At 67.7% G+C, this 56,170-nt stretch carries 56 protein-coding genes and 1 pseudogene (2 of these 57 only partly in view); 11 read left to right on the top strand and 46 right to left on the bottom strand.

Annotated elements, in window-relative coordinates; all coding sequences use genetic code 11:
• The 8 genes from GV161_RS19990 to GV161_RS19955 form a co-directional block, all read right to left on the bottom strand.
• Positions 1–652 carry the 5' portion of a GntR family transcriptional regulator gene (locus tag GV161_RS19990; RefSeq protein WP_152017332.1) on the bottom strand. Its footprint begins 65 nt before the window's first position, so the window shows 652 of its 717 coding nt (coding positions 1–652); its start codon is at positions 650–652; its stop codon lies off the left edge, out of view.
• A gap of 68 nt (positions 653–720) precedes the next feature.
• On the bottom strand, positions 721–1,482 hold the full coding sequence (gene cobF / locus GV161_RS19985) for a precorrin-6A synthase (deacetylating) (RefSeq protein WP_152017331.1): 762 nt from the start codon (positions 1,480–1,482) through the stop codon (positions 721–723).
• A 53-nt stretch (positions 1,483–1,535) separates the two neighbouring features.
• Positions 1,536–2,681 carry an amidohydrolase gene (locus tag GV161_RS19980; protein WP_152017330.1) on the bottom strand — a complete coding sequence of 382 codons (1,146 nt, stop codon included), beginning with the start codon at positions 2,679–2,681 and terminating at the stop codon, positions 1,536–1,538.
• A gap of 101 nt (positions 2,682–2,782) precedes the next feature.
• The gene (locus GV161_RS19975; RefSeq protein WP_152017329.1) at positions 2,783–3,805 is read right to left on the bottom strand and encodes a DNA topoisomerase IB; all 1,023 of its coding nucleotides are present in this window, start codon (positions 3,803–3,805) and stop codon (positions 2,783–2,785) included.
• A gap of 61 nt (positions 3,806–3,866) precedes the next feature.
• Positions 3,867–4,697 (bottom strand): ABC transporter permease subunit, encoded by an 831-nt coding sequence (locus tag GV161_RS19970; RefSeq protein WP_152017328.1) that lies wholly within the window; start codon positions 4,695–4,697, stop codon positions 3,867–3,869.
• Between the two features lie 4 nt (positions 4,698–4,701).
• Positions 4,702–5,601: a sugar ABC transporter permease gene (locus tag GV161_RS19965; protein WP_152017327.1), complete on the bottom strand. Its 900-nt coding sequence runs from the start codon at positions 5,599–5,601 to the stop codon at positions 4,702–4,704.
• Positions 5,598–6,671 (bottom strand): ABC transporter ATP-binding protein, encoded by a 1,074-nt coding sequence (locus GV161_RS19960; protein ID WP_152017326.1) that lies wholly within the window; start codon positions 6,669–6,671, stop codon positions 5,598–5,600. Before GV161_RS19960 ends, GV161_RS19965 begins: the two co-directional genes overlap by 4 nt.
• Positions 6,672–6,776: 105 nt before the next feature.
• Positions 6,777–7,967 carry an extracellular solute-binding protein gene (locus GV161_RS19955; RefSeq protein ID WP_152017325.1) on the bottom strand — a complete coding sequence of 397 codons (1,191 nt, stop codon included), beginning with the start codon at positions 7,965–7,967 and terminating at the stop codon, positions 6,777–6,779.
• 163 nt (positions 7,968–8,130) lie between these two features.
• Here GV161_RS19955 and GV161_RS19950 point away from each other — a divergent pair, with 163 nt between their 5' ends.
• From GV161_RS19950 to GV161_RS19940, 3 genes are all read left to right on the top strand, one after another.
• Entirely contained in the window at positions 8,131–8,826 is a 696-nt protein-coding gene (locus GV161_RS19950; RefSeq protein ID WP_152017324.1) for a GntR family transcriptional regulator, read from the top strand.
• 40 nt (positions 8,827–8,866) lie between these two features.
• Entirely contained in the window at positions 8,867–10,063 is a 1,197-nt protein-coding gene (gene uxuA, locus GV161_RS19945) for a mannonate dehydratase (protein ID WP_152017323.1), read from the top strand.
• Positions 10,064–10,162: 99 nt separating this feature from the next.
• Positions 10,163–10,801 (top strand): LpxA family transferase, encoded by a 639-nt coding sequence (locus tag GV161_RS19940; protein ID WP_152017322.1) that lies wholly within the window; start codon positions 10,163–10,165, stop codon positions 10,799–10,801.
• Here the strand turns inward: GV161_RS19940 and GV161_RS19935 are convergent.
• Positions 10,752–11,999 (bottom strand): MFS transporter, encoded by a 1,248-nt coding sequence (locus GV161_RS19935; RefSeq protein ID WP_152017321.1) that lies wholly within the window; start codon positions 11,997–11,999, stop codon positions 10,752–10,754. The two genes, GV161_RS19940 and GV161_RS19935, sit on opposite strands and share 50 nt — an antisense overlap.
• 97 nt (positions 12,000–12,096) lie before the next feature.
• Here GV161_RS19935 and GV161_RS19930 point away from each other — a divergent pair, with 97 nt between their 5' ends.
• The gene (locus GV161_RS19930) at positions 12,097–12,948 is read left to right on the top strand and encodes a LysR family transcriptional regulator (protein ID WP_152017320.1); all 852 of its coding nucleotides are present in this window, start codon (positions 12,097–12,099) and stop codon (positions 12,946–12,948) included.
• Between the two features lie 9 nt (positions 12,949–12,957).
• Here the strand turns inward: GV161_RS19930 and GV161_RS19925 are convergent, their stop codons facing one another.
• The 6 genes from GV161_RS19925 to GV161_RS19900 form a co-directional block, all read right to left on the bottom strand.
• Positions 12,958–13,347 (bottom strand): hypothetical protein, encoded by a 390-nt coding sequence (locus GV161_RS19925; protein WP_152017319.1) that lies wholly within the window; start codon positions 13,345–13,347, stop codon positions 12,958–12,960.
• 68 nt (positions 13,348–13,415) lie between these two features.
• Complete coding sequence (locus tag GV161_RS19920; protein ID WP_152017318.1) at positions 13,416–14,558, bottom strand: alpha-D-ribose 1-methylphosphonate 5-triphosphate diphosphatase; 1,143 nt, start codon at positions 14,556–14,558, stop codon at positions 13,416–13,418.
• A 69-nt stretch (positions 14,559–14,627) separates the two neighbouring features.
• Positions 14,628–15,176, bottom strand: coding sequence for a HupE/UreJ family protein (locus tag GV161_RS19915; RefSeq protein ID WP_244624281.1), 549 nt, complete (start codon positions 15,174–15,176; stop codon positions 14,628–14,630).
• 290 nt (positions 15,177–15,466) lie between these two features.
• The gene (locus tag GV161_RS19910) at positions 15,467–15,898 is read right to left on the bottom strand and encodes a DUF3995 domain-containing protein (protein ID WP_159650302.1); all 432 of its coding nucleotides are present in this window, start codon (positions 15,896–15,898) and stop codon (positions 15,467–15,469) included.
• A 98-nt stretch (positions 15,899–15,996) separates the two neighbouring features.
• Positions 15,997–16,638 carry an urease accessory protein UreE gene (locus GV161_RS19905; protein WP_152017316.1) on the bottom strand — a complete coding sequence of 214 codons (642 nt, stop codon included), beginning with the start codon at positions 16,636–16,638 and terminating at the stop codon, positions 15,997–15,999.
• Between the two features lie 23 nt (positions 16,639–16,661).
• Positions 16,662–16,970: a putative quinol monooxygenase gene (locus tag GV161_RS19900; protein WP_152017315.1), complete on the bottom strand. Its 309-nt coding sequence runs from the start codon at positions 16,968–16,970 to the stop codon at positions 16,662–16,664.
• Between the two features lie 159 nt (positions 16,971–17,129).
• Here GV161_RS19900 and GV161_RS19895 point away from each other — a divergent pair, with 159 nt between their 5' ends.
• Positions 17,130–18,173, top strand: coding sequence for an amino acid ABC transporter substrate-binding protein (locus tag GV161_RS19895; RefSeq protein WP_152017314.1), 1,044 nt, complete (start codon positions 17,130–17,132; stop codon positions 18,171–18,173).
• A 66-nt stretch (positions 18,174–18,239) separates the two neighbouring features.
• Here GV161_RS19895 and GV161_RS19890 read toward each other — a convergent pair whose 3' ends face one another.
• The 8 genes from GV161_RS19890 to GV161_RS19855 all read right to left on the bottom strand — a co-directional run bounded on the left by GV161_RS19890 (position 18,240) and on the right by GV161_RS19855 (position 24,404).
• Positions 18,240–19,259: an ABC transporter substrate-binding protein gene (locus GV161_RS19890; protein ID WP_152017549.1), complete on the bottom strand. Its 1,020-nt coding sequence runs from the start codon at positions 19,257–19,259 to the stop codon at positions 18,240–18,242.
• Positions 19,260–19,359: 100 nt separating this feature from the next.
• Positions 19,360–19,617 carry a hypothetical protein gene (locus GV161_RS19885; RefSeq protein WP_152017313.1) on the bottom strand — a complete coding sequence of 86 codons (258 nt, stop codon included), beginning with the start codon at positions 19,615–19,617 and terminating at the stop codon, positions 19,360–19,362.
• A 96-nt stretch (positions 19,618–19,713) separates the two neighbouring features.
• Positions 19,714–20,187 carry a VOC family protein gene (locus GV161_RS19880; protein ID WP_152017312.1) on the bottom strand — a complete coding sequence of 158 codons (474 nt, stop codon included), beginning with the start codon at positions 20,185–20,187 and terminating at the stop codon, positions 19,714–19,716.
• Positions 20,188–20,346: 159 nt separating this feature from the next.
• Positions 20,347–21,192, bottom strand: coding sequence for a DUF1003 domain-containing protein (locus tag GV161_RS19875; protein WP_152017311.1), 846 nt, complete (start codon positions 21,190–21,192; stop codon positions 20,347–20,349).
• A gap of 249 nt (positions 21,193–21,441) precedes the next feature.
• Positions 21,442–21,789, bottom strand: coding sequence for a hypothetical protein (locus GV161_RS19870; RefSeq protein WP_159650301.1), 348 nt, complete (start codon positions 21,787–21,789; stop codon positions 21,442–21,444).
• A 124-nt stretch (positions 21,790–21,913) separates the two neighbouring features.
• Entirely contained in the window at positions 21,914–22,807 is an 894-nt protein-coding gene (locus tag GV161_RS19865) for a sugar kinase (protein WP_152017310.1), read from the bottom strand.
• A gap of 5 nt (positions 22,808–22,812) precedes the next feature.
• A complete protein-coding gene (locus tag GV161_RS19860; protein WP_152017309.1) occupies positions 22,813–23,859 on the bottom strand; it encodes an aldose epimerase family protein in 1,047 nt (348 codons plus the stop codon).
• Positions 23,860–23,954: 95 nt separating this feature from the next.
• The gene (locus GV161_RS19855; RefSeq protein WP_152017308.1) at positions 23,955–24,404 is read right to left on the bottom strand and encodes a VOC family protein; all 450 of its coding nucleotides are present in this window, start codon (positions 24,402–24,404) and stop codon (positions 23,955–23,957) included.
• 79 nt (positions 24,405–24,483) lie between these two features.
• On the opposite strand from GV161_RS19855, the gene GV161_RS19850 reads away from it, so the two are divergent.
• The 3 genes from GV161_RS19850 to GV161_RS19840 all read left to right on the top strand — a co-directional run bounded on the left by GV161_RS19850 (position 24,484) and on the right by GV161_RS19840 (position 31,217).
• Positions 24,484–25,941: a cation diffusion facilitator family transporter gene (locus GV161_RS19850; protein WP_152017307.1), complete on the top strand. Its 1,458-nt coding sequence runs from the start codon at positions 24,484–24,486 to the stop codon at positions 25,939–25,941.
• Between the two features lie 60 nt (positions 25,942–26,001).
• Positions 26,002–28,641 carry an aminopeptidase N gene (gene pepN / locus GV161_RS19845; protein WP_152017306.1) on the top strand — a complete coding sequence of 880 codons (2,640 nt, stop codon included), beginning with the start codon at positions 26,002–26,004 and terminating at the stop codon, positions 28,639–28,641.
• 305 nt (positions 28,642–28,946) lie between these two features.
• Positions 28,947–31,217, top strand: a complete 2,271-nt coding sequence (locus GV161_RS19840; protein WP_244624280.1) for a PAS domain-containing sensor histidine kinase — start codon at positions 28,947–28,949, stop codon at positions 31,215–31,217.
• Positions 31,218–31,233: 16 nt separating this feature from the next.
• Here the strand turns inward: GV161_RS19840 and GV161_RS19835 are convergent, their stop codons facing one another.
• From GV161_RS19835 to GV161_RS19820, 4 genes are all read right to left on the bottom strand, one after another.
• Positions 31,234–34,188 (bottom strand): bifunctional [glutamine synthetase] adenylyltransferase/[glutamine synthetase]-adenylyl-L-tyrosine phosphorylase, encoded by a 2,955-nt coding sequence (locus tag GV161_RS19835; protein ID WP_244624279.1) that lies wholly within the window; start codon positions 34,186–34,188, stop codon positions 31,234–31,236.
• 43 nt (positions 34,189–34,231) lie between these two features.
• Positions 34,232–35,722 carry an ATP-binding protein gene (locus GV161_RS19830; protein ID WP_152017548.1) on the bottom strand — a complete coding sequence of 497 codons (1,491 nt, stop codon included), beginning with the start codon at positions 35,720–35,722 and terminating at the stop codon, positions 34,232–34,234.
• A 7-nt stretch (positions 35,723–35,729) separates the two neighbouring features.
• A complete protein-coding gene (locus GV161_RS19825) occupies positions 35,730–36,413 on the bottom strand; it encodes a response regulator transcription factor (RefSeq protein ID WP_152017303.1) in 684 nt (227 codons plus the stop codon).
• Positions 36,414–36,602: 189 nt separating this feature from the next.
• Positions 36,603–37,844, bottom strand: coding sequence for a trypsin-like peptidase domain-containing protein (locus GV161_RS19820; protein ID WP_348521238.1), 1,242 nt, complete (start codon positions 37,842–37,844; stop codon positions 36,603–36,605).
• A gap of 195 nt (positions 37,845–38,039) precedes the next feature.
• Here GV161_RS19820 and GV161_RS19815 point away from each other — a divergent pair, with 195 nt between their 5' ends.
• A complete protein-coding gene (locus tag GV161_RS19815) occupies positions 38,040–38,555 on the top strand; it encodes a hypothetical protein (RefSeq protein WP_152017302.1) in 516 nt (171 codons plus the stop codon).
• A gap of 6 nt (positions 38,556–38,561) precedes the next feature.
• Here the strand turns inward: GV161_RS19815 and GV161_RS19810 are convergent, their stop codons facing one another.
• The 18 genes and pseudogenes from GV161_RS19810 to GV161_RS19725 all read right to left on the bottom strand — a co-directional run bounded on the left by GV161_RS19810 (position 38,562) and on the right by GV161_RS19725 (position 54,086).
• Positions 38,562–39,023: a cytochrome c-type biogenesis protein gene (locus GV161_RS19810; protein ID WP_152017301.1), complete on the bottom strand. Its 462-nt coding sequence runs from the start codon at positions 39,021–39,023 to the stop codon at positions 38,562–38,564.
• A 5-nt stretch (positions 39,024–39,028) separates the two neighbouring features.
• On the bottom strand, positions 39,029–41,011 hold the full coding sequence (locus GV161_RS19805; RefSeq protein ID WP_152017300.1) for a heme lyase CcmF/NrfE family subunit: 1,983 nt from the start codon (positions 41,009–41,011) through the stop codon (positions 39,029–39,031).
• A gap of 10 nt (positions 41,012–41,021) precedes the next feature.
• Positions 41,022–41,495, bottom strand: a complete 474-nt coding sequence (ccmE, locus tag GV161_RS19800) for a cytochrome c maturation protein CcmE (protein WP_152017546.1) — start codon at positions 41,493–41,495, stop codon at positions 41,022–41,024.
• Between the two features lie 41 nt (positions 41,496–41,536).
• The gene (ccmI, locus tag GV161_RS19795) at positions 41,537–42,640 is read right to left on the bottom strand and encodes a c-type cytochrome biogenesis protein CcmI (RefSeq protein ID WP_152017299.1); all 1,104 of its coding nucleotides are present in this window, start codon (positions 42,638–42,640) and stop codon (positions 41,537–41,539) included.
• Positions 42,641–42,716: 76 nt separating this feature from the next.
• The gene (locus GV161_RS19790; protein ID WP_152017298.1) at positions 42,717–44,093 is read right to left on the bottom strand and encodes a sensor histidine kinase; all 1,377 of its coding nucleotides are present in this window, start codon (positions 44,091–44,093) and stop codon (positions 42,717–42,719) included.
• Between the two features lie 7 nt (positions 44,094–44,100).
• Complete coding sequence (locus GV161_RS19785) at positions 44,101–44,763, bottom strand: response regulator transcription factor (RefSeq protein ID WP_091830995.1); 663 nt, start codon at positions 44,761–44,763, stop codon at positions 44,101–44,103.
• Between the two features lie 46 nt (positions 44,764–44,809).
• A complete protein-coding gene (locus GV161_RS19780) occupies positions 44,810–45,136 on the bottom strand; it encodes a hypothetical protein (protein ID WP_152017297.1) in 327 nt (108 codons plus the stop codon).
• A 52-nt stretch (positions 45,137–45,188) separates the two neighbouring features.
• Positions 45,189–49,118 (bottom strand): glycoside hydrolase/phage tail family protein, encoded by a 3,930-nt coding sequence (locus GV161_RS19775; RefSeq protein ID WP_152017296.1) that lies wholly within the window; start codon positions 49,116–49,118, stop codon positions 45,189–45,191.
• Positions 49,118–49,564: an NlpC/P60 family protein gene (locus GV161_RS19770; protein ID WP_152017295.1), complete on the bottom strand. Its 447-nt coding sequence runs from the start codon at positions 49,562–49,564 to the stop codon at positions 49,118–49,120. Before GV161_RS19770 ends, GV161_RS19775 begins: the two co-directional genes overlap by 1 nt.
• Positions 49,561–50,451, bottom strand: coding sequence for a DUF2163 domain-containing protein (locus GV161_RS19765; protein ID WP_152017294.1), 891 nt, complete (start codon positions 50,449–50,451; stop codon positions 49,561–49,563). The genes GV161_RS19770 and GV161_RS19765 overlap by 4 nt, the downstream gene beginning before the upstream one ends.
• Positions 50,452–50,461: 10 nt before the next feature.
• A complete protein-coding gene (locus GV161_RS19760) occupies positions 50,462–51,103 on the bottom strand; it encodes a DUF2460 domain-containing protein (RefSeq protein WP_152017293.1) in 642 nt (213 codons plus the stop codon).
• Between the two features lie 33 nt (positions 51,104–51,136).
• Positions 51,137–51,736 carry a phage tail tape measure protein gene (locus GV161_RS19755; protein ID WP_244624278.1) on the bottom strand — a complete coding sequence of 200 codons (600 nt, stop codon included), beginning with the start codon at positions 51,734–51,736 and terminating at the stop codon, positions 51,137–51,139.
• Positions 51,729–51,938 (bottom strand): annotated as a pseudogene (locus GV161_RS19750) (phage tail assembly chaperone); the annotation flags it as partial. The pseudogene GV161_RS19750 and the gene GV161_RS19755, both read right to left, overlap by 8 nt.
• A 32-nt stretch (positions 51,939–51,970) precedes the next feature.
• On the bottom strand, positions 51,971–52,324 hold the full coding sequence (locus tag GV161_RS19745) for a gene transfer agent family protein (protein WP_152017291.1): 354 nt from the start codon (positions 52,322–52,324) through the stop codon (positions 51,971–51,973).
• A gap of 11 nt (positions 52,325–52,335) precedes the next feature.
• On the bottom strand, positions 52,336–52,746 hold the full coding sequence (locus GV161_RS19740) for a phage major tail protein, TP901-1 family (protein WP_091831012.1): 411 nt from the start codon (positions 52,744–52,746) through the stop codon (positions 52,336–52,338).
• A 19-nt stretch (positions 52,747–52,765) separates the two neighbouring features.
• Positions 52,766–53,176: a DUF3168 domain-containing protein gene (locus tag GV161_RS19735; protein ID WP_152017290.1), complete on the bottom strand. Its 411-nt coding sequence runs from the start codon at positions 53,174–53,176 to the stop codon at positions 52,766–52,768.
• The gene (locus GV161_RS19730) at positions 53,173–53,517 is read right to left on the bottom strand and encodes a phage head closure protein (RefSeq protein ID WP_152017289.1); all 345 of its coding nucleotides are present in this window, start codon (positions 53,515–53,517) and stop codon (positions 53,173–53,175) included. The genes GV161_RS19735 and GV161_RS19730 overlap by 4 nt, the downstream gene beginning before the upstream one ends.
• Positions 53,517–54,086, bottom strand: a complete 570-nt coding sequence (locus tag GV161_RS19725; RefSeq protein ID WP_159650300.1) for a hypothetical protein — start codon at positions 54,084–54,086, stop codon at positions 53,517–53,519. The genes GV161_RS19730 and GV161_RS19725 overlap by 1 nt, the downstream gene beginning before the upstream one ends.
• Before the next feature lie 74 nt (positions 54,087–54,160).
• On the opposite strand from GV161_RS19725, the gene GV161_RS19720 reads away from it, so the two are divergent.
• Entirely contained in the window at positions 54,161–54,934 is a 774-nt protein-coding gene (locus GV161_RS19720) for a trypsin-like serine protease (RefSeq protein WP_152017287.1), read from the top strand.
• Between the two features lie 77 nt (positions 54,935–55,011).
• Positions 55,012–55,866 carry a trypsin-like serine protease gene (locus GV161_RS19715; protein WP_152017286.1) on the top strand — a complete coding sequence of 285 codons (855 nt, stop codon included), beginning with the start codon at positions 55,012–55,014 and terminating at the stop codon, positions 55,864–55,866.
• Between the two features lie 18 nt (positions 55,867–55,884).
• On the opposite strand, the gene GV161_RS19710 is transcribed toward GV161_RS19715, so the two are convergent.
• On the bottom strand, positions 55,885–56,170 hold the end of the coding sequence (locus tag GV161_RS19710; protein ID WP_152017285.1) for a phage major capsid protein. The gene runs 956 nt beyond the window's last position; only the last 286 of its 1,242 coding nucleotides appear in the window; its start codon lies beyond the right edge, outside the window; it ends in the stop codon at positions 55,885–55,887.

The following is a 56,170-nucleotide window of genomic DNA, read 5'->3' as shown; positions in this document are numbered from 1 at the left end:
CGGCGGCGATGCGCGGCAGCGCGTTCAGGATTTCGCGCAGATGGATGCGCATCGCGGTGGCGGCCGTGTCGGCATCGCCTGTCTCGATCGCGTCGACGATGGCATTGTGCTGAGTGATCAGCAGCGGGATCGGCGAGGTGCCGGGCAGCGAGAGATAGCGCACCCGGTCAGTCTGGGCGCGGGCGCTCTCGACCACCTTGCCGGCATAGTCGCAATCGACGATCTCGGCGATCGCCTGGTGGAAGGCCTCGTCCAATACCGTGAAGCCGGAATAATCACTGCGCCCGGCGGCAGCAGCCTGCTCGGCGATGAGGCGGCGCAGGCGAGCGACGCCGTCAGGGTTGATCAGCCGGCTCGCAGCCCGCGCCAGAGAGCACTCCACCGCCTCGCGCACGAAGCGGGCATTGGCGACCTCGCGCATCGAGATCTTCATGACGAAGGTGCCGCGGCTCGGCAGGATCTGCACCAGCCCGGCCTCGGAAAGCTTGATGAAGGCCTCGCGCACAGGCTGGCGGCTAACGCCGAAGCGCCCGGCGATCTCCTTCTCCGACAGCGCCTCGCCGGGCCGAAGCTCGCTGACGATGATCGCCTGGCGCAGGGCTGTGACGAGCTGCGGCGCGATCGGATCGCGAAGCCGGAGCGAGATGTCCATGAGTCAAACTCCTCGGCCAGCCGGTGCAGATTATACCGGTATGGTGGCCTAACGGCAAACGCCGCCGGTCAGCCCTCGTGTCGCCTCAGCAGATAAGTGTCCATGATCCAGCCATTCTCGGCGCGTGCCGCCTTGCGCCTGCGGACGATCTCGTCGGAGATTTCAGCGAGTGGGCCGGAAGCCAGAACCTCCTGCGGCGCGCCGAGATACGCGCCCCACCAGATGTCGAGCCCGACGGGATCGATCTTCGCGAAAGCCTGCTCGCCATCGAGCATGACCACCGTGCTGCCGTCCTCGTCGCGAAAACCGCCTTCGACGAGCTTGCGGCCGGTGGTGATGGTGACGGGCTCGCCGATCCGGTTCAGCACCAGCTTATGCGCTGCCGCCAGTGCCTGGACGGAGGTGATGCCGGGGATGACATCGTAATCGAATTCCAGCCCGCGGGCGCGGACGGCCTCGATGATGCGCAGCGTGCTGTCGTAGAGCGACGGATCACCCCAGACCAGCAGCCCGCCGGCCTGGTCTTCGCCGAGCTCCTCGCGGAACAGGCGCTCATAGCTCTCGGCCAGCGCTGCGTGCCACTCGTCGACACTGCCGCGATAATCGTCGCCCGCGGCGGCCCGCTTCGGCACGGAGAGCGGCACGGTGCGCCATCTGTCATGCTCGATATAACGTCGGCAGATTTCCTCGCGCAGCTCGCGCAGGGCCCCCTTCTCGGCGCCCTTGTCCGGCACAAAGACGACATCGACGCTGTTCAGCGCCCGCACCGCCTGGATCGTGATGTGCTCGGGATTGCCGGCGCCGATGCCGATGATCCTGATCCTGCGCATGGGCACCTCTGTTCCGTTAGAGGCGCCGCATAGCACGCAGCAGTATGCGACCGCTAACCCAGCAGGTTCCTGATCGTGCGCATGAAGACGCGAGCGCCGGGCGCGATCAGGTCATCGGGGAAGTCGTAATCGGGATTATGCAGCGGCGGCGTGTCCTCGCCGGAGCCGAGCAGGAACATCGCCGACTTCGAGGAGCGACCGAACAGGCCGAAATCCTCGGAGCCGCGCTGCGGCGGGGTCTCGCCGCGCGCGATGCCCTCCTCATCGCAGGCCTGGCGCAGATGCGCGACCGCTTCGGGATGGTTTTCGCAGTGATGGAAGACGTCGTGATAGTCCATCGCCACGGAGAGCCCGCCGGCGGACGCCGCCTCGCGCACCAGCGCCTCCGCCTCGGCGCAGAGCGAGCCCATCAGGGAATCGTTCAGCGTCCGCAGGGTCGCCCAGAGTTCGGCGCGGCCGGGGGTGATGCCGAAGGCCGGCTCGCCCATGCTGGCATGGGTGATGGTGACGAGGCGGTAATTGCCCTCGAGCGCGCCGCCCTGGCCGAGCGCGGTCAGCTCCGGCATCAGCCGGGCGAGCGCCTTCATCGGCGAGACCGCATGTTCCGGGGTCGCGGCATGCGAGGTGTGCCCGGTCAGCACGATCTTGAGGCCGCGCGAGGCGCAATTGGCCGGCCCCTCCGAAATCCGGATGGAGCCCAATGGCAGGCCGGGCTTGTTGTGCAGCGAGAAGGAGAAGTCCGGCGCGATCTCCGGGAATTTCGGATCGGCGATCACCGCGGCGGCGCCGGCCCCGGTCTCCTCGGCCGGCTGGAACAGCAGGATGGCGCGGCCGCGCTGCGGCCGCTGTCGGCCGAGCCCGCGCGACAGCGCCGCAACCGTGGTCATATGGCCGTCATGGCCGCAGAGATGGCCCTTGCCAGCCACTTGCGAAGAATGCGGCACACCTGAGAGGTCCTCGATCGGCAGGGCATCGAGCTCGCAGCGGATCAGCACCGTCGGGCCGGGCTCGGCGCCTTCATAGATCGCAGCGACGCCATGGCCGCCGAGCTCGGTGACGACGCGGTCGGGTGCGCTCGGCGTGAGGAAGCCGACGATCGCCTTGGCTGTCTCGCGCTCCTCGCCAGAAATTTCCGGCGCACGATGGAGGGCATGGCGCAGCTCGATCAGCTCGACCATGTCGGAATTGGTGAGAAACATGCCTGGCGCTTCCTCGGATGATTTGCTCCGAGCATCACCAGCGCGCCGGCGGGTTCAACCCCCGGCGACGCCCGGCGCAGGCGGGCGGCCATGCATTCCGCTCACGCCGCCAGCAATCCCAGCGCCCGCTCGATGCGCGAGCAGCCGCCGCGGCCGCGCGCCTTGCGATAAGCAAGGCTGAGGCGGCCACTGGCATAGGCGTCGACGACGATGGCGTGGACATAGCTCTTGCGCACCACGGCCGGCGTATTGACCAGCCGCTCGGCGATGGCGCGCATGATGTCGGCGAGCTGGCGCTTGCGGCCACGCTCGCTGGCGGCGATGTCGGTCGAGAGCAGCAGCTCGGCGGCGGCGGCATTGGCTGCGAGCATGCGCAGGTCCTTGCTCGACACCGGCAGGCCGGACGCCTCCTTCAGATAGGCGTTGATGTCGGCGGCGTTGATCGCGGCGACCGGGCCGTCTTCGGTGCGATATTGGAACAGGCGCTTGCCGGGCAGGATCTTTAAGCGCGCCAAAGCGCGGGCGAGTGGCGCATCATTGCGACCGCAGACGATGTCCTTGCCGCCCTTGCCGCGAAAGGCGAGCCCGACATGCTTGCCGGTAAGGGAGACATGGCGCTTGAGCAATGTCGAGGCGCCATGGCTGCCATTGGTGCGGGCGTAGACCTCGTTGCCGACCCGGATATGGCAGCGGTCGATGATCGCGGCGGCACAGGCGAGCGCTTTCCTGCGCGACAGCGCGCGATCCTTGAGATCGGTGGCGATGCGTTCGCGCAGCTTCGGCAAGGCGTCGATCAGGCGACCGAGGCGCTTGAGCTTTCGGCGCTCGCGTACCTTCTCCCAGTCGGGGTGATAGCGATGCTGGATGCGCCCGGCATCGTCACGGCCGGCGGCCTGGAGATGGGCGCGCGGATCGGCGGCGATCAGTACGTCTTCATAGGCCGGTGGGATCGCCAGCGAGCGGATGCGCGCGAGCGTCTCCTCGTCGGTGATCTTGCTGCCGTCAGGGTCGCGATAGCCGAAATTGCGGCCGACCCTGACGCGTCTGATAGTGAGATCGTCGACGGTCACATGGCGCAGGCGGCCCTGGCTTGCCTTGGCGCCTTCCCTGCCCTTCGTGACCATTCAACGCCTCCGCAGCTCGACCGGCTGCGGAGGAATGCGGGAGGTGGCCAGTTGTTCCAGCCTAGCGCTTCGCCCGCGCGACGATCTGTGTCGGGTTGACGAAGCGCAGCGCGATGATGAGCCAGACCAGCGTCGTCACCATGTAGATCACCGCCATGGCGTCGATCGACTGCACGGCGCGCACGCCGGCGGCGAAGACCGCGTAGTAGAGCGCGACCACCAGCGTCTGGCTGGTCGGGCCAGCCGTGAGGAAGGTCAGCTCGAACATCGCGATCGTGCGGACCAGCACGAGCAGCAGCGCGGCGAGGATGCCAGGCATCAGCAGCGGGAGCAGCACGTAGACGAAGAGCTTGAAGGTGTTGGCGCCGAAGACGCGCGCCGCCGCCTCGATCTTGGTGTCGATCTGCTCGATGAACGGGATCATCACCAGGATGACGAAGGGCACGGTCGGCACGAGGTTGGCGAGCACCACGCCCGACATCGAGCCGGCGAGGCCGGTGCGGTAGAGCACCGTCGCCAGCGGAATGCCGAAGGTGATCGGCGGCACCAGCAGCGGCAGCAGGAAGAGCAGCATCACCAGCTTCTTGCCGGGGAAGTCGCGCCGCGCCAGCGCATAGGCAGCCGGCACGCCGATCAGCCCCGACAGGAAGACGACGAGGAAGACGATCTGGAAGGTGACCGTCAGCACGTCGCCGAGCTGGAATTCGCTCCAGGCGGCGCCATACCAGCGCGTCGTCCAGCCGTCAGGCAGCCAGGAGCGCAGCCAGCGTGTCGAGAACGAACTCGTCACCACCGCAGCAATCATGCCGAACAGGTTGACGATGAAGAAGCCGATCAGCGTCCAGTTGGCCGCGGCCCAGAGCTTGGTCGAGAGGCGGGTGTCCTTGACCATCGGATCAGCCCTTTCCGCCGCCGGCCGGGCCGCGATAGAGCATGCCGCGCAGGCCGAGCACCGCGACGACGATGGCGAGCTGGACCATGCCCATGATCATCGCGACCGCCGAGGCCATCGAGTAGTCGTATTCCTCGAAGGCTGCCTGATAGGCCGCGATCGAGATGACGCGCGTCGGCCCTGCCGGCGCACCGAGCAGCACCGCCGAGGGGAAGACCGAAAAAGCCTGGACGAAGCTGAGGCAGAAGGTGATGGCGAGGCCGGGCAGCAGCAACGGCAGGAGGATGTGCTTGAAGCGCTGCCAGGGCCCGGCACCCAGGGTCGCGCCGGCCTGCTCCAGCGCCGGGTCGACGCCGGTGAGATAGGACAGCGTCAGCAGGAAGGTGAAGGGGAAGCCGGTGATGACCAGCGAGAGCATCACGCCCCAGTAATTATGCAGCAGCTTCACCGGCGAGGAGATGATGCCGAGCGTCATCAGCGTCCGGTTGAACCAGCCTTGCGGGCCGAGATAATTCAGCAGGCCTTCCGCGACGAGCACGGTCCCGAGCGTGATCGGGATCACCAGGATGGTGGTGAGCAGGCGCTGGTTCTTCATCAACCTGACGCGGAAGGCGATCGGGATCGCCAGCAGCAGCGTGACGATCGTCACCGGCATGGCGAGCCAGAGCGTGGTCGCGATCGTGTCGTAGAGGAACGCGTCGGAGAAGAAGCGCTGGTAGTTGGCCAGCGCCCCGCCCGCCTTCGGATTGAAGGACAGGAACAGCCCATAGAAGAACGGGTAGATGAACAGCGCCAGCAGGAAGATCACCGCCGGCAGGACGAGCAGGGTCAGCCCGTCGAGGCCGCGCGCGGCGAGGCGCTGCTTGAGCGGGATTTCGGCGGCGGTTGCGGACAGGGTGCTCATGCGCCCCCTCCGAAGACCAGGACGCGATCCGGAGCGGCGGCGAGGCAAATCTCGGTGCCGGGCGCGATGCGGCTATCGGCGAGGAAGGTCAGCGGCGTGTCGTCCGCCATGCGGGCGAAGCCGACAAACTCGCGGCCGTGGAATTCGGTCGAGATGACCTTGGCCGCGAGCCCCGGCGCGCCATCCGCCACCGGGTGGAGGTCTTCCGGGCGGATCGAGATATGGGCGCCCTGCCCGGCCGCGACCGGCGATCTCACGCGGCCGACGACGCCGACCTCGCCGACCGTGACCGTAGCCAACTCCGCCGCGGCGGAGGCGACGCGGCCGGCGACCTTGTTGCGGAAGCCCATGAACTCGGCGACGTCGAGATGGTCCGGCCGCGAGAACAGGTCCTCCGGCCCGCCGACCTGGCGGATCTCGCCATCGCGCATCACCACGATGCGGTCGGCGAGCGAGAGCGCCTCCTCCTGGTCGTGGGTGACGTAGATGGTGGTGGCGCCGAGCGTGTTGTGGATGCGCCTGATTTCGGCACGCATCTCGAGGCGCAGCTTGGCATCGAGATTGGAGAGCGGCTCGTCCATCAGCACGAGCGGCGGCTGCACCGCGATGGCGCGGGCGATGGCGACGCGCTGCTGCTGACCGCCGGAGAGCTGGCCGGGCAGCTTCTCCTCCTGGCCTTGCAGGCGGACCAGCGCGACGGCGTCGGCGACGCGGCGATCGCTCTCCGCCTTGGCCATGCCGCGCATCTTCAGGCCGAAGCCGATGTTCTTCTTCACGCTCATATGCGGGAAGAGCGCATAGCTCTGGAAGACCATGCCGAAGCCGCGCTCTTCAGGGCGCAGCGGGTCGATGCGCTTCTCGTCGAGCCAGATGCCGCCGCCGGTCGCTGGCAGCAGGCCGGCGATCAGGTTGAGCGTCGTCGACTTGCCGCAGCCGGAAGGGCCGAGCAATGCGATGAACTCGCCCTGCTTGATCGTCAGCGAGACGTCCTTGACGGCGTTGTGCGTGCCGAAATCGCGGCAGAGCCGATCGAGCTTGAGTTCGCGGAAATTCGCGGCATGTATCGACATGAAGGACCATCGGGTTCGAACGGATGGATTAGCCGGCTGCCGACAGGCGGCAGCAAGGGGGCAGGCCGGTCAAGGACCGGCCTGCCGGGAGATCCTGCAGCAGGTTTACTTGCGCTTGGCGCCGCCGACCTGCTCGTCCCAGATGCGGAAGGCGACGACCATCTTCTCGGGATCGAGCGGGGTTTCCATCGGGTTTTCGGCGATCAGCTTGTCGTATTCCGGCCGCCCGAACTCGGCGATGGCCTTCTGGCTGGAGGCCGGCGCCATCGAGAGCGGCACGTCCTTCACCGCCGGGCCCGGATAGAAATAGCCCTCGTCATAGGTGTAGGCCTGCTGCTGCGGCGTCAGCATGTGGCGGATCAGGTCGAGCAGCACGGCGAGCTTCTCGTCCGAGACGCCCTTGGGGATCATCATGTACTGGGCGTCCGTGACCCAGTGGAAGCCCTTCAGCGCCTGGATTTTCGCCTCCTTCGGCACGACGCCGAGAACGCGCGGGTTGATGTCCCAGCCGGTGGTCGAGACGATGATGTCGCGCGAGCCGTCGCCGAGCTCCTTCATCGTCGCGCCGGTGCCGCCGGGATAGTACTCGATGTTCTCGCCCAGGGCCTTCAGATAGGCCCAGGTCTTGTCCCAGCCCTTGGCCGGATCCTTGGGATCGCTGTCGCCGAGGATATAGGGCAAGCCCATGATCCAGGTGCGGCCGGGGCCGGAATTGGCCGGGCGGGCATAGAGGAAGCGGTTCTTGTTCTGCTTGGTCCAGTCGAGCAGCTCCTGCGCCGTGGTCGGCGGAGTCTTGACCTTGTCGGGCATGTATTCGAGCAGCGGCCCGGACGGATAGTAGACCATCGCCATGCCCTGACCGCGCCCGAGATTGTGCATGGCGAGCGCAGGCTTCAGGAAGACATCATCGGGCTTGGGCAACTCGGCCGCAAAGCGCGGCAGCAACTCGACCCAGAGCTTCTGATCGATACCGGCCGAGAGCACGTCCAGGCCGCCGATGACGAAATCGATGTCGAGGCGGCCAGCGTCCTGCTGCGCCTTCAACTTGGCCGGCAGCTCGGGAGCGGGCGCCTTGGTGAAGACCATCCGCGAGACAGCCTTGGGATTTGCCTTGGGATAGTTCTCCAGCGGCGTCTGGACCAGCGCGAGCGCCCCGCCGACGTCGATGACGCTGATCGTGAGCGGGGACGCGGGCAGCTTGAGCGTCTGAGCAAAGGCTCCGGGCGCGGCCGCGATACCGGCCATGCCAGCGACGCCGCCGAGGAATGTACGGCGATGGATCGTATCCTGGACCATGATCTCCCCTCCCGGCGACCTTGCCGCCTGCTGTTTCCCCAGCCCGTGGAAAGCGGGCTCTTGCGGCACTTTTAGCACCGGCTTCTACTGAAATCGCGGCTTTCGGAGTTGACGCCTCCGTTCGAGCCGGTATCCTAGTATACTAGTGAACAAGAGCTTGGCAATGGGCATCGCCGCGGCGAGACAGAGCACCGACCAGATCTACCGGGCGTTGCGCGGCGATGTGCTGAACGCGGTCCTGCGTCCGGGCGAGGCGATCTCGGAAGCGCGCATGGCCCTGCAGTTCGGCGTCAGTCGCACGCCGGTGCGTGAATCGTTCAAGCGGCTGGTCGAGGACGGCTTCCTCGTCGTCGTGCCGCAGGTCGGCACGTTCGTCGCGCCGATCGACCTTGCCGCGGTCTATGACAGCCAGTTCGTGCGCGAGACGCTGGAATGCCGCACGGTCGTGCTGGCAGCAAAGAACATCGACGAGGCCGGGCGGGCCGCCCTCGCCACCCTCATCGCGCAGCAAGAGCAGGCGCTCGCCGATGGCGACCGGGTCGGCTTCTTCCGCGGCGACGAGGAGTTCCATGCCGAGTTGGCGCGGCTCTCCGGCCACCCTTCGGTCTGGGGACTGATCGAGAGCGTCAAGGCCCAGCTCGATCGGGTCCGCTGCCTGTCGCTCGACACCGGCGGCTGGTCGGAGATGATCCTGGGCGAGCACCGCGAGATCGCAGAGGCCGTCAGCGCCGGCGACGAGGCGCGGGCCGAGCGCACCATGCGGGCGCATCTGCGCACCGTCTTCGACGCGATCGAGACGATCGCGCGCGACCATGTCGACGCCTTCGCCGCCAGCGGCGGGCTCAACAAACCCACCTGAAAAAAGCCGCGACAGACGGCGCTCCAAAAGGACAGCAACGATGGAACAGACCTGGCGCTGGTTCGGCCCGGACGATGTGGTGACGCTCGCCCAGGCCCGGCAGGCGGGCGCGCGCGGCATCGTCAACGCGCTCCACCAGATCCCCTATGGCGTGGTCTGGAGCGTCGAGGAGATCGAAAAGCGGAAAGCGATCATCGAGGCAGACAAGAGTCTTGGCCTGCGCTGGTCGGTGGTCGAGAGCCTACCCATCCACGAAGACGTCAAGATCGGCGAAGGCGACCTCGAGACCATCTTCGCCAATTACCGCCAGTCGCTGCGCAACCTCGCCGCCTGCGGCATCGAGGTGGTCTGCTACAACTTCATGCCGGTGCTGGACTGGACCCGCACCGACCTCGCCCAGCCCCTCCCCGGCGGTGGCACGGCGCTGCGCTTCAACCTGCACGAATATGTCGTCGTTGACCATTTCATGCTGCAGCGGCCGGGCGCCGACGAAGGCCATTCCGCCGAAGTGATGGACAGGGCCAAGGCCTGGTTCGAGCGCTCCTCGGAGGCCGACCGGACCAAGCTGATGGCCAACATCATGGCGGGCCTGCCCGGCGCCTATGACCGCTACGACGTGCCCGGGCTGAAGCGCATCCTCGCGCGCTATGCCGATATGAGCCATGAGGGCTTACGCGCCAATCTCAAGCGCTTCCTCGAGGCGGTGATCCCGACCGCCGAAGAGGTCGGCATCCGGATGTGCATCCATCCGGACGATCCGCCGCGGCCGCTCTTCGGCCTGCCACGCATCTGCTCGACCGAGGACGACATCGCCTTCATCCTCGGTGCGGTCGACAGCCCCTCGAATGGGCTCACCCTCTGCTCCGGCTCGCTTGGGGCCAACCCGAAGAACGACGTGCCGGCCATCGCCCGCCGCTTCGCCGACAGGATCTGGTTCGCGCATCTGCGCAACGTCGCCAAGGATCCGGACGGCTCGTTCATGGAGGCCGAGCATCTCGGCGGCGACACCGACATGGTCGCGCTGGTCGATGCGCTGATGGCCGAGCAGACCCGCCGCAAGGCAGCCGGCTGGAAGCACTGGCGCATCCCGATGCGGCCCGATCATGGCCATGAACTGCTCGACGACGCCAAGAAGGGCTCATTCCCCGGCTATCCGGCGGTCGGCCGCCTGCGCGGCCTGGCCGAGCTGCGCGGCGTGATGACGGCGCTGTCGAGCGTGAAGGGGTATGCGAGCTGAGGGGCCTGCGACGCCGACCACGAGATCGGCGTGAAGCATTGCGGGATTGCTCACAGGCCCTGAGCCGGCCACCATGGCCGGCTCCAGACAAGGTCGGTCATGCAGTTCGTCAGCGAACATATCGCCGGGTTCAACGCCTCGGTCCTGGCAAGCCTGGATGTCGAGACGCCCTGGGAACTCACCGAGCGTGCGCAACGCATCGTGGAAGAGCTTCTGACCCGGCTCGACGCGAACTATCGCGTGAGCGACGGCGTCGCCATCCACCATTCTGCCTCAGTCGAGAGTGGCGCCACGATCAAGGGGCCAGCCATCGTTGGCCCGCGCTGCTTCATAGCGGCCCATGCTCTGATCCGCGGCGGCTGTTGGCTGGATGCAGAATGCGCTCTTGGGCCCGGTGTCGAGCTCAAGTCCAGCTTCCTGTTCCGCGGGGCGAAGCTCGCCCATTTCAACTTCGTCGGCGAGAGCATCCTCGGCTCCGACGTCAATCTGGAAGCGGGATCCATCATCGCCAACCACCGCAATGAGCGGCCGAACCAGACGATAGCGTTCTATTACAAGGGCGAACGTGTCGATACGGGCAAGACGAAATTCGGAGCCGTGATCGGAGACGGCACGAGGATCGGCGCCAATGCTGTCATTGCTCCCGGCGCCATTCTAGCCGCAAGCACGGTGGTGGAACGGCTCTCCCTCATCGACCAGGCTCAGGTAATCGTTTCCTCAGCAGCGGCAGGGCCGTGACGACGACCGGGACGATCAGGAGCGCCCAGGCGCAGGCATAGCCGAACCGGTCGGCGACCACCCCGAAGAGCCAGGGCCCGAGCGCCATGACGATCAGGCACAGCGTCGAAGCGAAGCTCACGGTCGAGGCGATCGAACTGCGCGGCGCCATCTCGGCGATGTCGAGAAGGTAGAGCGGGAACCAGCCGATCCCGAAGATGCCGAAGAGCACGAGCACGGCCGCCGCCAGCGGCGCGGGCACGCCGGCCGGCAGCGCGGCGAGCGCCGCGGCGGCAGCGGCCCCGAGCAGCGCGGTCACGGCGAAGGACTTGGAGCGCCGCCCGGGCCTCAGCCTGTCGCTGAGCCAGGGCAGCAGCACGCGGCCGGGAATACCAGCCAATTGCGCCAGCGCGAACAGGCTCGCCGCCCCAAGCATGCCGAGCGCGAGCGCGTCGGCCATGTAGCCGATCGCATGGGCGGTAAAGGTGAACTGGAAGGCCGACATGGCGATGCCGAGGCGCAGCACCGGCCAGAACCGTGGATTTTCGCCGACGGTCCGGATCAGCTCGCGCAAGGCTAGCGGCGCCTCGCGCTTTGCCTGCACCGCCCCACCTTCCTTGTAGAAGAGCAGGAACAGCAGCGCCCCGAGCAGCGACACCGCCGCGCTCGACCAGGCGGCTGCAGCCAGGCCGAAGCGCACGGCGAGCAGCGGCAGCAGCGCAGCGGCTATCATCGTGCCCAAGGGCACCGCCGCCTGCCGGAAGCCGGTCGCGAGGCCGCGATGCTGCGGCGGAAACCAGCGCATGATCGCGCGCGTCCCGCCCGGCTGCACCGCCGCGTAGGTGCCCCCCAAAACGCTCATGCAGATCAAGAGCCCGATCAATTCGCTGGCGAAGGCCGCCGCGACCATCGCGAGCGCCATGCCGACCATCGCGATGCCGACCACGACCCGCTCACCATGGCGATCGATCGCGCGGCCGAGCGAAACCATCGTCAGGATCTGGGTGCCGTTCATGGCGGTGATCGCGAGGGCGGCAGAGGCGAGCGATACACCGAACGCATCCCGCCAGAACGGAACGAGGATGTAGATGCCCTGCGAAACGAACGACCCCGCCGTCTGCGTCGCGACCGCGACGGTCAGCACGGTCCAGATATAGGGATCGGTCCCGGCGCGGCTCGCGGGCACCTCGGGAACGAGGCTCGGGCTGGTCTTCGACATGGGCAGCTGGGCTTTCTCGGGACGCTGCCACCACAGAACACTGTCGGCGAAGCGATCGAAACTGTCGCCATTCGTGTTTCAATGATATCATCCTGTTATGGAAACACGTCCGACGCTCGACCCGGAAGCCGTCGAGACCTTCGTCCTCGTAGCGGAGCATCGCTCCTTCACGCGCGCCGCCGGCATTCTGAACACCACCCAGGCGGCCGCCTCGCTGCGGCTGCGCCGGCTGGAGGAGCGGCTGGGCCAGCGCCTGCTCGAACGGACGCCGAGGCGAGTGAGCCTCACCTCCGCCGGAGAACGCTTTCTCACCCCGGCGCGCGAGTTCCTGGCAGCGCATCGCCGGGCGACCGACGCGCTGTCATCCGACAGTGTCCGCCTTTCCGTCGGCGTCACGCATCATCTGGTCGGCCCGGACCTCGCCCGTCTGCTTCAGGCCGCGAGCAAGCGCGATGGCGGGGTGACCCTGAACCTGCGGATCGGTGCGACCCGCACCCTGCTCCAGCGCTACGATGCCGGCGAGCTCGATGCGGTCGTCGCCCTGCGCTATGACGAAAGCCGCCGCGATGGCGAAGTGCTGACCCAGGCGCAATTCGGCTGGTTCTGCGCTCCGAACGTTCCGATATCACGAGACCAACTGCTGCCGCTGGCGGCCCAGCCGGAACCCTGCAAATTGCGCCTAATGGCGGTGGAAGCACTGGAAGCGGCCGGCATTGCGTGGCGCGAGGCTTTCACCGGCGAGGGCGCCGCGGCGGTCGGCGCTGCGGCGATGGCAGGCCTCGGTATCGCCCTGCTCGCCCGTCAGGCGGCGCCGGCGGGCCTGAGCGAGGTTGGCGCACGCCTCTTGCTCCCTGCCGTGCCGACGCGGCCGATCATCCTGCATTCGAGCGTCAGCCAGAGCCGGGCGGCGGCGACGCTCAGCGCGATCGCGGCGGCGTTTCGCTCGTGAAGCCGCCAGCTATTTCAGCAGGTAGCCCGCCTCGATCAGCGGCTTGTTCTCGTATTTCCAGTTCCATTCATAAAGACCCTGGTCGCGGACGCTGAAACGATACAGCAGCATCGCCTCGCGCAACGCTGCGCCACCCGGGCGACTGACACGCATCACGTGGAACCAGAGCCGATGATAATTGCCCTCGAGCTCACGGATATGAGAGTTATGTGATGTCTGACCTAAATCCCGGCCATAGGTCTTGATACGCGAATAGAGTGTCACCGGCGCCTTGCCGATATATTTCGGATAGAAGGTCTCGCGCTGGATGTATCCGATTTCGTAAACGCCGGGAACTTGCAGATACGTTTTGTACTCCTTGTAGTCCGAGAGCTTCATCGCGTCCGACCAGCGCGCCATAATCCCCTCCCAGTCCCTGCAAGCTTAAATCCTAGGTTGCAGCACGCCGATCGGCAATCGCAGTCCAGTCAAGCCAGGATGCGCTGATCCGCCAGATGCACCAGCCGCCCGCCGGCAATCGTCGCGACGACACGCGGCTGCGGCTCCGGCGCGACGAGGACGAGGTCGGCGCGCTTGCCGGGCGCGATGACACCGCGATCGAAGAGGCCGAGCGCCTGAGCCGGGCCCTGCGAGACCAGCCGCCAGGCCGCGGCAAAATCCGCCGCGCCCTTGCGTGCCAGGATGAAGGGCGCCAGCGGCAAGGCCGGATAATAGTAGTCCGAGGCCAGGATGGTGCAGAGGCCTGCCCGCACCATCGCCTCGGCCGCCGGGCAATCGAGATGCGAGCCGCCGCGCACGACATTCGGCGCACCAAAGACGATCGCCTCGCCATGTTCCGCGGCTTCGCGCGTCGTCGCCTCATTGATGGGGAATTCGGCGACGGTGACGCCGAGGCCGCGATACCAGCGCCGCATCTCCGGACTCATGTCGTCATGCGACATGACGGGCACGCCGGCGGCATGCGCTGCCGCCGCAAGCCGCTCGATCGAGCCCGGCACCTCGTCCCTGCGATTCCAGACATTCCCAGCCAGCGCCATGAAATCCTCATGCGTCAGCCCGGTGCGCTCCACCATCTTGGCGATCTTGTCCGGTCGGCTGCTTGCCCTCAAGATGCCACCGGTATGGTCGTTGAAGGCGAGCACGCCGACGCGGCCGCTCGCCAGCCAGTCGGTGATCTCGGCCTCGGCGGCGAGGTTGAAGGTCTCGTGGCGCAGATGAAAGCGCGTGTCGGCGCCGAGCTCGGGCTTCAGCGCCGCGATACGCTCGACCAGCCGACGGGCGTTGTCGGCGCCGCGCAAGCCCGGCTCCCAGGACCAGGTGACGCCGTGGAAAGCGGTGGTGATGCCGCTCGCCAGGATGGCGCGGTCGGCGTCGCGCAGCGCCAGGTCGATGTCGAAGGAGACGCCCGGCCGCGGCATGATATGCCGCTCGAAGGCATCGCCATGGCAATCGACGATGCCCGGCAGGACATAAAGGCCGGCGGCGTCGATGTGGAGAGCCGCGGCGGGAACGGCTCCGTCAAAGCCGCGGATCGTCTCGCCCTCCGTGACCAGATCGGCACAGACAAGCGCGTCGGCCAGCACCTCGCCGCCGGTGATATGCAGATTCAACGCCCCGCCTCCGCCCCTGAAAGGACGGCGCGATTGGCGGTTCCTTATGACATGGCGATGACGCCCGCCTCAGCCAGCGAGGAGCGCGACGCCCGCAAGCACGAGCCCGCCGCCGGCAATGCGCGCAACAAGCGGAGCGCGGGTAGCAATCACGCCGGCCAGCATGATGCCGACGAGATGGAGCGCCGCCGTCGCGAGCATGAAGCCAACTGCATAGGCGAGACCGCTGGCATTCTCCGGCAGTTCAGCGCCATGGGCGAAGCCGTGGAAGATGGCGAGGATGCCGCAGGCAAGCGTGCCCGCAGCGAGCGGCGGCGAGGCCTTCAGCGCGACCGCCGCGCCGAGGATGACCACCGAGAAGGCGATGCCGATCTCGACGCCCGGGAGCGCGCCGCCGGACATGCCCCAGGCGCCGGCCAGCGCCATCGTGGTGACAAAGGCGGCGGGATAGGCGATGCGCGCCTTGCCGCCGACCAGCCCGGCCCAGAGACCGACGGCGACCATGGCCAGGACATGATCGAGCCCGGTCAGCGGATGCATCAGGCCATGCATCAAACCATCGACCGGGCCGGCGCCGGTATGAGCAAAGGCCGGGGTGGAGGCGAGAGCCAGCAGCATGGCAACAGATCCGATCGCTCGCAGTGTCATCATCAATGCCATCCTCAGCTCAGGGCCGGCGCCTTCGGACCACCGGCGGTCTCGATGAAATCAAAAACCATTGCAACGACTTTCCCACTCGCCTGTTGCTGAAGGCGTCATGGCGTTTGCCGCACATGGTCTCCGAATTCCCGATCCTTCGAAGCAAGATCCGCGCCGGTATGGAACGAGATCGGCCCTGTCGATGACAGGCAAGTCGGAGCCGGCCGCCGCTGCCCACAGCTGCGGACTACGACGGAGACGTGCATCGCTCAAGGTCCCTGCAGGAGCAGAATCACATAGCCCGCGGCGACCAGCAGGCAGAGCGGCGAATAATAGCGCCGATCATTGCTGGCGAAGGGTTCGCGCGGATGTAGCCGCTGCCAGGCCGGGAGATAGCCGGCGATGCCGCGCAATAAAAACACCGCCATGATCGCGACACCAGCAAGGAGGATGAACGGGCGTATGGCCGCCGTGCCGGTCTGCATTGTCAGAAGCAGCGGCCAGATCGCCGCGAGAGCAATGGCCAACGCGACGACCCGGCACAAGCCCGGCGACGGCATGCGTCGCGCCCTCGCATTGCCGATAACGGTCGCGATCAGTTCATCCTCGCTCGCCGCAGGCCAGCGGCCACCGCTGCCCCAATAGGCGTGCAGGCCGCCTATCGCGGCCAAGAGCAGTGTCAGCACGGTGGCGATGGCCAAGATCACGAGCGGACCGGTCGTGGGGCGAGTTCCAACCAGAAGGCACGGCCGTCGAGACCTTGGAGCGCCATGATTTCCGTCCGCCCGCGCTGCAGGACTCAGTGGTCGTGCTTGTGACCTTTGTGGCCGTGCTCGTGACCGTGATGGCCATGGTCATGCTTGTGGCCATGGTCGTCATGGTGGTGGTGATCATGGCCGCAGCCGCAGGACGCGCCATGCTCATGCGTATGATGGTGCTCGTGGCCATGATCGTGGTCGTGGCCAGCATGGGAATGGCCATGGTCGTGGCCGCAGGCGTCGCCATGCTCATGATGGTGGACTTCGGGCTCGGGCTGGAACGGCCGCTCGACCTCGCTCATCGCGCAGCCCTGGCCGCGAACCAGCTCGGCCAGAGCGGGATCATGCTCGACATAGATCGCATCGGCCGTGACCTCCGCCGCGACATGATGCCCGCCGAGGTGCCAGGCGAGGCGCGTCAGCCGCAGCGGGTTCTCGGCGGTGATCGCGATCAGCTTCTGCGACGCAGCCTTGATCAAGACCAGCGAACCATCTTCCAGCTTGACGGCATCGCCGTCGTTCAGCGCGGTTGGCTTGTCGAGGTCGAGCACAATCTCCTGTCCGCCATCGCCCTTGAGCGCGGCATGGCGGGCGTTGCGGCCGTGATGATCGAGGGTGAGGGTCTCGACGACCCGGTCCTGCTTGACCGCGGCCTTGCGGACGACGGAGATGGCGCGCTGCATGGAAAAACCCGTGGCGTGATGGATCAGAGGCGATCGACCGATCGCGGTTCCACCACTTCGATCACCGGAGCGGCGCTGACGCAAGTCCCGGCGATGGCGAGGAAGGCCTGGAGATGGGCCTGCTGCATATGCCGGTCGACGTCAGTGCGCTTCTCCCAGCTCTCGACGCTGAGAAAAAAGCCGGGATCGGTGAGGCTTTCGCAGATGTCGTAGCCGAGGCACCCCTGCTCGCGACGCGTTGCCGCAATGCAGTCGCGTGCCGCGGCAATGAAGCGGTCGCGCTCGGCGAGTATGACCCTGGCCCGGGCGATGACGAGGACGGGATCGGACATGCTGGACGGAGCTCCGCAGTTGCGCACGCACAGAATACGCTGGAGACCGACACCTGGATGCAGCAGGATGCAGCCGCCAATCGATTAGCCGCATAAATACATCTGGCCCGCCTGCCTGCGAGCCTGTTAGATCGCGCGACCAATAATCAGGGGATGACTATGCTTAGAATTTCAGCACGCCGCGCCCGCAATTTCGGCAAGTTCCTCGCCGGCCTCTGCCTCGTGACGGTGCTTCCGATTGCCGCCCAGGCCCAGACGACGCTGGAGCGGATCAAGCAGCGCGGCCATCTGATCTGCGGCACCAGCCAGGGCGTCGCCGGCTTCTCGCTGCCGGATGCGCAGGGGCAATGGCGCGGCTTCGACACCGATCTCTGCCGGGCGCTGGCCGCGGCGATCTTCAACGACCAGGAGAAGGCGAAATACATCTCGCTCGCCTCGAAGGACCGGCTGACCGTGCTGCAGAGCGGCGAGATCGACGTGCTCTCGCGCACCACCACCTGGACGCTCGGCCGCGACGCCGGCTTCGGCCTCAACTTCACCGCGATCAACTATTTCGACGGCCAGGGCTTCCTCGTGCGCAAGAGCGCGGGCGTGAAGGATCTCAAGGCGCTGAACGGCGCCTCGATCTGCGTCGCGCAGGGCACGACGACCGAGCTCAACCTCGCCGATTATTTCCGCAATCACGGCATGAAATACGAGGTCATCGCCTATGCCGGTCTCGACGAGACCATCCAGGCCTATGAGGCTGGGCGCTGCGACGCCTACACCACCGACCTGTCGCAGCTAGCCGCGAACCGGATGAAGCTCAAGGCCCCGGCCGAGCACGACCTGTTGCCCGAGATGATCTCGAAGGAGCCGCTCGGCCCCTGGGTCCGCCAGGGCGACGACGCCTGGTTCGATATCGTGCGCTGGACCGTCTACGCCATGCTGAACGCCGAGGAGTTCGGTATCACGCAGGCCAATGTCGAGGGGATGGTGAAGTCGGCCAATCCCGAGATCAAGCGCCTGCTCGGAGCTGAGGGCAAGTTCGGCGAGAGCCTCGGCCTCTCCAACGACTGGGTGGTGCGCATCGTCAAGGCGGTCGGCAATTACGGCGAGAGCTTCGACCGGCATCTCGGCGCCAAGTCGCCGCTCAACCTGCCGCGCGGGATGAACCGGCTGTGGACGCAGGGCGGCCTGCAATACGCGCCGCCGGTACGATAACGACCTCCATCGCTTGAGGCGTTTAGTAGCACTGGCTCAGGCCAGTGCTACTAAACGCAGCCATCCTCAGCGCGGCAGCGACTTTACCTCGTCGTCGAACTTCTTCAGGAGGCGCGAGCGCTCGGCCGGGCTGCCCCAGCGCGGGGTGTCGTAGTCGATCAGCTTGATCTCTTCGAATTTCGGCGCATCGGGCGAGAGCTTGGAATTCTTGTTCGACGGGATCGAGTTGATCTTGAGCTTGGCGTTGATGTCCTGAGCCTCCGGCGAGAGCGTGAAATCGACGAACTTGCGTGCCGCCTCCGGATTCTTGCCGCCCTTGATCACCGAGACCGAGCCGGTCTCGTAGCCAGTGCCCTCGCAAGGGGCGACGATGCCGATCGGGGCACCCTGCAGCTTCTGCGTCAGCATGTCGTGCATGAAGGCGATGCCGACCGCCGTCTCGCCGAGCGCCGTCGCCTTGACCGGGGCGATGCCCGACTTGGTGTACTGGCTGATGTTCTTGTGCAGGCTCTTGAGGAAGTCGAAGCCCTTGTCCTCGCCGAGGCGCTGGGCGGTGGTGGCGAGAAAGACATAGGCCGTCCCGGACGAGCTGGGATCGGCGATCTGGACCTCGTCCCTGTACTTGGGGTCGAGCAGGTCGGCCCAGCATTTCGGCTCGGCCAGCTTCTTGCCCTTCAGGGTCTCGAGATTGTAGCCGATGCCGAGCACGCCGAGATAGATGCCCGAGGTGCGGAACTTCGACTGCTCGGCATGGCGCCTGGCCCAGTCATGCAGCTCCGCCAGCTTGGGTGACTTGTACTCGTCGAGCAGGCCCTCGTCGGCGGCCTGCAGATGCGGTTCGCCCGGCCCGCCCCACCAGACGTCGCCGCGCGGATTGGTCGCTTCCGCCTTGACCTGCGCATAGACTTCGCCGGTCGACTTGCGGACCATCTGGACCTTGATGCCGGTCGCCTTCTCGAAGATCGAGGCACCCTCGCGGCACTGCTCCTCGAGGATCGAGCAGTAGACGGTGACCTGCCCCTGGGCGGCGGCAGGCGTCGCAAAGGCAGCGAAAGCCGTGCCAGCGAGCACAGCGGCATAAGACAGACGGAACAAGGCAACCTCCCTGGACGGCCAATTTCGTTAGCCGTCTACAAGAAAGAGAGCCCAGGCAGGTGTCAATATTGAACGCAGAGCAACCCCAGGCTCACCGCCGGCGGGTCCGGTCCGGCAGCTTGTCGATCGCCTCGTCGGCGCCCTGATCCCTGCCGAGCACGCCTTCGCGCAGGACCTTCGTCGCCGCGTCCTGCTTCTTTTCAGGGGATGTCTTCAACGGCTTAGTCGCCTCGGTGGCTTCCAGGCCGATCTCCTTCGGCTTCTTGCCGTCATTGCGGGCGCTGGCGGCAAAGGTCGCGAGTGCTTCTGGCTGCTGGCCCTTGGGGCCTGCGGTCTTGGGCTTGGCCATGGTTCCCTCCCGATCTGCGATGGAAGGGAACGTAGAGGTAGCAGACGATGTTCCCGTCGACGCCGACGCTCAGAACAGGAAGTAACGCTGCGCGCCCTACTCGGCAGCCGTATCCAGCGTCCGCCACTCGGAGAGCTTAACCGTCCCAGACATATCAGGCCGCGCCTTGCCTGGCAGGATCGCGATGTATTCCAACGAATGGCCGTCGGGATCATCGAAATAGACACTCGCCGCGGGCATCCAAGGGAAGACCACCGGCTCGTCAATTTCGGGACCGCCGCCACCATCGCGAGGCACGATACCTTTCGAACGGAGTTCCTGGATCGATTGCTCCACGTCCTCCAGACCCGTGTGGAAGGCGATGTGGAGTCTCAACCGCAGCGGGGAACTCTGAATCGACCAGAGTCCGAGCATCGATCTGTCACGCCCGCCGACCCAGAAGAAGGCAGCGTTGCGCGCTGGAACCGTATGGGCCAGTTCGAGGCCGACGACGTCCCGATAGAACGCGATCGATCGCGAAAGGTCAGACACCGTGAGGTGGCTCTCGTACAAGCCCTTGATCGGGATCATGACGCTTCCCCGAGAAAAGGGCCCCCCGCAGTATCGTCTCTTGGTACCTGCGAAGCTAGCCACACAATCGACTGTGTCGCTCAAAGTAGGTAGGCATTGCGCGCGGAGGCGACCGCATGCGTCACCAGCGCGATCTGATCCCGCAAGGCGCAATCGTCGTCACGCATCGGAGTGCCCGTTCGCGGGCTCGCCGGCATCCGCCGCCGCCTCCCCCGCGGTGGCGACCACCTTCCTCTTCGTGGCCGGCTTCTTGCGGCGCTTCGGCTTGCGGCGCGGCACTTGCGCCTCCTGCAGCAGTTCGAGCTGGACCTGCTGGATCTCGGCGAGGCGCTGCCATTGCCGCGTGATCAGATGGTCGATCTTCTCGTGCAGGTGCCTGACCTCGAGCTCGGCCTTGAGGTTGACCTGGTAGTCGTTGAAGGAGCGCAGCCGGTCCTTTGCCTCCTGCCGCTTCTGGCTCATCATGATGATCGGCGCCTGGATGGCGGCGATGCAGGACAGCACGAGATTGAGCAGGATGAACGGGTAAGGGTCGAAAGCGCCCGTCCCGGCAACGACATTGACCAGCATCCAGATCGCCAGCACGACGCCGAAGCTGATCAGGAAGGCCCATGAGCCACCAAAGCTGGCGAGCCCGTCCGAAAGGCGCTCGCCGAGCGTGCGATGCTCCTCGAAATCGTCTTCGATATTCTCGGCGATCGTGTCCTGCCGGGCGATGCTCTCGGCGACCTCGCGGTCGAGATCGGTGTACTCGCCATGCTCCTCGCGCAGGATCTCCTCGACATAGCGGGTGCGGTAACGCGCCAGCTCCTTGAGGCTGATCAGGCTGTTGTCGTCGAGATCAGGAAAGTCGCGCCGGATATGCTCGACCAGCGAGGGGCGCAGCGTCCCGAGCGCAATCAGGTTCTTGCGGCTGAGCTCGACGCCGCTGATGGCGCAGACACCGCGCTTGAGCTTGCCTGTCTCGTGCGTCGGGAGAGACGGGAACACAACGTCGTCTTGCATCGCGGCCTGGCCTGGGATCGTTCGATTGTGCGGCGGCCGGCACCTGCGGAGATAAGGACCAGCAGCAACGCATCGTTACGCTGGAACAGGATCGCGTCGCAAATACGTCGTTGCGGGCCACCTCGTCATCATCTGTCGGGGGCAAGCATTGCCGCCGCGCGCCCTTGCCCATGAGGTCGCGGACCGGCGCGGCGGCTTCGGGATGACTGGGCGTGGCGCCGCGCGCGATGGTCTCGCGCGGCCTCCGCCTCAGGCCTTGACCTTCTCGCCCTCGTCTTCGGCGACTTCGTCTTCGTCGTCCTCGGCGGTTTCGGCGTCCTCGTCTTCTTCCTCGTCGTCGCTCTCCGCCTCGTCCTCATCCTCGTCTTCGTCGTCGAGGCTGGCGTATTCATAGGCGAAGACGATCTCGCCCGTCGCCGGGTCGAAGCTGCTCGCGGTCGACTCGTCGAAAGCCTCGATCAGCATCTCGGCATCCTCGGGGCCGTCGACATCGAAGCGGCGCACGGCTTCCTCGCCCTCGCCCTTCAGCGCGAGCTCGATCGCCCAGCCGCGGGAGCCGGTATCATAGACGCATTTCAGTCCCTGGATCGCCAGCATGACGCTCTCCTCAGATTGATCGGGTGCGCGGGAGCGCACAGCCGATCACATGCCCGAGCAGCGTGACGAGGGCGCGACGCGGCACTGACGCATCGACGACAGCAGCGATTGAGTTGAGGCCCCCTCAGGGATGCGCCACCAGGAAGCGCTCGACTTCCCCGCGCGTCGGCGTGCCCGCCCGACCACCGAAGCGGGTGCACTTGATCGCCGCCACCGCCGAGGCGAAGCGCACCGCCTGGCGCTCCCCCTGCCCCTCGGCCAGCGCCAGCGCGAAGGCGCCATGCCAGACATCGCCGGCGCCGAGCGTGTCGACCGCCTCGATCGGGAAGGCCGGCAGATGGGCGATGCCGCCATTCTCCATGAACAGTACGCCGCGCGGGCCGAGCGTCACCGCGAGCCAGTTCCTCGCATCGCGCGCCAGCACTTCCAGCGCCGCCCGCGGCTCCTGTCCGCCCGAGATCTCGCTCAGCGCCTTCTCGCTGAAGGCGACGTGGCTGGCGGTGGTGACCATCTCCGGATGGGTCGGCTGGCGATCGCCGTCGATCACGCCAGGCACGCCGGCCTTGCGGGCGAGTTGCAGTGCCGCAAGCGAGCCTTCGCCCCAGCGCGTATCGACCAGCACGCCGTCGCAACCATCAGGCAGCGCGTCCGGCAGCCAGTCAGGCGAGAGCGGCGTCTTGGGGTCGGTATAGGAGACGACCATGCGCTCGCCCTGGGCGTCGATCAGGATCGAGGAGACCGGCGAGCGCAGGCCCGGGAAACGCGGCGAGAGCGAGGTGTCGACGCCGTCCTGCTGCAATTGTCCGACGATGGTGTCGCCGACAGCATCGTCGCCCAGCCGCGTCGCCAGCCAGGCCTTGCCGCCGAGCCGGCCGATCGCGGCCGAGCCGCTGCCGGCGCAGCCGCCGCCGGTGACGACGAGATCGCGGGCCCGATCCTTCTCGCCGGGATGGGGCACGCGCTCGACGCTGTAGACATAGTCGAGCGTCGCGATACCGAGACAGAAGACACCGGCCATACGACTTACGCTCCGAACCTGAATTCGCTGATCTGGCGATAGACTTCGCCGGGGCGCAGCACCGTCGAGGGGAAATGCGGGAGATTGGGCGAATCCGGCACATGCTGCGGCTCGAGCGCGATGCCGGCGCAAGCGCCGTAGCGGACGCCATCCAGCCCCGCGACCGGCGTATCGAGCTTGAAGCCGTCATAGACCTGCAGCGCCGGCTCGGTGGTCCAGACCTCCATGGCAAGGCCCGAGCGGCGCGAGCGCAAGGTCGCGGCATGGGCGATTTCGAGCCCCGTCGCTGCCGCCTGCTCGCGGCGATCCCGGCGCAGCAGGTAGTTGTGATCATACCAGAAGCGCGAGCCGTCCGGATTGGCGAAGCGGATCGGCCGGCTCTTTCGGAAATCGAAGGGCGTGCCCGCCACCGGGGCGACCGAGCCGTCCGGGATCAGGTCGGCATCGACCGGCGTGATCAGGTTGGCGCGGACCTCGAACTCGTGATCGAGAATGTCCGGGCCGTCGTCGAGGCGGAAATAGGAGTGATGCGCCAGATTGACGATCGTCGGCGCGTCGGTCGTCGCAGTGAGCTCGATCCGCAAGGTCGCAGCCCCGATGAGGCTGTAGCGGCAGAGGACATCGAGCCTGCCGGGATAACCGGCATCGTCGGCGGGCGAGACCAGCGCCAATGTCGCGCTCGCATCGTCATGATGCACCAGCGTCCAGGGCCGCTTGCCAAAACCCTGGCCACCGCCATGCAGCGAGTTCCGACCGTGTTCGTTGAGCGGTGTCTGGTACTCGGTGCCATCGAGTGCGAAACGGCCGCCGCCGATGCGGTTGGCGAAGCGGCCGGCGATCGCGCCCATATGCGGGGAATGCCTGGGGTAGTCGGCGAAGTCGGGGAAGCCGAGCACGACGCGCTGGCGCCCGCCATTCGGCAGCGGCACGACGAGATCGCGCAGCACCGCCCCCCATTCCATCACCCGCGCCTCGGCGCCAGCGGGAGAGCGGAGCACGGCCTCGTGGATCGGCGTGCCATCATCGAGCGTGCCGAACAGCGTCTTGGTCATGGCCAGCCTCCCGCCGCGCCGCCCTTCAGCTGGGCGGTTGCGGCTCCCTCGCTAGTCGCAGGTACGCTGTATGCGCAAGCCCTGCTGCTACGCCTTCACCAAGCCCCGGTGTTCGGCATGCTCAGCCAGGGCTCGGCCGGCTGCTTGGGATCGCCCTTCTGCAGGATCTCGATCGAGATGTTGTCGGGCGAGCGGACGAAGGCCATGTTGCCGTCCCGCGGCGGCCGGTTGATGGTGATGCCGGCCTTCATCAGCTTGTCGCAGGTCGCATAGATGTCGTCGACCTCATAGGCGAGATGGCCGAAATTGCGCCCGCCTGTGTAGACCTCCGGATCCCAGTTATAGGTCAGCTCCAGCGTCGGGCGACCGCGACTGCCCTGCTCCTTGACGGTGGCGGCGTCGTCCGGCGCAGCGAGGAAGACCAGGGTGAAGCGGCCCTTCTCGTTCTCGATCCGGCGGGTTTCGATGAGGCCGAACTTGGTCACGTAGAAATCGAGGGCGGCATCGAGGTCGGTGACGCGGACCATGGTGTGGAGATAGCGCACAGTTTGTCTCCCGGGGTTGATCTGGTTCATGGATCGGGCCAAACCGGCGCCATTCCAAGAGGGCTCGCGCGGACCTATCATGAGCGAAACGCAGGATCGCACGCCGAACCCGACCGGCCCGGTGTCGCCCACCGAGGTCTCCCGGGTCAAGCAGAAGGCGGCGACGCTGTCGGTGCTAGCCAGCATCGTGCTGACGCTCGCCAAATTCGGCGCGGCGATCCTCTCCGGCTCGCTCGCCCTGATGACCGACGCGCTGCAGGGGCTGATCGACATCGGCTCGACCATGTTCACATGGTTCGCCGTGCGCGCCGCCGACAAGCCGGCCGATGACGAGCACCATTACGGCCATGGCAAGTTCGAGGCGCTGGCGGCGCTGCTGGAGACCGCGATCCTGTTCGGCCTGTCCGGAGCGATCCTGTGGGAGGCCGCCAACCGCCTGTGGAGCGGCAGCGAACCCAGCGTCGCGGTGACGCCGCTGGTCATCGGCGTGCTGCTGTTCTCGCTGATGGTCGACGCGACGCGCTGGCGCACGCTGACCATGGTCGCGAAGGAAACCCGCAGCGAGGCGCTCTCGGCCGAGGCGCTGCATTTCGCCACCGATTTCGTCGGCACGGCGCTGGTTCTGCTTGGGCTGATCCTGACGCGGATGGGCGTGCCGATGGCCGACAGCGCGACGGCGCTGGCGCTGGCCGTGTTCATGATCGCCACTGCGGTCAAGCTCGGGCGGCGCACGGTCGACACGCTGATCGACGCCGCACCGAAAGGCGTCGCCGAGCGCCTGCGCGAGGCGGCGCAGGGCGTTGCCGGCGTCGTCAATGTCGAATGGCTCAGGCTGCGGCCGGCCGGCGGCGTGGTCCAGGGCGAGATCGGCATCCAGGTATCGCGGACCCTGCCGCTCGACCGCGTCAGCGCGATCAAGGACGAGCTGCTGCGGGCACTGGCCGTCGTCGAGCCGGATTCGGCGCTGACCGTCACCGCCAACCCGGTCCAGGTCGATGACGAGACGGCGCTGGAGCGCGTGCTGCTGATCGCGCTGAAGATGAAGGTGCCGGTGCACCATGTCAGCGTCCACACGATCGGCGGGCGGCTCGCCGTCTCGCTCGACATGGAGGTCGACGCGCTGCTGCCGCTCGGCGAGGCGCACGAGGTCGCTACGCGGCTGGAGAACGCGATCCGCGCCGAATTCGGCGGCGAGACCGAGGTCGACACCCATATCGAGCCGATGGAAACCGGCCAGCCTTCCGGGCACAACGCGCCCTGGGAGGTGGTCGAGGCGATCGGCAAGGCGATCGCGCAGGAAGCGGCCGAGGCCGGCGGCCCGATCCGCGACATCCACAGCGTCCGCGTACGCGAGACCCGCAACGGCCTGGTGGTGAACTACCATTGCCGCGCCGATGGCGCGCTCGACGTCGCTGCCGTGCATCGCGCCGTCGACAAGATCGAGCGCAAGGTTCGCGAGGCCCGGCCGGATGTCTGCCGCCTGGTCAGCCATGCCGAGCCGGCGGTCACGACCGACAAGCCCTATGCCCTGCCCTGACGGCTTTCGCCGTCATCTCCGGCCCCATAGATAAGAGCGACTGAAGGAAGCGAGCCTGCCATGCGCGCCGAAGACGCCCCACTGATCCGCCTCGAGGACTATCGCCCCTCCGACTGGCTGATCGACACCGTCGATCTCGACATCGTCCTCGATCCGACGCGGACCAGGGTGCGCTCCCAGCTGCAGCTGCGGCCGAACCCGGCCGGCCATGCCGGCGCGCCGCTCGTGCTCGACGGCGACGAGCTGACGCCGGATTCCATCCTGCTCGACGAGGTCCCGCTCGATCCTTCCCTGTATTCCCTCTCGCCGCAGGGGCTGACGATCCAGGCGCCGCCGGCGCGGGCGTTCTCGCTCAGGATCGAGACGACGCTCGACCCCGGCGCCAACACCAAGCTGATGGGGCTCTACCGCTCCAGCGGCGTCTACTGCACGCAATGCGAGGCCGACGGCTTCCGCCGTATCACCTATTTCCTCGATCGCCCCGACGTCATGAGCGTCTACACGGTCCGGCTCGAGGCGAGGAAAGCCGAGGCGCCGGTGCTGCTCTCCAACGGCAACCTCGTCGCCGCGGCCGAACTGCCTGGCGGCGAGCGCCATTTCGCCGTCTGGCACGACCCGCACCCGAAGCCGGCCTATCTGTTCGCGCTGGTCGGCGGCAAGCTCGACCATGTCCGGCAGCCTTACGTCACCGCCGATGGCCACAAGGTCGAGCTCGCCGTCTATGTCGAGCCGGGCAAGGCCGGGCGCGCTGGCTGGGCGCTTGATTCCCTCGTGCGCTGCATGCGCTGGGATGAGCGCGTCTTCGGCCGCAACTATGATCTCGACGTGTTCAACGTCGTCGCCGTCTCCGACTTCAACATGGGCGCGATGGAGAACAAGGGCCTCAACATCTTCAACGACAAGTACGTGCTGGCCGACCCGTTGACGGCGAGCGACGGCGACTATGCCTCGATCGAGGCGATCATCGCGCACGAGTACTTCCACAACTGGACCGGGAACCGCATCACCTGCCGCGACTGGTTCCAGCTCTGCCTGAAGGAAGGCCTCACCGTCTTCCGCGACCAGGAATTCTCCTCCGACGAGCGCTCGCGCCCGGTGAAGCGCATCGCCGATGTGCGCACGCTGCGCTCGACGCAGTTCTCCGAGGATGCCGGCCCGCTCGCCCATCCGGTCAGGCCGCGCGCCTACAAGGAGATCAACAACTTCTACACGCCGACGGTCTATGAGAAGGGCGCGGAGCTGATCCGCATGCTCAAGGTGCTGATCGGCGAAGGTGCCTTCGCCCGCGGCATGGACCTCTATTTCGAGCGCTGCGACGGCACGGCCGCGACGATCGAGGAATTCCTCGACTGCTTCGTCGAGGCCTCCGGCCAGGACCTCGCCCATTTCGCCGGATGGTACGAGCAGGCGGGCACGCCGACCGTGGTCGCCTCCGGCAAATACGATGCCCAGGCGAAGAGCTATACGTTGCAGCTGGCGCAATCGACACCGGCGACGCCCGGCCAGCCCGAGAAGAAGCCGGTGGTCATCCCCGTCGCGCTCGGCCTTGTCGGCAAGGGCGGCGACCTGCCGCTGACCAGCATCTCGCCGGCGCTGAAGGCTGGCGGCGTGGTGGTGCTCGACCAGCCCTCACTGTCCGTGACCTTCACCGACCTGCCGGAAGCGCCGACGCCGTCGCTGCTGCGCGGCTTCTCGGCCCCTGTCCGGCTCGAACTCGATCTCGGCGACAGCGAGCTGCTGCGGCTGTTCAGCGCCGACAGCGATTCCTTCAATCGCTGGCAAGCGCTGCAGACGGTCGCGACACGGGCGCTGGTGCGTGCCGGCAAGGGCGATCAGTCGACGCTGGATGCGACCGCAACCGACCTCGCCAAGGCGCTCTCCGGCTTCCTCGCCGGCCCTGCCCTCGCCGATCCCGCCTTCGCCGCGCAGGTACTGCGCTTGCCTGCTCCGGCCGACATCGCCCGCGAGATCGGCCGTGATGTCGACCCGGATGTCGTGCATGGCGCCCATCGCCGGCTTTCCGCTGCGATCGGCGCCGCGGTTGCGAACCAGCTTGCGGCCCTGCGCCAAGACCTCGCCGAACGTGGCCCCTATTCGCCGGCGGCGGCCCCGGCCGGACGGCGCGCCCTGCGCAACGAAGCGCTCGGCCTGATCGCGCTCGGCGCGCCAGTCGAGGGCGCGCGGCTTTCGCTGGCGCAGTTCAGCGAGGCCGACAACCTGACCGACCGGCTCGCGGCGCTCGCGGCGATGACGCTGATCCCAGGTGCCGAGCGCGAGGAGCTGATCCAGCGCTTCAGCGAGCTCTATGCCCGCGAGCCGTTGGTGCTCGACAAATGGCTGATGGCACAGGCGCTGATTGCCGAAGACGGCACGCTCGCCCGCGTGAAGGAGCTGATGAACCACGCCGCCTTCTCGCTCGGCAATCCGAACCGGGTGCGCGGCCTGATCGGCGGCTTCGCGGCGAACCTGACGCAGTTCAACCGCGCCGATGGCGAGGGCTACGCTTTCGTCGCCGACATCGTCATCGCGCTCGACCGAACCAACCCGCAGGTCGCCTCGCGCCTGCTCGGCTCGTTCAAGAGCTGGCGCATGCTGGAGGCGGGCCGCCGGGCCAAGGCGGAGGCGGCGCTGCGCATGGTCGGAGCGACGCCGAACCTGTCGCGCGATGTCTCCGATATCGCCGCTCGCTCGCTGGGTTGAATCGATGGCCTAGGAGGGCTTTTGTGCCTCCTTTCGAGGCCCCGACACCCTCGCCAGAATCGCTCGTTAACCGGCCGCGCCAGCAAAGGTTAACGAAGTCCTGCGCGCGCAGGATTCAACCGATTCGCCACCACAACCAAAACGCGCAAAACAACGAGCAGGACGTAGTTTCCGCTAGACAAAGCGAGTCCCGCAGATTCAACTGACTGTGATTCGGGGATGCGGCACGTCTCTCGATCTTACTGTCGGTACATCGCTTCCGAAGGGGGACGGGCATGACGCGTGCAGACGCGGCTTGCGCACACGTGCGCGCAAATTCAGTTCTGGGCGTAGCACGATCCCTGACGCATCCGCTCTATCAGCGCTTCGAGCAGCTGGAGCCGATCTTCCGGAAAGTCATTCCGGCGCTTGTCGCCGGCTTTGTCCTACTTCTCGCCCTGGGCGCCTACGTCCAGACCTCGGCGCTGCGTGATGATGCGCTCGACGATGCCGCAATCGACCTAGAAGCACTCGCCGCGTTGCTTGTGCGCGAGCTCGATCTAGCCTCGAAAGACGACAAGCGCCCTGACAGCGCCCTCGCCCCCTTGTCGACCAAGCATATCGCCGGCCGCGGCCGCGTCGTCTATGTCAGCGACGCCGGCGGCCGGCTGGTCGCCGGCGAGCCGGCGATCGGCGCAAGCGAGCGCAGCCTGGTCGACGTGCTCGGCCCCGGGCAGGCATTGACCGTCTTCGCCGACCGCGCCGGCGTGATGCCGATCACGCTGCCCGGCGGGATCGAGACACTCGCCACCGTGCGCAACCTCGCTGCCCCGCTCGGCCAGGTCGCGGTGCTGCATCCGGTGAAGCGCGCGCTCTCGGTCTGGGACGAGCGCCGGCGCTCCATCCTCGTCCTGTTCGGCTCGGCCGCGATCGTGCTCGCCGGCATCACCGCCGCCTTCGTGCTGCAATCGCGCCGCGCCCGCGCCGCCGACGAGGATTGCGACTGCGTGCGTGACCGCATCGACACGGCACTGAGCCGTGGCCATTGCGGCCTGTGGGACTGGGACCTCGCCAAGGGCCGGATGTACTGGTCGGATTCGATGTACGCCATGCTCGGTTATGACCGCTCCGGCGAGTTCATGTCCTTCGGCGAGGTCAATGCCTTCATCCACCCCGAGGATGCCGACCTCTATGCGCTGGCCGATGCGGTCAGCCGCGGCGAGACCGATCATCTCGACCAGGAATTCCGCGTCCGCAATGCCTCGAGCGAATGGGTCTGGCTCAAGGCGCGAGCCGAGCTCGTCACCGATCGCCGCACCCATGCCCAGCATCTCGTCGGCATCGTCGTCGACATCTCCGAGCAGCGCCGCATGGCCGCCCGCACCGCCACCGCCGACGCCCGCCTGCGCGACGCGGTCGAGGCGATCTCGGAAGCCTTCGTGCTCTGGGACGCTGAGCAGAAGCTCGTGCTCTGCAACGCCAAATACCAGCAACTGCACATGCTGTCGCCGGAGCTGATGCGCACCGGCACGACCTATGAGCAGATCATGAGCCACAGCGCCCAGCCGAGCATCGACCGCGAGCCGGTCCGCAGCGTGCGCGCCGGCTCCGGCAGCCATTCCTACGAGGCGAAGCTCTCGGACGGGCGCTGGCTGCAGATCAACGGCCGCCGCACCAAGGATGGCGGCTCGGTCTCGGTCGGCACCGACATCACCATGCTGAAGCAGCAGGAGGAGCGCCTGACCCGCTCCGAGCACGAGCTGCTCAAGACCGTCACCGACGTCAAGGCCTCGCGCCAGAAGCTCGAAGCGCAGGCGCAGCAGCTCGCCGAACTGGCCGAGCTCTACCTTGAGCAGAAGGCCGCCGCCGAAAGCGCCAACCGCGCCAAGTCCGAATTCCTCGCCAATATGAGCCATGAGCTGCGCACGCCGCTCAACGCCATCCTCGGCTTCTCCGAAATCATGGATGACGGTCTGTTCGGCCCGCTCGGCTCCGAGCGCTATGTCGAATATGTCCGCGACATCCGCTCCAGCGGCGGCTACCTGCTCGCGGTGATCAACGACATTCTGAACATGGCCCGGATCGAGGCCGGCAAGATCGAGCTCGAGAAGACCGAAATCGCACTGGACCTCGTGGTCGGCGAGGCGATCGGCTGCCACCGCGAAGAGATCACGCGCAAACGGCTCTCCCTCACCAGCGATCTCGGCAGCGACATGCGCCTCGAGGCCGATGCGCACGCCCTCTTCCAGATCGTCGGCAACCTCGTCGACAACGCCATCAAGTTCACGCCCGAGGGCGGCCGGATCGCGGTCCGGGTCAAGCCGGCGCCCGACGCGCTCAACCTCTATGTCGAGGACAGCGGCATCGGCATCCCGCGCGAGAAGCTCGGCCGGATCGGGCGCCCGTTCGAGCAGGTCGAGGGCGATCTCATCCGCAGCCATGGCGGCTCCGGCCTCGGCCTTGCCATCGCCCGCTCGCTGGCGGAACTGCACGGCGGCTCGCTGCGTGTCCGCTCGATCATGGGTTCGGGCACGATCGTGATGGTCCACCTGCCATTGAAGGGCCCGGCGAACGCGGAGCTGGAACAGGCGGCCTGAGGAGAGCGCCCCGCGCTCAGCCCTTCTGCGCCGCGCCCAATATCTGCTTGAACAGGCCACGGACCATCGCCCGGCGCTCGTCGAGTTCCGCCTTCAGTACCTTGGCATCCGGCAGGCCGACCGCCGTCGCGATCCGGCGCAGGACGCGCTCCGGCACCGCCTTGGGGTCGAAATCCTCTTCCACCGCGAAGCGCTGCCAGAGCTGCACGTCGCCGATGAAGCGTGCCGCAGCCGCGAGCCGCTCCGCCTCCCCCGCCGCGATGACACCGGTGTCGCGCGCCGCCGCGAAGACCCCCGAGGTCGTGCGGGCGAGGAGCTGCGGATGATCGTGGCCGTAAGCGAGCACCAGGAACTGGGCTAGGAAGTCGAGATCGGTCAGCCCGCCGGCGGCGAGCTTCAGATCCCAGGCATTGCCCTCGCCTTTCTCCTTGGCGATCAGCGCCCGCATCTCGGCGACCGCGGCGGCGACCTTGGCCGGCTGGCGCTTGCGCAGCAGAATCTCGCGGATCGCGGCTTCGACCTTTTCCCGCAAACCGGCATCGCCGGCGACGACGCGGGCGCGGGTCAACGCCATCTCCTCCCAGATTTCAGCTTCGCCCTCATGATAGGCGGTAAAGCCGCCGAACTGCGTCGCCGCGGGGCTCTTGTTGCCGGCGGGCCGCAAACGCATGTCGACCTGGTAGAGCGTGCCACGCCGCGTCGGCACGGTCAGTGCCGCAACGAGTCTCTGGGTGAAGCGGACATGCCATGTCACCGGATCGAGCGGACGCTTGCCGTCGCTTGCCTCGGCGTCCTCCGGCCGGTCGTAGAGCAGCATCAGGTCGAGATCGGATGATGGGGTGAGCTCGCCGGCGCCGAGGCGCCCCATGCCGAGCACGACGGCTTCCGCCCCCGCCACGAGGCCATGGTCGTCGGCGAAGGCGGCGCGGGTATCGTCGAAGGCGACGCGGATGCTGGCGGCGGCCGCTGCGGCATAGCCCTGCGCCGCCTGTTCGGCATTGATCACGCCGGAGAGCAGCCGGGCTCCGACCAGAAAATTCTCCTGCCGGGCGGCGTCGCGCATGCGGTCGAGCCCGTCCTCGACGCTGGGAGGCGGCGTGCCGACCACAGCGCGGACGCGCTGCGCCACCCGCTCGGCATCGTGGCGGGGGGCACTGAAGGCAGGGTCGATCACCGCGTCGAGCACATGCGGATAGAGCGCCGCGACCTTGGCGAGACGCGGCGCGCTACCGAGGATCTCGGCGAAGAGCTGCAGCAGGGCTTCATGCGAGCGCAGCAAGGTCAAAAGCTCGACCGCCGCCGGCATGCGCACGAAGGCGTTGTCGAGATGGGCGAGCGCACCATCCGGGTCGGTGGTGCGGCCGAGCGCGACGAGCAGCGCCGGCGTCAGCTCGGTCAGCACCTCGCGCGCGCGGGCGCTGGTGACGGCGGCGCGGCGGCCGAAATGCCAGCCGCGCACCGTCTCGGCTGCGGTCGCCGGCTGGCGGAAGCCGAGCTTGCCCAATGTCGCCAGCGTCTCGGGATCGTTCTCAGTACCGGTGAAGGAGAGCGAGCCGGCTTCGCTGGCGAGGCTGGGTGCGTCCTCGAACAGCAGGGCGTAGTGCCCTTCGACGCGCCTGGCATGCGCCTCCAGATCCTTGCCGAAGGCCTTGGCCGAGGGGTAGCCGCAGAAGCGGGCGAAGGCGTCGAGATCGGCAGCGTCCGTCGGCAGGGTCTGCGTCTGCTCGTCATGGCGCATCTGCAGCCGGTGCTCGATGGTGCGCAGCCAGCAATAGGACTCCGTCAGCTCGTCGCGTGCCTGCGGGCTGATCCAGTTCTCCTTGGTGAGCTCGCCCAGCATCTCGAGCGTGCGCGGCCCGCGCAGCGCCGGACGCCTGCCGCCGAAGACGAGCTGCTGGGTCTGGACGAAGAACTCGATCTCGCGGATGCCGCCGCGGCCGAGCTTGACGTTGTGACCGGGCAGGCTGAGCGTCTCGAAGCCCTTCACCGACTGGATCTGGCGCTTCATCGCATGAATGTCGGCGATGGCGGCGAAGTCGAAATATTTGCGCCAGATGAAGGGAGCGAGATCGGCGATGAAGCGGCGGCCGAGGTCGAGGTCGCCGGCGACCGGCCGCGCCTTGATCATCGCGGCGCGTTCCCAGTTCTGGCCGACCGTCTCGTAATAGGCATAGGCGGTCGGCAAGGCGACGGCGACATGGGTCGAGCCGGGATCGGGCCGCAGGCGCAGATCGACGCGAAAGACATAGCCGTCCGGCGTGCGCTCCTGGATGATACGGGCAATCTGCTGGGTCAGCTTGACGAAGAAGCTGGTGGGCTCGCCGACGCCGGCGGCCTCGGCCATCTCCGGATCGAAGAAAACGACGATGTCGATGTCGGAGGAATAGTTCAGCTCGCCGGCGCCATGCTTGCCGAGTGCCAGCACGACGAGGCCGGAACCCTTGCCGGGTTCGGCGGCGTCGGCAAGCTCGATCCGGCCGAGCCCAGCGGCCTGATGCAGCGCATGCTCGCTGGCGAGCTTCACCGCCATGTCGGCGGTGGCGCTGAGGGCCGCTGTCACCGTCTCGACCGGCCAGACGCCACCGATATCGGCGAGCGCGATCAGCAGCGCCATTGCCTGGCGGAAGCGACGCAGCTCGCGCATCAGGTCAGCGGTCGCCGTCTCCGGCGTGGCGAAGGCGGCAATACCGGCGAGCAGCGCGTCGCGGCGCTCGCCAGGATCGGTCGTCAGCGAGGCGAAGAGCCCCTCCGGATCGCGCCGCATGATCTGGGTCAGGAAAGGCGAGTGCGCGAGAATGCCGGCGACGAGTGCGGCCGACGCTTCATTGCCCGTCAGATGCGCGACGAGCCGCTCGCCGGCATCGGCATCGAACAGGCGCTTGATCAGCTCCTCGCGCCAGAGCACCTCGACCTTGCCGCGGGCCGGCAGGACGGGCGCCGCCTTCAGGCGTTCGCATAAGGGCTCGCCCACACTGACCTCCGCGTCGACCGGCTGAGCGAGCCTTAGCCCTTCGTCAAGCCGACTGGAACCCTGCCCCATCCGGTTGCGATGTCGAGCCTGCAGGCGCCTCCACCGCAGGCCTGTCCACAGGAGGCGCGGCAGGCAACGACATCACGACATCGAGCCCGGGCGCGTTGTCCGACAGGCGGATCGCACCGCCATGCAGATGCGCAACGGCAGACGCCAAGGCGAGCCCGAGCCCGAAGCCCGGCTTGCTGCGGCTCTGGTCGAGCCTGACGAAGCGTTCCAGCACGCGGCCGCGATCGGCCTCGGGGATGCCGGCGCCGTGATCTGCGACACCGAGCTCGACCATGTCGCCGACACGCCGCGCCGTCACCACGACTGTCGCCGGCGCATCGCCCTCCGGCTTGCCGTATTTCAGCGCATTGTCGATCAGATTGGCCAGCGTCTGGCCGATCAGCTCGCGATTGCCGGTGAGCGACAGGCCGGGCTCAACGGAAGCCGACAGAGTGAGGCCTGCCTCCTCCGCCAGCGGCTCGTAGAGCTCGGAGAGCCCGTCGACGATCTCGGCAAGATCGAGCGGGGCCATGCTGTCGCTGATCTGCCGGGTTTCCAGCCGGGCGATCATCAGCAGCGCGTTGAAGACGCGGATCAGCCCGTCCGCCTCCTCGATCGAACCGTCGAGCGCCGCGCGCAATTGTTCGGGCGACTGCGCCGTGCGTAGCGCCTCCTCGGCACGGTTGCGCAGGCGGGTCAGCGGCGTCTTGAGGTCGTGGGCGATATTGTCCGAGACCTGCTGCATCCCGCTCATCAACTCGCCGATACGGTCGAGCATGGCATTGAGGTTTCCTGCCAGCCGGTCGAGTTCGTCGCCGGTGCCGGCGATCGCAAGCCGGCCCTTGAGGTCGCCGGCCATGATCGAGCGGGCGGTGTCGTTCATGCCGTCGATGCGCTTCAGCACCCGCCGCGCCACGAACCAGCCAGCGAAACAGCCGAGCACGACGACGAGCAGGACAGACCAGGCTGCGGCGCGCTTGATCACGACGCGCAGGCGCTCACGCTCCTCGACATCGCGCCCGACCAGCAGGCGAAAGCCGGCCGGCAGCATGAAGACACGGACGATGGCGTGATTGGTCTGGTCCAGCGTTTCCGAGGAGCGGGCATATTCGATCTCGCTCTCGCCCTGGCGGTCGAGCGTGCCCGGCGGCAAGGCCTCGATATTGCCGGCGATACGCTCGCCCAGGGGGGTGGTGACGAGGTAGAGCGAGGCGCCCGGCCCGCGCGAGCGCCGCTCGATGACCTGGACCAGCCGCCTGATGCCGCCGAGACGCTGCTGCTCGGCCAGTCCCTGGATCTCGGCATCGATGGTCGAGCGGATCTGGTCGTCGAGCAGGTTCTTGGCGTTCCAGGCGACATAGCCCAGCACGAAGATGGCAAAGATCGCGAAGACGACGAGATAGATCGCCGTCAGCTTGAAGGCGGTCGTGCGGACGAGATGCGGCAGGAAGCGCAGGCGGCCAGAAGGCTGCTGCGCCTCCACCACCCGGCCGTCAGCGAGCTGTGTCACGGACCATGTATCCCGCGCCGCGGATGGTGTGGATCATCGGGTGCTCGAAGCCCTTGTCGACCTTGGCGCGCAGGCGCGAGACATGGACGTCGATGACGTTGGTCTGCGGGTCGAAGTGATAGTCCCAGACGTTCTCGAGCAGCATGGTGCGGGTCACCACCTGGCCGGCATGCTTCATCAGATATTCGAGCAGGCGAAACTCGCGCGGCTGGAGCACGATCTCCTCGCCGGCGCGAGTGACGCGGTGCGCCAGCCGGTCGAGCAGCAGATCGCCGACGCGATAGGTGGTCGGCTCGGAGGCTGGAGCGCCGCGGCGGCGCGAGAGCACCTCGACCCGGGCGAGCAGCTCGGAAAAGGCATAGGGCTTGGGGAGATAATCGTCGCCGCCGGCGCGCAGGCCTTTCACCCGGTCGTCGACCTGGGCGAGTGCGGACAGGATCAGCACCGGCGTGGTCTCTCCCTGCTCGCGCAGGGAGCGGATCACCGAGAGCCCGTCCATGCGCGGCAGCATGCGGTCGACCACGAGCACGTCATAGCCGCCGCCCTGCGCCATGGCATAGCCCTCGAGCCCGTCCGGGGCGTGGTCGGCGACATGGCCGGCCTCGCGAAAGGCCTTGACCAGATAGGCTGCCGCTTCGGCGTCGTCTTCAACGATCAGGAGTCGCATGGCAGCACGCTACCTCATCAAAACGAAAAGCGGCAGGTCGGAGGTGACGATCCGACCTGCCGCCGTGACGGCTGGCATTCCCGGCAGGGGGCGACGTGACAGCCGGGAGAAACCATCCGCCCGGAACATGCTCTTGCAAGGTGGACTGACGCTACGCGCCCGAGCATGCCCCGATCTGGATAGGCCCGGTCAGGCCGCCGGCTGGCGACCGACCTCGAACGAGACCTCGCGCTCCTTGCCGTCGCGCCAGATGGTCAGGCTGGTCTTGGCGCCCGGTGCGAAGGTGGCGATCTTCTTCGACAGCTCGCGCGCATCGGCGATCTTCTCGCCATTGACCGCGAGGATGGTGTCGCCGCGCCTCAGGCCGGCCTTGGCGGCAGGACCATTGGCCTGCGCCTCGGCGATCAGGGCGCCCTTGGCATCCTTCAGGCCGATCGCGTCGGCGACTTCGGCGGTGACCGGCTGGATCTGCACGCCGATGAAGCCGCGGGCGACCGAGCCGTGCTCCTTGAGCTGCTCGACGACGCTCTGGACCGTGGCGGCGGGAATCGCGAAGGCGATGCCGACATTGCCGCCCGAAGGCGAGTAGATCGCGGTGTTGACGCCGATGACCTCACCCTTCTGGTTGAAGGTCGGGCCGCCGGAATTGCCGCGGTTCACCGCAGCGTCGATCTGCAGGAAGTCGTCATAGGGGCCGGAGCCGATGTCGCGCCCCTGGGCCGAGACGATGCCTGCCGTGACGGTACCGCCGAGGCCGAACGGATTGCCAACCGCCAGCACCCACTCGCCGATACGCGGCTTGCCGGAAGCGAGCTGGACGAACGGGTAGTTACCGGACTCGTTGACCTTGAGCAGCGCGAGATCGGTGCGCGGATCGGTGCCGATCACCTTGGCCGAGAGCGTCTTGCCGGCATCGGTGACAAGCTGGACCTCGGTCGCGTTGGCGACGACGTGGTTGTTGGTGACGACATAGCCGTCCTGGCTGATGAAGAAACCTGAGCCCTGCGAAAGCTGCACGCGCGGCTGTTGCTGCTGCGGCCCGCGCGGGCCCATGCCCTCCTCGCCGAAGCGGCGGAGGAAGCGCTCGAGCGGATGGCCGGGGGGCAGGCCCTCGACACCGGCCGGACCGCTCTCCTCGTTGTCGGCGGTGGCGACGACCTTGGCCTTGACGCGGACGGAGACGACGGCGGGCTTAACCCGATCGACGACATCGGCGAAGGACGGCAGCTGCGTCTGCTGCAGGCCGGAGAGCTGCACGGGCTGCGCATTGGCCGCGCCGTGGGTGTTGAGGAAATTGTCGGCGAGGCCGGCCATCAGGCCGATGCTCAGCGTCGCGGCGCCGGCGACGATCGCGCCGCGCTTCAGGATCGAGCGGGCGGTGGCCGGCGAGCGGATCGTGGTGTCGGGGGTGTTGTTCTCTTGGGCGGTCATGGATCTCACCTCGATGCGGGAGGCAGGGCCTTCCCTGCTTCGTGAGATGGACCATGGCGGGCGGCGCCTTACCTGGATTTCGCCCGACGATGACAGTTTCGTAAGGTTGGCGAGTCTCCCGGGCAGGAGCCAGCTTGACGTCGGCGCGGCCACAATGCTCCCTACAGTCGATGCGCGCGATAAGAGCAGGCCGAGATGAAATATATGATTGGTTGCATCGCTCTCGCCGCATTAGTGCTGGCCGGAGAAGGCGCCCTGGCGCAAAGCATGTCCGCCTATGAAACCGGGGTACGTCTCGCACAGCGCCGCGGCTATGATAATGCCAAATGCTATGGACGGGTCTTCGCCAAGCACGCGGTGGTCGTCGAAAGACCCGACGGGCGGAGAGGCTGGCGCGCCGCCTCGACACAAACCTACAATGCCGAGCTGCAACGACACTGCGGCGTCGACCGGCTGGGTGACCTGAGGCAGAGGCGACAGCAGTCTGGTCCAGTCACCTCGCAATATCGTGGCGGGGCGTACCAGGCCGGCCTCAGGATCGCAGCGAAACGAGGTTATTCCGGCCCCGCCGCTGCTTGCTTTGCGCGGGTTTTCGCCAATCAGGCCAGCGTTGGCCCGTCGTCGCTCCGTGCCGGCCGGATGACGTGGGGCGCCTATCTCACGCCGTCGATCAGTGGCGAAATGCACCGGCAGTGCGGTATCTCGGTCTGAGCTTGCTCAGGAATCGCCGCGCTTCATCAGTTCGTCCAACCTCGCCTGCTCGTCGGCAGAGAGTGCGGCGCTGGCCGGAGCAACGCTCCGGTTGCGTCTGCGCCAGAGGAAGACGGCTCCGGACAGCACGATCAGGAAGGGCGCGGCCCAAAGCGCGATCGTGCGCGCATTCATCGGCGGACGCAGCAGGACGAAGTCACCATAGCGCGCCACGATGAAGTCGATCACGGCCCTGTCGCTGTCGCCGGCGGTGAGCCGTTCGCGCACCAGGATACGCAAGTCCTTGGCGAGCGGCGCGTCGGAATCGTCGATCGACTGGTTCTGGCAGACCAGGCAGCGCAGGCCGGAGGAAATCCCCCGCGCGCGCTGCTCCAGCACCGGGTTCTTGAGGACCTCGTCAGGCTGCACGGCGATGGCCGGCGCTGAAAGGGCCAGCAACCCGGCGAGGAGGAGCGGAAGCGCGCGCATCGGGCTCACTCGGCCGGCTGCGGAAGCGCGGACGGTGCCGCAACCCGGCGCGGCGCGGCCAATCGGAAGCGCCGATCGGTGAGCGAGAGCGCGCCGCCCGCCGCCATCACCAGCGCGCCAATCCAGATCAGGAGGATCAGCGGCTTGTCGTGGAGCTTGACCGCGATGGCGCCGCTGGCGTCGGGCTCGCCCAGGCTGATATAGGCCTGCCCAAGCCCCACGGTACGGATGCCGGCCTCGGTGGTCGGCATGGCGCGCGCCGTGTAGATGCGCTTCATCGCCTCGACCGGCTTCTGCTCACGGCCGTCGGCGACAATGCGGAAACGAGCGGCGTCCTCGCGATAGTTCGGGCCGGTGCGCGGCGTCACCGCTTCCAGCGTCACCGTGTAGCGGCCGCTGGTCAGGCTCTCGCCGACCTTGAGCATGCCGATCGACTCGGTGCCCCAGGCCACGGCGGCGATGCCGATCACGCTGATGCCGACGCCGGCATGGCCGAGGGCCGTGCCCCAGGCCGAGCGCGGCAGGCCCTTCGCCCGCGACAGGATCGCCGATGCGCCGCTGGCGCGGCCGACGACACGTTCGCCGACTTCCCAGAACGCTCCGACGACGAGGAAGACGCCGAGCCCGATGCCGAGTGGCGCCAGCACGGGGCCGCCGCGAACGAAGGCGAAGATCGTCAGCGTGGCGACGACGCCGAGCCCGAAGGCCACCTGGGCGCGCTGGGCGGCGCCGAGCAGATCGCCGCGCTTCCAGGCCAGGGTCTGGCCGATCGGCAGCAGCAGCAGGAGCGGAACCAGCAGCGGCACGAAGGTGGCGTTGAAGAAGGGCGGGCCGACCGAGATCTTGTCGCCGGTGACCATCTCCAGCACGAGCGGATAGAGCGTGCCGATGAAGACGGTGGCGCAGGCCGTCGCCAGGAAGAGGTTGTTGACGACCAGCGCACTCTCCCGCGAGACCGGCGCGAACAGGCCGCCTTGCTTCAAGAGGGGCGCGCGCCAGGCGAACAGCGCCAGCGAGCCGCCGATGAAGGCGATCAGGATGCCGAGGATGAAGAGGCCACGCTGCGGGTCACTGGCGAAGGAGTGCACCGAGGTCAGCACGCCCGAGCGGACGATGAAGGTGCCGAGCAGCGAGAGCGAAAAGGTCAGGATCGCAAGCAGGATCGTCCAGACCTTGAGCGCGTCGCGCTTCTCCATCACCACGGTCGAATGGATCAGCGCCGTGCCGGCGAGCCAGGGCATCAGCGAGGCATTCTCGACGGGATCCCAGAACCACCAGCCGCCCCAGCCAAGCTCGTAATAGGCCCAGTAGGAGCCCATGGCGATGCCGAGGGTCAGGAAGGTCCAGGCCAGGAGTGTCCAGGGCCGGACCGCTCGGGCCCAGACCGCGTCGATCTTGCCCTCGATCAGCGCCGCGACGGCGAAGGCATAGGTGATCGAGAAGCCGACATAGCCGACATAGAGCAGCGGTGGATGGATCGCGAGGCCGAGGTCTTGCAGGATCGGATTGAGATCCTGTCCCTCCCCCGGCGCCGGGACGAGCCGGCGGAACGGGTTCGAGGTCAGCAGCGTGAAGGCGAGGAAGGCGACACTGACGCTGCCTTGCGCCGCGAGCGTGCCAGCCCGCAGCTTCGGCGGCAGCGAGCGGCGCGACAGCGCGACCAGCGCGCCGAACAGTACGAGGATGAGGACCCAGAGCAGCATCGAGCCCTCATGGTTCCCCCAGACAGAGGTCAATCTGTAGATCAGTGGCTGCGTCGAGTGCGAGTTGGCAGCGACGTTCTCGACCGAGAAATCGGACGTCACATAGGACGCCATCAGGCAGCCGAAGGAAATCGCGACCAGCAGGAAGTTGGCGATCGCAGCCGCAGGACCGACCGACGCCAGGGCCGGATCGTTCCGGGCCACGCCCCAGAGCGGCACGATCGTCTGGACGACCGCGACGCCGAGCGCCAATGCCAGTGCGAAATGACCGATCTCGACGAACACTGGCGCAGCCCTATTTCGTGGCCGGCGCTGTCGGCGCGCCGGGCTTGGTTTCGCCGGGCTGCCAATGGCCCTGCTTCTTCAACGCGTCGGCGACCTCGCGCGGCATATAGGTCTCGTCATGCTTGGCGAGGACGGAATCGGCGCGGAACCGTCCCGGCGCCTCGAGCACGCCTTCGGTGACCACGCCCTGCCCTTCGCGGAAGAGATCGGGCAACAGGCCAGTATAGCTGACCATTGTCCTAGTCTTGCCGTCAGTGACGGCGAAGCTGACGCGCTGGTTGGCACCACGCTCGACCGAGCCGGTCTCGACCAGGCCGCCGAGGCGCAGGCGCGTGCCAGGCGTGAGGCCCTTCTCGACGATCTCGGTCGGGCCGTAGAAGAAGACGATCGAATCCCGCAGCGCATAGGCAACGAGCCCGGCGGCAAGGCCGAGAACGATGCCAGCCGAGGCGATCACCACGAGGCGACGCTGCTTGCGGGTCAGGCGCTTGCGCGGGGGCGAGGCAGGGATACCGGCCTGGATGGTCATCGAGCGGCCTCCTGCAGGCCGAGTTCGCTACGCAACCCGTCGAGGGCAGACGCCGCCGCCCGATCGGACGCCAGGCGCTCGCGGGCCGTGGAGAGCGATTTCTGCGCAGCCTCGCGTTCACCGAGAACCGTCTGGGAGCGGATCAGACGAGACCAGTCGGCGAGACTGCCGCCGCCCTCGGCAAGTCGCGCGGCGAGGCCGTCGACCATGCCGCGGATCGCACCCATACGCTCGGCCTCGGGCAGGCTGGCGATTGCGTCGGACGGTGGGGAGGAACGCTCCAGCCCTTCGAGACGAGCCCGGACGGTCGCAGTCCAGGGGGCGTCGGCCGGCGCATCGGCAATCAGAGCCTTGAGCGACGTGATCGCGGCCGGCACCTGCCCGTCCTGCTCCTGCGCGATCGCCATGAAGAAGCGCGCCCGCGGATTGGCCGGATCGAGTTTCAGCGCCTCGGCGAGGCTCTCACGTGCAGCCGCCGTGACGACGCCGCCGGCAGCAAGAATCTGGGCCTCGGCCTGGCCGCCAAGCCGCTCGGTCGTCGCACCATCGTACCGGACCGCGTTGACGAAGGCCTTCGCGGCATCCTCGAAACGGCCCTGGCGGAGATAGACGGGGGCGAGCACGTTCCAGCCCTTGCCGTCGGTGGGGTTGGCGGCGAGATGCGCCTCGATCCGCGCCAGCGCCAGCTCGAAATCCTGTGCCGGATTGCCCTGCATCCGCGCCGCGAGCGGCTGATCGGGAACCGTCGGCGAGCCATAGGCGCCATAGACCAGCAGAGCCAGCAGGGGCACGCAGGACAGCGCGATGGCGGACGCCGCGCGGCGCCGACGCAGCGCCGGCTCGCTCTCTCCGGCGGGAACGGTCTCCGATGCCGTCTCGCGCAAAAGCCTGCGCGCGGCTTCGGCCTTGGCTGCCTCGGCCTCGGCGGCGCCGATCAGCTTGCGGCCGAGATCGCGATCGATCTCGGCGAGCTGGGCGCGGTAAAGCGCGGTCGCTCCGGCCGTGTCGGCGGAGAGTGCCGGCGCCCGGCGGCCGAGCGGCCAGAGCACCGCCATGACCGCAGCCCCCGTCATGGCCGCGAAGATGATCCAGATCAGCATTCGCCGTTCATAGCCGTTCGAAGGTGCCGGTTCATGTCCGAAGATGGCGACAAAGGGTCACGCGGGCAATGCGACGTCAGACCGCCGGCAGGACGAGACGGGCGCGAAGACCGCCGAGCGGCGAACGCTCCAGCGAGAGACCACCACCATAAAGCTTGGCGAGATCGACGACGATCGAGAGGCCAAGCCCTGAGCCCGGCGTCGTCTCGTCGAGTCTGCGGCCGCGTTTGAGAACCTCGGCCATCGCCTCATCGGGCAGGCCTGGCCCGTCATCGTCGATCAGCAGCACGAGACGTCCTTCCGGCGCCTGTGCCTCCGGTACCAGGCTGACCTGGACTTCGGTACGCGCCCATTTGAAGGCGTTGTCGAGGAGATTGCCGAGCATCTCCTCGAAATCCTGCTTCTCGCCGCGAAAGCGGACGCTGGCGGGCACGGTGTGGCTGCCCTCGATCGCCCTGCCCTGCGCGATCTTCTCGAACGTGCGGATCAGCGCGTCGAGCGAGGGAGAAATCTCGCAGATGCCGCCGAGCGCACCCGACAAGGCCGCGGCCCGGGCCCGGTCGAGATAATACTGGACCTGGTCGCGCATGATCGCGGTTTGGTGGCGGACCGTCTGGGAGAGGACGCCCTGGCTGGCCTCGGCCTCGTTCTGCATCACGCTGAGCGGCGTCTTGAGGGCGTGGGCGAGATTGCCGACCTGGGTGCGGGCGCGCTCCAGGATCTCGCGATTGGCGTCGATGAGCTGGTTGAGCTCGCCTGCAAGCGGGGCGAGATCGGGTGGATAGCGCCCGGCGATGCGGGTGCTCTCACCGGTGCGCACTGTGCCGACTGCCGAGCGCAAACGCGCCAGCGGACGCAGGCCGAAGCGGACCTGCGCGATCGTCGAGGCGACAAGGGCGAGCCCGAGGAAGAGGAAGGTCAGCGTCAGGGCGAAGCGGAAATCGCGGATATCGCCCTCGATCTCGTCGGCTGGCGCGGCGACCCCGACGGTGAAGCGGCCATCCTCGCCGACATCGATCTCCCGTTCGAGCACGCGCAGACGCCGCTCGTCCGGCCCCGAGATATAGCTCTCGCGCAGTCCGCGCGGATTGGGTTGCAGGTTCTGATCGAGCAGTTTCGGCAATTGCCCGCCGACGAGGGAGCGCGAGGTGCGCACGCTCGGGCGCTCGCCGTCGAGCCGGATGATCTGCCAGTACCAGCCGGAGAGCGGCAGGTCGAAGCGCGGCTCGCCGAGATCGCCGATCGCCTGGCGCTCGGCCTCGGGCGGCGCGGCGAGGTCGGCGACCAGTTCCTTGATGTAGACGCTGAGGCGCTCGTCGAAGCCGCGCTCGGCCGTCCGCCGATAGAAGGTCGTAAGGCCGAAGCCGGCGAGGATCAGCACCAGCGCGCAGCAGATCGCAGCCGAAATGAAGAGCCGCGCGCCAAGCGAGAAGCGCTGCCGCGTGACCGGCATGGCGCCCTCAGGCTTTCGCGGCAGCGATATAGCCGAGGCCGCGTACGGTCTCGATGACGTCGACGCCGAGCTTCTTGCGCAGGCGGCCGACGAAGACCTCGATCGTGTTGGAATCGCGGTCGAAATCCTGGTCGTAGAGATGCTCGACCAGCTCGGTGCGCGAGACCACGCGGCCCTGATGATGCATCAGATAGGCGAGCAACCGGTATTCGTGCGAGGTGAGCTTGACCGGGTTGCCGTCGACGACGACCCGGCTGGCGCGGGTGTCGAGGCGAACCGGGCCACAGATCAGCTCGGCTGTCGCATGGCCGGCCGCACGGCGCAGCAACGCACGAACGCGAGCCAGCAGCTCCTCGATGTGGAAAGGCTTCACGACATAGTCGTCGGCGCCAGCATCGAAACCGGAGACCTTGTCGCTCCAGCGGTCGCGCGCCGTCAGGATCAGCACCGGCATGGTCTTGCCAGCCCGGCGCCAGCCCTGCAGCACGGCGACGCCGTCGACCTTAGGCAAGCCCAGATCGAGAATCACCGCATCATAGGGCTCGGTCTCGCCCAGATAGAGACCTTCCTCACCATCGAGCGCCTTGTCGACGGCATAGCCGGCATTCTCCAGCGCATTGACGATCTGGCGGTTGAGGTCCTTGTCGTCCTCGACGACGAGCAATCGCACGGCGGCTTTTCTCCGATTGGCGGATCAGGAACGCGGCATAGCGGAACTAGCGGATATCCGCCACCTTGCCCGAGGCGCCGTCGAGCGTCACGCGGGCGACGCGGCCGTCGCGCTTCATCGTCGTCACCACATAAACGAACTCGTCGCCCTGCCGGCAGAGCCTGATCCGCAGGACTTCGCCAGGCGCGGCCTCGCGGGCATGGCGGGAGGCCACCGCCGGCTGCATGACCTTGCCGTCCGACACCGCTTCGCGCGTTTCCTGAGCTGACAGGCAGGCGATCGGCGGCGCCGCATCGACCGGTTCCACGGGCGAGGCAGTCGCGGTCACGAGCGCGAGAAACGCGACATTGGGGTCGAGCAGCATCATCGCCATTGGGCTAGCCCGGCATGCGTGAATGCGCCATGAACATCGGCGTGAGGCTAGCTCAGCGCACGGTGATGTGTCCACGCCGGGAAAAGCCGACACCGGCAACAATGCTGAGTTGCACCAATTCGACGTCCAACACAGCCTGGGCGCTGCCGAAATCGGCGAGTTCCTGCGCCGCTTCGTAGACCACCGTCGGTGCGCCGACATCGATGACCCTGATGACCTCGGCGCCGGCGCGTAGCGTGACGCGATAGCGCTCGACCTCCTCGCCCAGCGGTACCTCGACCGCTTCCCAGGAATCACCGCCGACGCGGCTGCGTCGAACCCAGCTCAAGGCGACGCCGAACGGCAGGCGTTTGGCGCGCGGGCGCACCGGGGCAAGTGGCCGCAGCGGTGCTGTTCCGACGGTTGCGGAGAGCTCGCGCATCGAGGCCGACGCGACATCGGCACTGGGCGGCCCGATCCGGTAGCGCAGATGCCGGCCGACATCGTCGAGGCTCGTGGTCAGCGCGACCGCCGCGCCGTCGAGGACAACCACGCGCGCACCGGCTGCCAATGTCCGCGCCGCCGCCGTCTCCGAACCGCCGAGCCCACGCACCAGCTGCGACAGCCGGAATGTCCGCGCTGCGATCAGCTCGACCCGCGCCGCCGTCGCGATCTCGACCTCCCCGGCAGGATCGATGAAGGCGAGCGCGTTGGCGCCGGCGAGCGCCTCCTCCGCTGCGACCGAGGCAAGACCGCCGCCACGCAGGCGGACATCGACGAAGGCATGCCGATCGGTCCGCCAAAGCGGCCCTGGCCTCAGCGCGCTCAAGGTTTCGCCCATGATCGATGGTGCCGCGACGATGCCAGCCAAGGCGAACGGCATGCCCTCAGTGGCGCGCCAAATCGCAAGCCCACCGGGCCACGGATCGGCGAAGGCTGCGAGTGATTGCAAGGGCGGCGGCGTGTCCCGCACGACCGGCAGGTCGAGGATCAGCGCATCCGGTCGGCCGGCGATCCGCGGCGTCACCTTCGGCGGGCGTGTCTCTGCCACTCCCGACGCCGCACCGCGATAGATCGCGGGCTCGACCGAGCGCGCATCGGCGCGCCGCGTCGGGCCATCACTGATGCGCGTCAGCCGGAACAGGCGCGGCTGGCCGACCACCTCCATGGAGACGACGTCGCCCGCCTCGAGGTCGATGCAACGTGGCGACAGGTCCAATTCGAGCGTTTCGCGGCCCGCCCAGATCTCCTGCAGCCGTTGATCGGCAAGCCGTTGCCCTTCGGCTCGGCGCGTGACCATCGGGAGCTCGACGGCATTTTCCCGCCGCGCGGCCCCGGCAAGGCGGCGCGAGCGCGCCGTCGCCTGGCGGTAGTCGTTGTTGCCGTCGATATGAACGAGGCGCAACTCGCGCGGCAGTTCGCTCTCCTGTGCCCGGCGCAATTCGAAGGGCTGGCCGTTGCGATCGAGCACGAGGTCGTCCGCCGACAACGCCCGCGCAATCGTCGCGGCGCGGCCACGGAAGGCGAGCTTGCCGGACGAGATGACGGCATCGAAGCCGAAGGCTTGAGTCAGCGGCTCGAGCGCCTGGCGCGCCGAGATCGGCCGATCGAGCACATAGCCGTCGGCGAAGCCGTCGACGGCGAGCTCGTACGGCGCAGGCAGGCCGTAATCTGCCAGGATCGCACGGACCAGCCGGTCGAGCGTCACGCCCTCCAATCGACCGTTGATCCAGTGGCCGGTCTCGTAATTCCCTCCGTCGGCCCAAACCGAGGTCAGATCGGGGAAAGCCGGGAACGGCCTGGCGTCCCAGGTCCAGACGAAGATGTTTGCCGGGTCGACCATGCGCGGGCCGAGCGAAAGCCAGGTTGGGTTGCGCTGCGGATCGAAACCGGGAAGCGCGGGGTCGAAACCCGACAGGATCGCCTCGATACCGCGCGCCTGGACGAGATCGTCGCGCGCCTTCGTCGAGAAATGCGGATAGCCGCCATCGATCGATTTCGGGTCGGGAAAGACGTTCGGTGAATTGCCGCCCTTGTCGACGGCGGGCAAGCCGACCTCGGTCAACCAGATCGGCTTCGAGCCGGGCAGCCAGCCGGTCGCACCGATCTCGAAGCCGGCGAAGCGCTCGACATGCGGGTTCAACCACCAGTTCGGCAGGTCCTTCGGCCGGAAGACCCAGGGCTTGCCGAAGGCGCCGTCGGTGATCGGCAGGCGCGTCTGCGCATAGCGGCTGGAGAGGGTGGAATAGTACCAGTCATAGCCTTCGCCCGCGGTCAGGCGATGGCGCAGATAATCGACATCGGCTGGGCCGCGGGCGATCGAAAGGTCGGCATGATCTGGCGTGTCGCGCCAATCGGAGAGCGGCGCATAATAGTCGATGCCGATCGCATCGATATGCGCGCTCGCCCAGAGCGGATCGAGCGGAAAGCGCACCTCCAGCCCGCCGTCGCGGACATGGGCGCCGTACTCGGTCCAGTCGGCAGCATAGGTCAACTTGACCGGCGGAGGCAGGATGGCGCGGACCTCGGCCGCGAGCGCGGTAAGGCCAGCGACCATCGGATAGTATCCGGGCGCCCCGCGCACCCGCGTCAAGCCGACCAGTTCGGAGCCGATGATGAAGCCCTCGACGCCGCCGGCCGCCTTGGCGAGCATCGCCGCATGCAGCACGGCGCGACGGAAGCTCCACTCGCCGGTTCGCGCGCATATGACCTTGTCGCCGTCGAGCGAGAAATCCGCAGCCGTGGCCGTGCCGAGGAAGCTCACGATCTGCCCGGTCGCGATCGGTGTGCCGTCAGGCGATCCGGCTTGGCCCGGCGCCGGCGAGCAGGTGATCCGGCCGCGCCAGGGATAAGGCGGCTGCGAGGCGTTGCCGGTGTGTGGATCGGGCAGGCTGTTGGCGTAGGGGACGTCCATCATCACGAAGGGGTAAAGCACCACTTCAAGACCGTAGACATGGCGCAGCCGCCGGATCAGCGCGACGACGCTCTCGTCCGAAGGCGTGCCGCCATAGGCAGGCAGGCCGCTCGACTGGCTGACGACGCGCGCGCTCGCCCGGTCGAGGCCGGCGACAGACCAAGGCGCGTCGGGCGTGTTCTTGTCGGCGATCTCGACGCGCGGCGCGATAGTGCAGGAACCGGCGCGCAGATCGTCGCCGAACCAGCTGACGACGAGGGAGATGCGCCGCAGGTTCGGGCAGAGCGCCAGCAGGTGGCCAATCGCGCCGTCGATATCGGTGGCGCTGTGCAATTGATGCCGGTTCTCGGCGATGGTGACGCCGGCTTCGGGCTCCTGGTTGACCAGGGTCGGCTGGTAGATGAATTCGCTCGCGCCCGGGATCAGCGTCACCGCCCGGATCATCTGGCCGAGGCCTGGCACCGCGCGCACCACCTCGAAGGAGAATTGCGGCACGCGATTGCCGTAGTCAGCAAGCGGGAAGCGTTCGAACACGACATAGGCCGTGCCACGATAGGCTGGCGCCGCGCCGGCTTCCTTGGCTGCGATCAGCGGATCGGGCTCCTGGTTCTCGAAGCCGCGATGGACCCGCAGCCCCAAGGTGTTGAAGTCGACCTCGCGCCCATTGGCCCAGATGCGGCGCACGAAGGCGATCGGCCCCTCGCAGACCGCGACCGCGAGATTGGCGTAGTAGCTGTAGGTGGTCTCGTAGGTCTTTTGCGCCTTCTGTCCGCCCTTGCCTCCGGCCTTGGTGCGGGTGACGGTGGTCGTCACCTCCTCCTCGAAGCGTGTCGCCCAGATCAGCTGACCGCCGAGCCTGGCCCGGCCATAGACACGGGGGATCGGCGCGCCTTCGGTCGAGGCGAGGCCGTCGATCTCCTTGAGGCGCGGGCCCTCGACGATGCGCGTCCCGCCGCCCCCGCCAAAGAGACTCTGGTCGAGGCTCGCCCCGGCGATCGCGCCGAGCGAACGGCCGATCATGGCACCGAACGGGCCGCCGACGGCAGCGCCCAGTACCGAGCCGGCGACCTGCAGAACAAGCGTGGCCATCAGGCGTCGAGCTCCGGAAAGGCGAAGACATGGCTGAGATGGCGTCGCCACCAGCCGGTGAAGGCGACTTCGCCGACCGCGGCGCCATCATGGGCGTGTAGGATGTGGTCCGGCTCGGTCAGGACGGCGCAATGCGCCGCCGGCAGATGCGCCCGCCAGCGGAAGAGCAGCACGTCGCCGGGACGTGCCTCTTCCGGCTTGACCGAGATCAGATGACGTTCCGCAGCCTGCGCCAGTGTCTCACCCGAGCCCTGCTGCGCCCAATAAGGCGAATAAGGCGGCGTCGGCTCCGGCTCGCCGCCATAGAGATCGCGCCAGACGCCACGCACCAGGCCGAGGCAATCGCAGCCGACGCCACGGAGCGAGGCCTGGTGATGGTAGGGCGTGCCGAGCCAGCCACGCGCTGCTGCGATGACACGCGCCCGTGTCGCATCTGCGCCGGTCATCGGAACAGGCTCCCCCCATCGAACGGCCCCGCGCCGGGATCGCCTGCCCCGGTGCCGCCGATGATGAAGTCGTTGCCCGGTAGATGCGGAAAGCCGCGGAAGTTGACGCCGTTGCCGAACTTGTCACGGCAGGTGGCGAAGCGCTTGTCGCAGCCTGGGAGTGCCGTGAAGAGATCACCGACAGCGATCGGGCGCGGCGCGGCCTGCCAGAGCTGCAGGATGACGGCACCGTCGGCATTGCGATGGCTGCGGATCTCTGTGGAAAAGCCAGTGTTCTGACCCGCCTCGAAAACCAGCCGCCCCCCGCTGAAACGCCCGTCCTGGAAACTGCCGAGGATCGGCGCCGTGATCGTGAGCCGGCCATCGGTGACGGAGACCGTCCCAAGCGCCGGAAGCGCCACGGCGCCGCAACGGGCATCGCCGAGATCGGCGGAGCAGCCCGCAGTGTAGAGCCGGCCGCGCTCCTCGTCGAAAGCCTTGCCGAGACCCCGGACCTCCGCGGTGAAATTGCTGTCGCTGCGTTTCACCTCGCCGACGAAGCCGGCCTCCAGCAGGGTGCGCTGGCTTGGATCGGCCCAGTTCACCAGCCAGAGCGCAACGCGGGCGTCGTCATAGAAGCCGCGCGACAGATCCTCTTCGTTGAGGCCGCTTGCCGCGAGGGCCCCGAGCACCTCGCCGCCACTGGTCGCAAAGCCGAGCTCCGAGCTGGTTTCTGCGGCTTCCAGGCCGGCGTTCGCGCGAAACAGGATGCTGTCGAAGGAAAGATCGCGATCGTGATCGGTGAAGCCGAGCACCGCGCCGTCACGGCGGGTCAGGCTCCAGCACCGGCACAGCGTGGTCGCCTCGCCGGCGACATGCGCGGCGAGTCCCGAAGATAATGTCCGCATGGCGAAGCCTTCAGTCGGCGATCTCGACGATCGGGATTTTGGGGATGTCGCCGGCCTCGAAGGCCGACAGATCGACCTCGATCGCATCGGTGTCGAAGCGAACGGGCACGTCGAAGGCAAAGCCGGCGCTGACGACGGAGCCGGCCGGCGGAGCATGGCCGACGGCGAAGGTGATTAACCCGCTGGCATGATCGCAGGAGACGACCGCCGGCTGCGGCTTCGCGACGCCGTCGACGGCAATCAGCACTGTCCCCGCGACCGGCTTGGTGATGCGGCGGACATAGGGCGCGTGCAGGCCGCCATAGAGCTTGCAGAGCTGGAAGACCCGCGCGGCGCCGTCGCCGACGCCGATCTGCTGGTCGCTCGCTGCGGAGGTCGCCGAGGGCGCACAACTCTTCCAGTCGAGCCGATCGCGCCAACGGAAACCGTAGAGCCGGCCGCGCCGCTCCTCGAAGAATGCGACGACCTCGGCCAGGGCGTCGAGCGTCCGGATGCCGAAACCGGCATCGTAGCGTCGGCGCGAATGGGCCCAGCGGCTGTTGCGGACCTCCCGGCCCGAGGCCAGCGTCACGACCTGGGTCAGCCGCTCCGGTCCGCCGCGGGCGCCGCGCGCGATCCCCGTGGGAAAGCGCACCTCATGGAAGCCGCTCATGCCGCCTCTCCCTGTCCAGTCATGATATGCGCTTCAGAGCGCGCGATTGCCGCGCGCCACGGCCCGCGCGATCGCCGCCGAGACCTGGGCCTCGGAACGGCGGAAGCTGTCGGCATCGGGCGTCGAGACCTGGACGGTGACGCTGACCGGGCGCCGATCGCCGCCGCCACCGGCCCGCACGCCGAGCTTGCCATCGGGACCGCGCGACAGCGGCATGATCGCCTCTGCCCCGCGTTCGCCCATCAGCCCTAGTCCACGCCCCATGGCGAAATAGGAGGGCGCGGCGACGACGCCGCCATCGGCGAAGAACGAGACCGGCGAGCCGCCGCCACCTCCTCCACCGCCCATGCCGCCGGTGAAGAGCCCGGCCAGGCTGTTGATGCCGGAGCCGAGCCAGCTCGAGATCGTGTTCTGCAGCGGCTTCAGCGCCGATTTCAGCAGGCCCTGACTCAGCGAGCTGCCGATGCTGCGCAGCACGTCCTCGAAGCGCTTGCCCTCGATGATCCCGCTGGCGAAGGCCGTGGTGATCGACTTGCCGAAGGCCTGTGCCGACTTGCTCAGGCTCTGGGTCAGCGTGTTGAGGGAGCGCAGGCCACCGACGTCGAAGGAGGAGGAATCGTCTTCGTCAGCCATCGGCGCAGCCTTTCCACTCATCGTTACGGGAAACGGGGTCCGGATGAGCCCGCATCAGCGCGTCCAGCGTCAGCCGCGACGGCGGTTCGCCTGCCTCCGCTGGCCGATGGGCCTCGATCGCGGCGATGATTTCGCGTGGACTCGCCGCCCAGAAGGCGTCCGGCGTCCAGCGCAAGCGCCCGAGCCCGAAGGCCATCACCTCGCGCCAGGGGAAGGGAACCGCCGCCGGAGCACCTAGGTGACCGGCGGCGACGGAGGGCGGACCTCCGCCCCCTCGCCTGCCGGCGCGAAGGTGACGTCGAGCAAGGTGATCGCCGCGGCGATGGCGCCGTTGAGCCCGCCGTCGAAGGAAAGCGCTGCGACCTCATCCGTGGCCAGCGCACCGCCGGCACCGCGTAAGCCTGCAGAGAGGATGCGCGTGATGTCGCGGGCCGAGAGCCGGCCAGCCGCGAAGCGCTCGCCCAGCGCCGGCAGGTTCTCGACCGAAAACGCATCCTCGAGTTCGGCGAGCGCTCCCAGGGTGAGCCGCATCGGCAGCGCCCGCCCCTCCACCATCAGGGCGACTTCGCCCCTGTAGCGATTGACCATGCGGCCTCTCCTCAGGCGAGCGTGAAGGAGAGCTGCCCCGCCGATTCCAGCGAGAGCTCGAAAGTGACCTCGGCGGCATGGTCGCCGCGATATTCCAGCGTCGAGAGCTGGAACGGCCCGGTGATCACACCGAAATCGGGCACGATCACCTGCCAGTCGCGGATCGCGCCGTCGAAGAAGATCTGGCGGACCAGCGCGTCCGAAGCCTCGTCCTTGAAGATGCCAGCGCCGCTGATGCTGGCGCGGCGCATGCCCGCCCCAGCCAGCAATTCGCGCCAGCGTCCGGCCGACTCCGCGTGGGTGACGTCGACCGCCTCGGCATTGAAGGCGATCTGGCGGGCGCGCAGGCCCGCCACGGTGACGAAGCTGCCGCCGGCATCGGCGGCCTTGAGCAAGAGATCCTTGCCTTTCTGGGCAGGCATGGGCGGTCCTTTCGGCTGGTCAGAGGGCCTCGGTGACGGCTCGGAAGGTCAGCGTCACCGTCGGCAGATGGGTCTTGGGATCGCGGGCGAGCTTCGAGGACAGCCAGCCGAGATTGACCAGCCGGTGGCCCTCCGGCGCGGGCGCGGTGCCTTCCAGGCTGGCGACGATGCGTGCCGCCGCCTCGAGCGCCTTGCGCGAGGAGGTGCTCTCCCCGGCCCAAACGACGAGCGAGAGCTTCTGCTCGCAGCCGCGATCGCTCCCGGTCGACCAGTCCTCGGCCGTGACCTCGCCATGGACGACGTAGAGCCCGCTCGCGGCGCGTGGCGGCTCGTCATGGATGCGGCCGGCCCCGATCAGCGCGGTCAGCCCGGCATCGCCGGAGAGATGTGCGTGGATCGCCCGCCGCAGTGGCAAGATGGCGTCGCTCATCGGCTGACCTCCTCGACCAGGCAGATCAGGCGCCGGCGACCGCCATCGGGATCGCCGACCACGCGGATGTCGAAGACCTGGTCGCCATCGCACAGGCGCTGGCCGGCATCGACGCCGACACGCCAGCGCAGGGTGATGCGGTGGCTCACCGCCTGCTCGGGCCGCTCGCCGCGCCAGCGTTCATTCCCAGAAAGCCATTCGACCTGGGCCCAGACCGCAGCAACAATCTCGAAGCCGGTGAGCCGCCCGCCGGCGCCGTCCGGCGTCTCGACGGGCGCCTCCAACACCAGCCGGCGGCGCAATGCGCCGACGGGGCGGCCTTTACTGATCTCCCTGATCATCACAGCCTCACGCGGCGAAACGGGGCGACCAGCGCAGCAATCTCGGCGGGCAGCCGCGTCGCATCACGGCTGACCACGTCGCCGCGATGCTCGAACCAGCGGCAGGCCAAGCGAAGCACGGCCTGCCGGAGCGGCGCCGGCACCGTGTCACGCGTCGCGCCGAAGCCGGCGACAAGATCGATCTCGATCGCAGCATGGGCACGGCCGGGTGCAGGGACCGGACCTGCAATCCTGATCAGCGGCGGATCGGAGCCTTCGACCAGCGTCAGCGAAGACGATGCAACGGCCTCTGCAGGGCCACTCGCGGGATAGACGCGTGCCACCGTGAGGCTGCGCACCGGCGATAGCGGCAGACGGATCTCGCCACCCTGCGGCCAGGCGTCGAGCACGATTCGCCAGCGCTGCTCGATCAGCAGACGGCCGGACGTCGCCTCGATCATAAGCCTGGCCGCGGTGATCAAGGTACCGAGCAGTTCGTCCTCGTCCGCGGTGAGGATGCGCAGGAAATCCTTGGCTTCCGACAGCGAGACCGGCTCGATGGCCGGCGGCGTCAAAGCGAGCGGCGTCATGATCCCTCCTCTTTCGGGTTTGATCGGCGCCGTTGATGCGCTATCGAGCCCAGCCCGACAGCGGAGACGGCTCGATGCGTGGCAGAACGGCGATTGCACTGGCGGCCCTGGCGACGGCATTTGCCGCAGCCAGCCCCGCCTCGGCCGTGGTCGGCGGGCGCGAGGGCGGGCCTGTCGCCGGCGCGACCGTAATGGTTCTCAATGCGCGCGGCGGCGTCTGCACCGGCATCGTGCTGTCACGCCGCGCCATCCTCACCGCCGCCCATTGCGCCGACTCCCGCGTCGATCTGCGCATCCACTGGCGCGAAGGCGGCGAGCCGGTCCTGGTCGAGCCGACGGCGATCGCGCTGCACCCCGAGTTCAACGCCAAATCCGTCACGAACCGGCAGCGCTCGATCGACCTCGCCTTGGTCAGGCTCAGCGCGTCTTTGCCGGCGCGCTTCTCGACCGCGACGCTGGTCGATGGCGGCCTGCCGCGCGCCGGCTCGCCGGTGACGTTGTCAGGCTATGGCGTTGCCCGCGAGGGCGATGCGAAGACGACCGGCACCTATCGCTCGGCCGCGCTTGCGACCGTCGAGCCTTACGGGCCCGGCAAGATCCTGCTCTGGGCCTCCGATCCGGCGACCGGCGGCAAACGCCCCGGCGCCGGAGCCTGCCAGGGCGATTCCGGTGGGCCGATCGTCGCGGGCTCGGACGGCATCGTCGCCGTCTCCAGCTGGTCGACCGGCCCGTCCGGCAAGCAATGCGGCCTGCTCAGCCAGGGCGTGCTGGTCGCGCCGCAACGCGGCTGGATCGATCGGACGCTGGCGGGTTGGGGCGAGAGCGCCGACTGGACCGGAGCACCTTGATGGCCTGCGCTGCGAAGAGCACTGGACTGCGCCGCAGCAAACCCTAGACTGGCACCATGGCAATGATGGCCTCGACCATGACCTCTCCGAAGCGCGCCGCGACTGTCGCAATCGCTTTTTGCGCGGGCCTGCAGATGGCTGCGCCGGCCCAAGCGGTGATCGGCGGCGTACAGTCACGAGCCGTCGACGGCGTGCGCGCCTCGACCTTGCGGGTCGAGACCAGCCGCGGCGAGCTCTGCTCCGGCGCGGCGATCTCCTCCGAACTCGTGCTCACCGCGGCGCATTGCCTGATGACCGGCGGCTCGGTCCGCGTGATCAGCCTCGACAAGCGCTTCCGCAACCGCACGCATGCCGTCGCGGCCGTGCTGCCGCACCCGACCTTCGTGCCCGGCACGACGCCACGCACCCAGCCGGGCGCTGACCTCGCGCTGCTGCGCCTTGCCACGCCGCTGCCGGCCGACATCCAGCCACTGACGCTCGGCAGCGGCCTGTGGCAAGGCGAGACCGTGACCATGGCCGGCTTCGGCCTCGCCTCGGAGACGAACAAGAAGACGGCGCGCACGCTGCGCGAAGTCACCCTGGTCAACGCCGGCAACTACACCACCGCCAACACGGTCAAGGTCGCGGTCGACACCGAGAACCGAGGCGAGATCCTCGGTGCCGGCGCCTGCCGCGGCGATTCCGGCGGACCGGTGCTGCGCGGCCCGCCCGGATCGCGCGATCTCGTCGGCATCGTTTCCTGGTCGAGCGGGCCGCTAAGCTCGCGCGTCAAGATGATCTGCGGCGGCTTCACCGCGATCACGCCGATCAACGATCATCGCGCCTGGATCGCCGAGGCGAGCGAGCGGCTGCTCAACTACGGCGACGAACCGCGCCAGGCGGGCGAGAACGCACGCCCGAGCGCGAGCTACAGCTGGTGGTTCGGCCGCTGACGCGGCCGAAACGAACGCTCAGGCCGAGAACTTCAGCCCCTTGATCGCAGCGAAGTCCTGCACGCCGCCGCCGACGCGCTTGGTCGTGTAGAACAGCACGTGCGGCTTGGCGGAATAGGGATCGCGCAGGATGCGCACGCCCGCCCGGTCGACGACGAGATAGCCGCGCCGGAAGTCGCCGAAGGCGATCGAGACCGAGTCCGTCGCGACGTTCGGCATGTCCTCGGCCTCGACGACCGGAAAGCCGAGCAGCGTCGCCTGCGCGCCCGCCGCGGCCGGCGGCTGCCAGAGATACTGGCCGGTC

The sequence above is a fragment of the Bosea sp. 29B genome (assembly GCF_902506165.1).
Classification (GTDB): Bacteria; Pseudomonadota; Alphaproteobacteria; order Rhizobiales; family Beijerinckiaceae; genus Allobosea.
Note: the sequence above shows the minus strand (reverse complement) of the source record. Positions and strands in the feature narration are given on the sequence as shown.

Coding starts and splice junctions, on each gene's coding strand:
- cobF (WP_152017331.1), bottom strand. CDS start 1,482: ATGCGCAGGATCAGGATCATCGGCATCGGCGCCGGCAATCCCGAGCAC.
- GV161_RS19980 (WP_152017330.1), bottom strand. CDS start 2,681: ATGTTTCTCACCAATTCCGACATGGTCGAGCTGATCGAGCTGCGCCAT.
- GV161_RS19975 (WP_152017329.1), bottom strand. CDS start 3,805: ATGGTCACGAAGGGCAGGGAAGGCGCCAAGGCAAGCCAGGGCCGCCTG.
- GV161_RS19970 (WP_152017328.1), bottom strand. CDS start 4,697: ATGGTCAAGGACACCCGCCTCTCGACCAAGCTCTGGGCCGCGGCCAAC.
- GV161_RS19965 (WP_152017327.1), bottom strand. CDS start 5,601: ATGAGCACCCTGTCCGCAACCGCCGCCGAAATCCCGCTCAAGCAGCGC.
- GV161_RS19960 (WP_152017326.1), bottom strand. CDS start 6,671: ATGTCGATACATGCCGCGAATTTCCGCGAACTCAAGCTCGATCGGCTC.
- GV161_RS19955 (WP_152017325.1), bottom strand. CDS start 7,967: ATGGTCCAGGATACGATCCATCGCCGTACATTCCTCGGCGGCGTCGCT.
- GV161_RS19950 (WP_152017324.1), top strand. CDS start 8,131: ATGGGCATCGCCGCGGCGAGACAGAGCACCGACCAGATCTACCGGGCG.
- uxuA (WP_152017323.1), top strand. CDS start 8,867: ATGGAACAGACCTGGCGCTGGTTCGGCCCGGACGATGTGGTGACGCTC.
- GV161_RS19940 (WP_152017322.1), top strand. CDS start 10,163: ATGCAGTTCGTCAGCGAACATATCGCCGGGTTCAACGCCTCGGTCCTG.
- GV161_RS19935 (WP_152017321.1), bottom strand. CDS start 11,999: ATGTCGAAGACCAGCCCGAGCCTCGTTCCCGAGGTGCCCGCGAGCCGC.
- GV161_RS19930 (WP_152017320.1), top strand. CDS start 12,097: ATGGAAACACGTCCGACGCTCGACCCGGAAGCCGTCGAGACCTTCGTC.
- GV161_RS19925 (WP_152017319.1), bottom strand. CDS start 13,347: ATGGCGCGCTGGTCGGACGCGATGAAGCTCTCGGACTACAAGGAGTAC.
- GV161_RS19915 (WP_244624281.1), bottom strand. CDS start 15,176: ATGCTGCTGGCTCTCGCCTCCACCCCGGCCTTTGCTCATACCGGCGCC.
- GV161_RS19905 (WP_152017316.1), bottom strand. CDS start 16,638: ATGCAGCGCGCCATCTCCGTCGTCCGCAAGGCCGCGGTCAAGCAGGAC.
- GV161_RS19900 (WP_152017315.1), bottom strand. CDS start 16,970: ATGTCCGATCCCGTCCTCGTCATCGCCCGGGCCAGGGTCATACTCGCC.
- GV161_RS19895 (WP_152017314.1), top strand. CDS start 17,130: ATGCTTAGAATTTCAGCACGCCGCGCCCGCAATTTCGGCAAGTTCCTC.
- GV161_RS19885 (WP_152017313.1), bottom strand. CDS start 19,617: ATGGCCAAGCCCAAGACCGCAGGCCCCAAGGGCCAGCAGCCAGAAGCA.
- GV161_RS19880 (WP_152017312.1), bottom strand. CDS start 20,187: ATGATCCCGATCAAGGGCTTGTACGAGAGCCACCTCACGGTGTCTGAC.
- GV161_RS19875 (WP_152017311.1), bottom strand. CDS start 21,192: ATGCAAGACGACGTTGTGTTCCCGTCTCTCCCGACGCACGAGACAGGC.
- GV161_RS19870 (WP_159650301.1), bottom strand. CDS start 21,789: ATGCTGGCGATCCAGGGACTGAAATGCGTCTATGATACCGGCTCCCGC.
- GV161_RS19865 (WP_152017310.1), bottom strand. CDS start 22,807: ATGGCCGGTGTCTTCTGTCTCGGTATCGCGACGCTCGACTATGTCTAC.
- GV161_RS19860 (WP_152017309.1), bottom strand. CDS start 23,859: ATGACCAAGACGCTGTTCGGCACGCTCGATGATGGCACGCCGATCCAC.
- GV161_RS19850 (WP_152017307.1), top strand. CDS start 24,484: ATGAGCGAAACGCAGGATCGCACGCCGAACCCGACCGGCCCGGTGTCG.
- pepN (WP_152017306.1), top strand. CDS start 26,002: ATGCGCGCCGAAGACGCCCCACTGATCCGCCTCGAGGACTATCGCCCC.
- GV161_RS19825 (WP_152017303.1), bottom strand. CDS start 36,413: ATGCGACTCCTGATCGTTGAAGACGACGCCGAAGCGGCAGCCTATCTG.
- GV161_RS19820 (WP_348521238.1), bottom strand. CDS start 37,844: ATGACCGCCCAAGAGAACAACACCCCCGACACCACGATCCGCTCGCCG.
- GV161_RS19815 (WP_152017302.1), top strand. CDS start 38,040: ATGAAATATATGATTGGTTGCATCGCTCTCGCCGCATTAGTGCTGGCC.
- GV161_RS19810 (WP_152017301.1), bottom strand. CDS start 39,023: ATGCGCGCGCTTCCGCTCCTCCTCGCCGGGTTGCTGGCCCTTTCAGCG.
- ccmI (WP_152017299.1), bottom strand. CDS start 42,640: ATGCTGATCTGGATCATCTTCGCGGCCATGACGGGGGCTGCGGTCATG.
- GV161_RS19790 (WP_152017298.1), bottom strand. CDS start 44,093: ATGCCGGTCACGCGGCAGCGCTTCTCGCTTGGCGCGCGGCTCTTCATT.
- GV161_RS19780 (WP_152017297.1), bottom strand. CDS start 45,136: ATGGCGATGATGCTGCTCGACCCCAATGTCGCGTTTCTCGCGCTCGTG.
- GV161_RS19775 (WP_152017296.1), bottom strand. CDS start 49,118: ATGGCCACGCTTGTTCTGCAGGTCGCCGGCTCGGTACTGGGCGCTGCC.
- GV161_RS19770 (WP_152017295.1), bottom strand. CDS start 49,564: ATGACCGGCGCAGATGCGACACGGGCGCGTGTCATCGCAGCAGCGCGT.
- GV161_RS19765 (WP_152017294.1), bottom strand. CDS start 50,451: ATGCGGACATTATCTTCGGGACTCGCCGCGCATGTCGCCGGCGAGGCG.
- GV161_RS19760 (WP_152017293.1), bottom strand. CDS start 51,103: ATGAGCGGCTTCCATGAGGTGCGCTTTCCCACGGGGATCGCGCGCGGC.
- GV161_RS19755 (WP_244624278.1), bottom strand. CDS start 51,736: ATGGCTGACGAAGACGATTCCTCCTCCTTCGACGTCGGTGGCCTGCGC.
- GV161_RS19745 (WP_152017291.1), bottom strand. CDS start 52,324: ATGGTCAATCGCTACAGGGGCGAAGTCGCCCTGATGGTGGAGGGGCGG.
- GV161_RS19740 (WP_091831012.1), bottom strand. CDS start 52,746: ATGCCTGCCCAGAAAGGCAAGGATCTCTTGCTCAAGGCCGCCGATGCC.
- GV161_RS19735 (WP_152017290.1), bottom strand. CDS start 53,176: ATGAGCGACGCCATCTTGCCACTGCGGCGGGCGATCCACGCACATCTC.
- GV161_RS19730 (WP_152017289.1), bottom strand. CDS start 53,517: ATGATCAGGGAGATCAGTAAAGGCCGCCCCGTCGGCGCATTGCGCCGC.
- GV161_RS19725 (WP_159650300.1), bottom strand. CDS start 54,086: ATGACGCCGCTCGCTTTGACGCCGCCGGCCATCGAGCCGGTCTCGCTG.
- GV161_RS19720 (WP_152017287.1), top strand. CDS start 54,161: ATGCGTGGCAGAACGGCGATTGCACTGGCGGCCCTGGCGACGGCATTT.
- GV161_RS19715 (WP_152017286.1), top strand. CDS start 55,012: ATGACCTCTCCGAAGCGCGCCGCGACTGTCGCAATCGCTTTTTGCGCG.